This is a genomic window from Methylobacterium sp. Leaf102, from assembly GCF_001422425.1.
Lineage (GTDB): Bacteria > Pseudomonadota > Alphaproteobacteria > Rhizobiales > Beijerinckiaceae > Methylobacterium.
In genome coordinates this window covers 1-57,076 of the sequence record NZ_LMMX01000008.1, presented here as the reverse complement: position 1 = coordinate 57,076, position 57,076 = coordinate 1, and the positions used below count along the sequence as shown (strand labels likewise).

Sequence of the window (57,076 nt, the reverse complement as noted above, 5' to 3'; positions counted from 1 at the left end):
CTCGGCAGCGGCTCACCGCTCACAGTTGCGGGGGCAGCTTCGGCATCGCCCCGATGGGCTCGACCGAATTCCCTCTTAGCTCGCGATCCGAGGACCGCGAGAACCTTGACGGCTGTACGGTTCCATCCGGGTCCGGAGAAGTCAAGGCCGAGCGCCCTCGGCCGCCGATTGGAACGTCATGGCGCGAGACCTGCCGGGCCGAGACACGCAGGATCGTGGCGAGCCCCGGCGCCGCGCACACCGAGGACGAAGGCGGCGAGGTCCAGGACGCCAGCCGGCTGTCTTCCTCGGAACCCGCGGATCCGGGGCGGACGATCGATTCAGCTGCCGGAGGAGCCGCCCGAGACCAAGCGCAGACCGGGCGCGGGTCGATTCACGATGGCCTCCCCGACCTTGCGTTCCAACTCGCCGTCCCGGAACGGTTTCTGAACGATACTGTCGGCGCCGACCGCGCCGACCTTCATCAGGGCCGTGGTGTCCGCATAGCCGGTGACGAACAGAATCGGCAGGCTGGGCCAGCGTTTGCGGATCTCGGTGGCGACCTCGGCCCCATTCATGCCCGGCATCGCGAAGTCCAGCACCACGAGATCGACGCAAGGGTCCGCCTCGAGGGACGCCAGTCCCGCGAGGCCCGAGCCCGCTTCGCGCACCGCGTGACCGGCCTCCGCGAGGCGGGTGGTGGTGACCTCGCGCACAGCCGTGTCGTCATCGACGACGAGCAGGACCGATTGTCCGCCCGGCAAGCGGCCAAGCCCGCATGCGGTCATGTGGGGGGCCTCGTGGACGGCGCTCGTTCCGTCCTCGACGCGGGGCAGGTAGACTCGGATCGAGGTCCCCTCCCCGACGATCGTGTCGATGCGGATGCCGCCGCCGGACTGCTTCACGAAGCCGTAGGCCTGGGCGAGCCCGAGCCCCGAACCCTTGCCCACCTCCTTGGTGGTGAAGAACGGCTCGAAGGCGCGCGCCACCACCTCCGGCGGCATGCCCGTGCCCGTGTCGCTGACGGCCACCATCACGTACTCGCCCGGCATCGGCTGCTCGGGGCGCGTCTGGGGGCCGGTGACCGTGACGTTGGCCGTCTCGATGGTCAGACATCCCCCGACTACCATGGCGTCGCGCGCGTTGATGGCGAGGTTGAGGATGACGAGTTCGATCTGGGTCGCATCCACCAAGGCCGGCCACAGGTCGGGCTGCAGGGTCGTCTCGATGCGCACCGCGCCGCCGATGGAGCTCTGGAGCAGGTCGCGCATGGAGGCGACGGTCTGGTTCAGACTGACCGGGGTGGGCTCCAGCCTCTGGCGGCGGGAGAAGGCGAGGAGCTGCGCCGTGAGATTCGCGCCCCGATCCGCCGCTCCCTTCATCATCGCGAGCCGACGCTTCGAGCGCTCGGTCGAGACCTCGCGCCCGAGGAACTCGATGTTGCCCGAGATGACGGTGAGCAGGTTGTTGAAGTCGTGCGCGACACCGCTCGTGAGCTGCCCGACGGCCTCCAGGCGCTGGGCGAGGCGCAGGGCCTCTTCCACCCGCTCGCGCTCGACGATCTGCATCTGCAATTCGGCGTTCGAGGTGGCGAGTTCCCGCGTCCGCTCGGCGATGCGGAGTTCCAGCGTATCGTTGAGCGCCTGAAGCGCGGCCTCCGCCCGGCGCTTGTCGGCCTTCGCCTGGGCCTCCGCCAACGCCCGCAGGACGGTGCGTGGAAGACGCTCGAGGCGCTGCTTCGTGATGTAGTCGACGGCGCCGTTCTTCAACGCCTCGACGGCGGTCTCCTCGCCGAGGGTGCCGGACACGAAGACGAACGGCGTGTCCGGGCACTGCTCCCGTGCGACGGCGAGGGCGCTGATGCCGTCGAAGGTCGGCAGGACGAAATCCGCGAGGATCAAGTCATGACGGCCCGGTAGGGCGGCGGCGGCGAAATCGGGGCGGTCCATCACCCGATCGATCACGTAGGGGCGCCCCATGCCGTCGAGGGCGGCCTCCACCAGTTCGGCGTCGAGATCGCTGTCCTCCAGGTGGAGGATGCGGATCGCGTCGTCGGCGTCCATCAGGTGTTCGATGGCCAGCCTCCCTTGTGCGGCGGCGGCTCGTTCAGGACGGCCCAGAACACGCCGAGTTCCTGGATGGCCGAGAAGAATTCGTTGAACCCAACGGGCTTCACCACGAATGCGTTCACCCCGAGGTCGTAGGAGCGCACCACGTCGGTCTCTTCGCGCGAGGAGGTGAGCATCACCACCGGGATGGACCGGGTCTGCGGATCGCCCTTCACCTTGGCCAGGACCTCCAAGCCATCGACCTTGGGCAGCTTCAGATCGAGCAGGATCACGGCCGGGTCCTGCAACGCCCGGTTCACGTGTGCGCCGCGCCTGTAGACGAAATCGAGCGCCTCCGCCCCGTCCCGGCAAATGACGATTTCGTTGGCGAGCTGACCCGCTTCCAGTGCCGCGAGCGTGAGCTCGATGTCGTTGGGATTGTCTTCTACGAGAAGGATCGGTTTCAGGTTGGCCATCTCTCAGGGTGCCTCGCCCCGCAGGGGCAGCGTGAAGTGGAAGGTCGCGCCCTCGCCGAGCCGGCCCTCGGCCCAGGTCCGGCCGCCATGGCGCTCGACGATGCGGCGCACGTTGGCGAGCCCGATGCCGGTGCCCTCGAACTCCTCGACTCGGTGCAGGCGCTGGAACACGCCGAAGAGCTTGTCGACATAGGTCATGTCGAAGCCGACCCCGTTGTCGCGGACGAAGAAGACGGCCTCGCCGTCTTTTGGGGGAAGCCGTCCGATCTCGATGACCGCCTCGGGTCGGTTCCGGCTGTACTTCAGCGCGTTCGAAAGCAGGTTCTCGATGACGAGGCGCAGCATGAACGGGTCGGCGTAGGCACGGCCCAGGGGCCCGATCTCCCAGCGCACGACGTGTGCGGGCGCCGCATCGCGCAGAACCTTGCGCCGGACCTCCTCAACCAGGGCGTTCATGTCGCCCGATACCCGGTTCAGGGCGTTGCGGCCCATCTGCGAGAAGGCCAACAGGTTGTCCACGAGGGTTCCGGCCGAGAACGCCGCCTCGATGATGGTGTCGACGTAGTGCCGGCCCTTGTCCGACAGGTTGGCGCCCTCGCGGGTCTTCAGGAGGTTCGAGTAGCCGACGATGTGGCGGAACGGGGCCCGCAGGTCGTGGCTGACCGAGTAGGAGAATGCCTCCAGCTCTTTGTTGGAGCGCTGGAGCTCCTCGCTCAGCGCGGCCAGTTCCTCCGCCCGGCGCAGCACGATCCCGAGGACCGAGGCGCGCAGATCCTTGGCCGCCTCGATCTCCGGGACGCTCCAGGGGAGCGCGCGCCCCTTCAGCGTTTCCTTCCAGATCTCGAACGACTTTCGCGGATGCAGGCGGTCGGGGCCGCCCTCTGGATCGGGTGTCGCCGGCTTGACCGGATTGCCGCCCCACTTCACCGTCCGCACCACCTCCGGCCGGAACCAGAGGATGTAGCTCGCGTACTTCTTGGAAACCGAGATCGCGAGCAGGCCGCTGGCCTCGGTGGCGAAAGCCGCGGCCGCCGGCAGAAGCTCCGACAGCGACTCCGTGGCGAAGACCTCCGCCGCATCGCCCTCGACCGAGAGCCAGTCGTACAGGGTCCGGACCTCGGCCTCGGAAGGCGTCGTGCCGATGACGCGGCAATGGTCGCCCGTGACGATGGCGGCTCCCGCCGCGTTCACCAGCGCCAGGACGTCGTCGGGATGCTTCAACAAACCGTCGACGAAGCTGTCCTCCTCGGCCATGAACCCGAGGAGCCGCGCCTGGACCGCCCCGAGTGCCAAGCGCTGCTCGGCCTGGGCGCCCCGCTCGCGGGCGGAGAGCTGCAGGGCGAAGATCTGGGTGAGGACGTCGCAGGCGTTGCGCGCCTGCAGGGGCACCCGGTGCGGGGTGCGGTTGTGGCAGGAGATCAGGCCCCAGAGCGTGTCGTCGACGAGGATCGACACCGACATGGACGCCATCGTGCCCATGTTGCGCATGTACTCGACGTGCACGGGCGAGACGCTGCGCAGGACGGATTGACTGAGATCGAGGGGCGTACCCGCCGGCGTCAGGGGCGGCGTGATCGGGACCGCCGCGTATCCGGCATCCGGGATGATGCGCAGGCGGTTGCGGCGGTAGAGTTCACGCGCCTGGGCCGGGATGTCGGAGGCGGGAAAGCGCAGATCGAGGTAGGACGGCAGGGCCCCGTTTCCGTTCTCGGCCAGCACGGTGCCGTGCCAGTCCCGGTCGAAACGGTAGACCAGCGCCCGATCGAAGCCGGTGATGTGCCGGATGTCCTCGGCAACGATGTCGCAGAGCTCCTCGATGGAGCGGGCCACCCGCAGACGCTGTACGAAGGCACGCAGCCGTGGCGTCAGGGCATCGAGCCCTTCCTCGACGGAGGCATCCGCCTCTTCGAGTTCGAGCACGACGAGGTCGTCGACCCGGTGTGCCGCGACCTCGTAGGTCTGCCGCGCACCCGCCGGGCCGAGCGTCACCGTGCGCAGGTAGTGGGCCCCGTCCTCGGCCGGCGCAGCGTCGAGGTAACGGCGCACCACCGCGACCAACTCGGGCAGGACAGCATCGAGGCTCGCGCCGGCGACGACCCGAGCCGGCGCGTTCGCACTGGCCTGCGCCACGACGAGGCTCGCTGCGTCCAGGGTCAGCAGGAAGCCGTGGGGCTGCACGCTGCCGACGATGTGGATGGGCTCGCGGTCGCAGGCCGTGAGGTCGATCCTCGGCATCGTGTCCATCCGTGGCTTCAACCGGAACAGTCTCCCGCGATGGCGGCTCGTCGGAGCCGGAGGTTTAGGATCATGTAACACTGCGTAACTTCCCCGCCTACGCGCCAACGCCACGGATCGGTCCGTTTGTGAGGGCTCAAAAGTCACATCCGTGCGATGGGTCCGACCGAGCTCGACCGGGACCGCCATCCGGTCGCTGCGATCGGAGGTTCCGGCTTTCGTGGGAGCACGCGCCGCGCCGCCGCTCCGTCGAGGTCCCGGAAGCGCGCGCAGCGACCATTGACGGCAGCGTCGCGCCATAATAAATGTCAAACATAATTTAAAACGTGCCGGTTCGGTGCGAGGAGGCGGGCATGGATGCGAGATGGGTGCTTGGGCTAGGCGCATTGGCGCTCGCGGCCTGCTCGCCGGCCGAGACCGCCGTGTCTCCGGAGCCACCGCTGGTGCAGACCGTCGCGGTCGTGCCCGGGGTGGGGGGCGTCGCCCGCTACACCGGGGTGATCCGAGCCCGCACCGAGAGCAACCTCGGCTTCCGGGTCGGCGGCAAGATCTTCGAGCGCCTCGTCGATCCGGGCGACCGGGTGACGCGTGGCCAGCCGCTGATGCGCCTCGATCGGACCGACTTCACCCTCGCGCTCACTGCCGCGCGCGCCTCCGTCGAAGCGGCGCGTGCGCAGATGATCAAGGCCCGGGCCGACGAGGAGCGCAGCCGCAAGCTCGTATCGGACGGCTGGACCTCGAAGCAGACCTACGATCAGAACAAGGGTGCCGCCGATTCCGCCATCGCCCAGTTCGCCAATGCGGAGGCCCAGGCCGGCCAGATCGAGAACCAGGCCGGTTATTCCGAGCTCAAGGCCGATGCGGACGGCGTGGTGATGGAGGTACCCTCCGAGCCCGGCCAGGTGGTTGCGGCCGGTCAGACGGTGGTGAGGCTCGCCCGCGACGGATCCCGTGAGGCCGAGGTGTTCCTGCCCGAGGGCAGCCGGCGCCTGGCGCAGGGCGAGGCTTCCGCGACGCTCTACGCGGAGGGTGAGGCGACCTACCCGGCGCGACTGCGCGAGCTGTCGGCCACCGCCGATCCCGCCACACGCACCTACCGGGCGCGGTACATCCTGTCCGGCGGCGGCGAGGACGCGCCGCTCGGTGCCACCGTCACCCTGCAGCTCAAAGCCCTCGATGCGGTTCGTTCCGAGCGGGTGGAAGTTCCCTTGGGCGCGCTGTTCGACCAGGGGCACGGCACGGCGGTCTGGCGCTACGACGCCGCCACCGAGACGGTGCGCCCGCAGGCCGTCAAGGTCGCCCGCATGGGCGAGGAACGCGCGGAGATCGTCACGGGTCTGAGCGCCGGCGACCGGATCGTGGCGCTCGGCGCCCATCTCCTCAAAGCCGACCAGAAGGTGCGCCAAGCGCCTCCGAGCCTGACCGGGGCCGTGCGATGAACGGCCTCAACCTCTCCGCCCTGGCGGTCCGCGAGCGGGCGGTCACCCTGTTCCTGATCATCGCACTCACGGGGGCCGGCTTCTTCGCCTTCGGCAAGCTCGGGCGGGCGGAGGACCCGGCCTTCACCGTCAAGGTCATGACGGTCTCGGCCGCCTGGCCCGGCGCCACGGCGGAAGAGATGCAGCGTCAGGTCGCCGACCCCCTGGAGAAGCGCCTGCAGGAGCTCGTCTACTACGACCGGGCCGAGACCACGGTACGCCCCGGCCTGATGGTGACCAAGGTCATCTTCAAGGACAACATGCCCCCGGCCAAGCTCCAATCGGAGTTCTACCAGACCCGCAAGAAGCTTTCCGACCAGGCTTCGAGCCTGCCGCGCGGGGTGCTCGGGCCTCTGTTCAACGACGAGTTCTCGGACATCTACTTCGCTCTCTACGCCGTGCAGGCCCAGGGCCTGCCCCACCGCCAGCTGGTGCTGCGCGCCGAGGACCTGCGCCAGCGTCTGCTGCGCGTGAACGGCGTCGAAAAGATCAACATCCTGGGCGAGCAGGCGCAGAAGATCTTCGTCGAGATCTCCTACCAACGCCTCGCCACCCTCGGCATCACCGGCCAGCAACTCCTGGCGGCGCTCTCCAACCAGAACGACGTGACCCCGGCCGGCTTCGTCGAGGCGGCGGGTCCGCGCGTCTACCTGCGCCTCGACGGGGCCATCGACGGGCTCGACGCGATCCGCGACCTGCCGGTCGCGGCCGGCGACCGCAGCCTCAAGCTCGGCGACATCGCCGAGGTCAAGCGCGGCTACGAGGACCCGAAGAGCTTCGAGATCCGCAACGACGGCGAGCCCGCCCTGATGCTTGGACTCGTGATGAAGCCCGGCTTCAACGGCCTCAAGCTCGGCGCAGCCCTCAACGCCGAGGAGGTGGCGATCCATCACGAGACGCCTCTCGGCATCGGCTTCACCAAGATCACCGATCAGGCCAAGGTCATCGACGACGCGATCCACGAGTTCATGGTCAAGTTCTTCACGGCACTCGGCGTGGTGATCTTCGTATCCCTGGTGGCGCTCGGCTTCCGGGTCGGCATCGTGGTGGCGCTGGCCGTGCCGCTCACCCTCTCGGCCGTGTTCGTCGTCATGATGGTCACGGGCCGCGACTTCGACCGCATCACCCTCGGTGCGCTCATCATCTCGCTCGGCCTCCTCGTCGACGACGCCATCATCGCCATCGAGATGATGGTGGTGCGCATGGAGGAAGGCGCCGACCGCATCGAGGCGGCGACCCATGCCTGGAGCGCCACGGCCGCGCCGATGCTGACCGGCACCCTGGTCACCATCGCGGGCTTCCTGCCAGTCGGCTTCGCCGCTTCCACGGCGGGCGAGTACGCAGGCAACATCTTCTGGGTGGTGGCCTTCTCGCTGATCATCTCGTGGATCGTGGCCGTGACCTTCACGCCGTATCTCGGCGTCAAGCTGCTCCCGAATATCGAGAAGGTCGAAGGCGGCCACGACGCGATCTACGCCACGAAGAACTACGAGCACCTGCGCCGCCTCGTGCGCCTGTCCGTCGACCACAAGTGGCTCGCCGCCGGCATCACGGTCGGGCTCTTCGCCCTGGCCGTGGTGGCCATGGGCCGTGTCGAGCAGCAGTTCTTCCCGAATTCCGAACGGCCCGAACTCATCGTTGAGGTGTCCCTGCCGGCCGGTTCGGCCTTCGCCACGACGGAAGCCAGCGTCAAGCGGATCGAGACGGCCGTGCGCGACCTGCCCGAGGCGGGTGAGATCACGAGCTACATCGGCCAAGGCATGCCGCGCTTCGTGCTCTCGTTCGATCCCGAGTTGCCGGACCCCGCCTACGCGCAGATCGTGGTGCAGACCGCCGACGCCGCCGCTCGCGATGCCCTGCGGGGCAAGGTGCGAAAGCTCGTCGACGAGGGCCGCTTCCCCGAAGCCCGCGTGCGGGTGCAGCAGATCGTGTTCGGGCCGCCCATCCGCTTCCCCATCGCCTTCCGGGTGGTCGGGCCCGACCTCGACGTCATCCGCGGCATCGCCGCCGAGGTGCGGGAGGTCATGGCGGCGAACGCCAACATGCGCCTCGTCCACCTCGACTGGGGCGACAGGACCCCGAGCCTGCACCTCGCCCTCGACCAGGAGCGCCTGCGCCTGATCGGTCTCACTCCGAAGGAGGCCGGTCAGCAATTGCAGAGCTACCTCAACGGTACGCCCGCCACCCAGGTGCGCGAGAACCTGCGCTCCGTCGATGTCCTGCTGCGCAGCCCCGGCCCCGAGCGGCGCTCCCTCGGCGAGATCGGCGACCTGACCCTGGCGACGAAGGACGGGCGCCAGGTGCCGGTCTCTCAGGTGGCGCGGCTGGAGACCCGCACCGAGGACGCTGTGCTGAAGCGCTACAACCGCGAGACCTACATCCGGGTCCAGGGCGACGTGCTCGACGGCCGTCAGCCCCCGGACATCCACGCCCAGGTCTTCCCCCTGTTGGCACCGATCAAGGCGAACCTGCCGCCGGGCTACCGCATCGACACGGCGGGTGCGGTGGAGGAGAGCGAGAAGGCGATGCTGTCGCTGGTGGCGGTGTTCCCGATCATGCTGATCGTGACGCTGACCGTCATCATGATCCAGGTGCGCTCGTTCGCCACGATGTTCATGGTGTTCGCCACCGCGCCGCTCGGCCTCGTGGGAGCGGCGCCGACCCTGCTGCTCTTCCACCAGCCCTTCGGCTTCAACGCGATCCTCGGGCTGATCGCGCTGTCGGGCATCCTAATGCGCAACACCCTGATCCTGGTGGACCAGATCCACCACGACCGGGCGGCGGGCCTGTCGAACTACGACGCCATCGTGGAATCCACCGTGCGCCGGGCGCGGCCCGTGATCCTGACGGCGGCGGCGGCCATGCTCGCCTTCATCCCGCTCACCCATTCGGTGTTCTGGGGGGCGCTCGCCTACGTGCTCATCGGCGGGGTCGGCGTCGGCACCCTGCTGACCCTGCTGTTCCTGCCCGCCCTGTACGCCCTGTGGTTCCGGGTCGCGCGGGAGCCGCGCCGCACCGTCGCATCAGGAGGCGTACGAGGCACGATTCAGGCCGAGGCCGCGGGCCCGGCCGGATGAGAACGTGCCCCGATCGGGGGCATACACGGATCGTACGCCGTCGACGGGGCGTGCGGTACGACGACCGGCCTGCAACTCCTGCCCCCTCGTGCAGGCCGGTCGAATGTCGTTCCTCGTCGGCTTCGTGCGGTCGGCCGGGGCAGCCAGCGCTTCATTAGATGACAGAACGCATTTATATGTCGGGTCGGGTCGTCGAAGGATGAGTGCATGCCGAGAGTTTCGCAGGAACAGGCCAAGCTGAACCGCCAGCGCGTGGTCGAGGTCGCGGCGGCCCTGTTCCGTGAGCGGGGCCTGCACGGGGTCGGCGTCGCCGACATCATGGCCTCCGCCGGCCTCACCCATGGCGGGTTCTACGGCCAGTTCGCGAACAAGGATGCCCTGGCGGCCGAAGCGTTCGATTCCGCCCTCGCCGAGGATCGGCGCGGGGAGGTGGACGCGATCGTGGCGACTTATCTTTCCCTGGCGCACGTCCGCTCCCCTGGAAAGGGCTGCCCCCTCGCGGCCCTGGCGAACGACGTCTCCCGGGAGGCACCGGGCAGCCCCATCCGGGCGCGGTTCACGCAAGGGGTCGAGCGTCTCGCCTCCATCCTGGCGGACCTGACGCCGAAGGCGTCCCGGGAGCGCCGACGGCAACGTGCCTTGGCGACGCTGGCGACGCTCGTCGGGGCCGTCGTCCTCGCCCGCGCCATCGACGACGAGACCCTGGCGAACGACCTGATCCAGGCGGCACAAGCCGCCGCCACGGCCTGAGACGCATCGGCACACGCCCCCGAACTTTCACGAACGTGATCCGGGCCGGGATCTGCCGCACGGGATCGTCCCGCTCGCAGGATTTTCGCGTGCCCTACGGTGCGACGCGGTGCTGAGGCGCGTCCGATCATCGTTCGAGGTCCGAAGCCGGCCGCGTCGACGCCGACCCGCCTCTCTAAAAAAACTCCGTCCCCTGCGTAGCCGTGGCGATGGCCGAACGGTCGGGGGTGGCTCTCGATGCGATCGGGAACGGACCTCGGATCGCCTTCACGACGGACATGTACAGAAGAGGGCCGGGAAACGGAGAAGCCCCGGACCATCGGTCCAGGGCTTCTCAGCTAAGTCGTTCGCACGACTAAGAAACTTGGTAGCGAGGGAGAGATTTGAACTCCCGACACAAGGATTATGATTCCTCTGCTCTAACCAACTGAGCTACCCCGCCAAGTCACCGCCACTGCGGGAATTCCGCTGCGGCGGCGAGATCGGCGGAATAGGAAATCCGCCTTGCGGTGTCAACGGGGTTTCGACGGGCAAACCGCCGGAACCCGGTGGTCAGAGCTGGGTGCCGAGGATTTCGGCGACCTGCGGAATGTCCTTGTCGCCGCGGCCCGAGAGATTGAGGACCATGAGGTGGTCGGCCGGCTTCGTCGGCGCGATCTCGAACACCTTGGAGAGGGCGTGGGCCGGTTCCAGGGCCGGAATGATACCTTCCAGCAGCGAGCACAGCTTGAACGCCTCCAGGGTCTCCGCGTCCGTGGCCGAGAGATAGGTGACGCGCTTGGCCTCGTGCAGCCAAGCGTGCTCGGGGCCGATGCCCGGATAGTCGAGACCGGCCGAGATCGAGTGCGCGTCGGCGATCTGACCGTCCCCGTCCTGGAGCAGATAGGTCCGGTTGCCGTGCAGCACGCCGGGCTTGCCGCCCGACAGGGAGGCCGCATGGAGGCCCGAGGCGATGCCATGGCCGGCGGCTTCGACGCCGTAGATCTCGACGCTCGAATCGTCGAGGAACGGGTGGAACAGGCCCATGGCGTTGGAGCCGCCACCGATGCAGGCGATGAGCGAATCGGGCAGGCGCCCTTCCATCTCCAGCATCTGCTCTTTCGTCTCGCGGCCGATGATCGACTGGAAGTCGCGCACCATGGCGGGATACGGATGCGGGCCGGCGACGGTGCCGATGCAGTAGAACGTATCGGCGACGTTGGTGACCCAGTCGCGCAGGGCCTCGTTCATGGCGTCCTTGAGGGTCCTGGTGCCGGACTGGACCGGGATCACCTCGGCGCCGAGCATCTTCATGCGGAAGACGTTGGGGGCCTGACGCGCCACATCGACGGCACCCATGTAGACCACGCACTTGAGGCCGAAGCGGGCGCAGAGCGTCGCGGTCGCGACGCCGTGCTGGCCCGCCCCCGTCTCGGCGATGATGCGTGGCTTGCCCATGCGGCGCGCCAGCATGATCTGGCCGAGCACGTTGTTCACCTTGTGCGAGCCGGTGTGGTTCAGTTCCTCGCGCTTGAAGAACACCCGGGCGCCATGGCCGGAGGGCGCTTTCGCGCGCAGGTGTTCGGTCAGGCGCTCGGCCTCGTAGAGGGGGCTCGGGCGGCCGACGTAATGGGTCAGATGGCTGTCCATCTCGGCCTGGAACGCCGGATCGGCCTTGGCCGCTTCGTAGGCCGCCTCCAGATCGAGGATCAGCGGCATCAGCGTCTCGGCCACGAAGCGTCCGCCGAAGATGCCGAAGCGGCCACGCTCGTCCGGGCCGTTGCGGAACGAGTTCGGAGGGGGAGCGAGGGTCACGGGCGGCGTCCTTGGATGACTTTGCGTGCGGCCTGGGGTTGGGCGGCCAGGGCAGATGCGACGACGGAACGGATGGTCCACTCCATGGAGCGGTCTCGGCCATGCCGTTCGCCTGCGGCGAGACAAGCGCCTGATCTAGACCTGCATAGGGGGGGCGACAATGCGGCCAACCCGCCGTTTCCCGAATTCGGACGCTGGATGTCAGGCCGCCACCACCGTGCAGCGAGCGCGCGCAGCGGCGATGAAGGCGGCGATTCGACCCGGATCCTTCTCTCCGGGGCGGTTCTCGACACCGGACGAGACGTCGACGGCGCGAAGACCAGTGCGGGCGAGGGCAGCGCCGACGGTCTCGGGGGTGAGGCCGCCCGACAGCATGGTGCCTTCCGGCAGGAGAGCGCCGGAAAGGAGGTCCCAATCGAAGGCGTGGCCGTTGCCGCCCGGCAGGGCCGCGCCGAGGGGCGCCTTGGCGTCGAGGAGGAGGCGGTCGGCCACGTCCGCGTAAGTCTGGACTGCCGAGAGGTCGGCCCGCGTCGCGATGCCGAGCGCCTTCATCACCGGGCGTCCGGATAGGTGGCGGATGGCGGCGACGCGCTCCGGCGTCTCGCGCCCGTGGAGCTGAACCCAGTCGGGATCGGTGGCGGCGACCACGGCGGCGAGGAGCGCATCGTCGGGATCGACGAGGAGGACCACGCGCTGCGCCCGGCCCCGGGCCCGCTCCGACAGGTCACTGGCCACAGCGAGGTCGACGTGGCGCGGGCTCCTCCGGAAATGGACGAAGCCGACGAGGTCGGCGCCGGCGTCGAGGGCTGCCCCGAGGGTCGGCCCGGTGCTCAGTCCGCAGATCTTGATGGCGATAGCGGACATCGGGTTCTCAGCGCGGGGCCGGCAGGGCGACGCGGTCGGAGGGGCCGCGCGACAGGCCGTGGAGCCCCTCCCCGACCGGATTCGGCGCGGCGGTGCGCAGGCGTGCCGTCTCGCCTTCAAGGCGGCGGATCTCGCGGCGGCGCTCGGCGCTGGTGCGCCGGGTGCCCGACTGGCCGAGCCAGGCGCCGCAGCCGCCGAGGAGCACGCCGAGCCCGACGGCGATGAACAGGATCACGTACAGCGGCAGGGTCACGCTGAAGACCGGCATGTCCGGCGAGAACGGATCGAACGACAGGCGCACGGCGTCCCTGTTCGCCACCGCCAGGGCGACGACGACGACCGCCACCGGGAGCAGGACCAAACCCTTGAAGAAGCGGATCATCGAAGCACTCCGATCGAATCTGTAGTCCGGCGGTTCACGAGGCGGCGGCGGTGGCCGCCTCCTCGCCGATGCCGGCCTCGTTGAGGCGCAGGCGCATCTCCTTGCCGGTCTTGAACACCGGGATGGCCTTCTCGGAGACGGCAACGGCCGCACCCGTGCGCGGGTTGCGCCCGCGCCGTGCATCCCGTCGCTTCACCGAGAACGCCCCGAAGCCGCGCAACTCGACCCGGTCGCCCCGGGCGAGGGCATCCGCGATGGTGTCGAGGATCGCGTTGACCAGGGTCTCGACGTCGCGCTGGTAGAGGTGGGGGTTCTGCTCGGCGATCCTGAGCACGAGCTCCGATTTGATCATGCTGCGGCCTTCACGACGTCATGAACGGTTTCAGCGGGCGGCTTCGGCGGGGCTGGGCCGCCAAACGGCCAGGAGCCCGCCCTGCGCCGCGCCCGCCGTCTCGTCGCCGATCAGGCGGAGATGTGCGGCGAGCCCGTCCAGGCCCACGAGATCGGCGCCGAGGCCGAGCGCCGACCAAATCTGGAAGTCGCTCTTGGCCTTCGGCTTCCAATCCAGCACTGGCAGGTTCTTGGCGACGCCCCGCTCGGATTCGAGCCATGCGATGGCCTGGCGCTCGCCGCCGATCCCATCGACGAGCTTCAGGGGGACGCTCTGGCGCCCGCTGAACACCCGCCCGTCGGAGACGGTGGCGAGTTCGCGGTCGTTCATCTTGCGGCGCTCGGACACGAGTCCCTTGAACCAGGCGTAGGTGTCGCCGACCACGGCAGCGAGGGCCGCGCGCGCCTCCGGCGAAGTCGGAGTGAAGCCCGACGGCTCGGCCTTGAGGGGCGAGGATTTCACCGATTCGACCTTCACCCCGACCTTGTCGAGGAGGCCGGACAGGTCCGGATACTGGAACAGGACGCCGATGGAGCCGACGAGCGCCGTCTCCCGCGCGACGATGTGGTCGGCCGCGATGGCGGCGATGTAGGCGCCGGATGCGGCAGTGCCGTCGACGAAGGCCACCATGGGCTTCTTCTCGGCGAGCGCGCGCAGGTTGCGGTAGAGTTCCTCCGAGCCGGTGGTGGTGCCGCCGGGCGAGGAGATCGAAACCACCACGCCCTGGACCGCACCAGCGTCGCGCACGCGCTCGATGAGCTTGGTGGTGGCCTCGGCGCCGGCGATGAAGCCGCCGATGGAGATGCGCGCGATCTGGGGTTTGACCGCTCCGAAGCCGAGGGGTTCGGTGCCGCTGCGGATGCGCAGACCCACCGCGCCGACGGCGAGAACGAGACCGCCAATCCCCACCACCCGCCATAGGGAAAGCTTACGGCGCAGGCGCCTGCGATCGATCAGGAGTTCGGCGTCAGCGGCCATGCGATGGTTCGCTCCCTCGCGCACCGACCGTTCCCGGCCGTGATGGGTTGTCCGGGCTTTGCGCCACCCGGCTTATCCGCGGATCGCGGCGGTGCGCGACCCCAGCGCCACCCGTCGCCGGATGGACTCAAGCCCTTGCCCCGCCTCGCATCCTCGGCGTGGGTGTTCTAGCCTTGCCCGCCACGGACCGGCAAGAGGGGGCGGGCGGCGGAAGCGGGCGGAATTCGCAAGTCCTCGCAGCCCGGACAAGTCATCTCCGGCAAGTCTTCGCGGTGCGGGATGCCAGTTCTCGCACGGATATCGCGCCGCCAGACGCAAAAACGCCCGCGCGAGGTTTGATCCCCGCACGGGCGTCTTCAGTTCAGGGCCCCGGGAGCCATCGTGGATCCCGGGGTGTCGCGCCGGGACGATTAATCCTGGGCGTCGTCCTTGTCGTCGCTGGTGCGGGCCTTCTTGAAGGCCGCGCCCAGGATCTCGCCCAGCGAGGCGCCGGAATCGGCGGAGCCGAACTGCGCCATCGCCTCCTTCTCCTCGGCCATTTCGAGGGCCTTGATGGAGAGCTGGACCCGGCGCGCCTTGCGGTCGAACTGGATCACGCGGGCGTCGAACTTCTCACCGGCGGCGAAGCGCTCGGGGCGCTGGTCGCCGCGGTCGCGGGCGAGCTCGGCCCGGCGGATGAAGGTGGTGAGGTCGGTGTCGACGATCTTCACGTCGACGCCCGAATCCTTCACTTCCGTCACTTCGCAGGTCACGATCTGACCCTTCTTCAGCTCACCGGCCTCCGTGAAGGGGTCGCCGCCGAGCTGCTTCACGCCCAGCGAGATGCGCTCCTTCTCGACATCGACGTCGAGAACCTGGGCGCGCAGCATGTCGCCCTTCTTGAACTCCTCGATGACCTGCTCGCCGGGACGGTTCCAGTCGAGATCCGACAGGTGGACCATGCCGTCGACATCGCCGTCGAGGCCGATGAACAGGCCGAACTCGGTCTTGTTCTTGACCTCGCCCTCGACCTCGGAGCCGACCGGATGCTGCTCGGCGAAGGCCTCCCAGGGGTTCTGGAGGGTCTGCTTGAGGCCGAGCGAGATGCGACGCTTGACCGGATCGACCTCGAGGATCTGCACTTCCACTTCCTGGGAGGTGGAGACGATCTTGCCCGGGTGGACGTTCTTCTTCGTCCAGGACATCTCGGAGACGTGGATCAGGCCCTCGATGCCCGGCTCCAACTCCACGAAGGCGCCGTAGTCGGTGATGTTGGTGACACGGCCCTTGAGCTTGGCGTCGACGGGGTAGCGCTGGGCGATGCCCTCCCACGGATCGGCGAGCAGCTGCTTGATGCCGAGCGAGATGCGGTGGGTCTCGTGGTTGATCTTGATGATCTTGACCTTGACCGTCTGGCCGATGGTCACGACCTCGGACGGATGGTTCACGCGGCGCCACGCCATGTCGGTGACGTGAAGCAGGCCGTCGATGCCGCCCAGATCCACGAACGCACCGTACTCGGTGATGTTCTTGACGACGCCGTCGATGACCTGGCCCTCTTCGAGGTTGGCCACGAGTTCGGAGCGCTGCTCGGCGCGGCTCTCCTCGAGGACGGTGCGGCGCGACACGACGATGTTGCCGCGGCGGCGATCCATCTTGAGGATCTGGAACGGCTGGGGCGTGCCGAGCAGGGGTGTGACGTCGCGCACGGGGCGGATGTCGACCTGGGAGCGCGGCAGGAACGCCACGGCGCCGTCGAGGTCGACGGTGTAGCCGCCCTTGACCTGGTTGAAGATCGCGCCGGTGACGCGCTCGTTGGCCTCGAAGGCCTTCTCGAGCTTGACCCAGCTCTCCTCGCGGCGCGCCTTGTCGCGCGAGATGACGGCCTCGCCCAGCGCGTTCTCGATGCGGTCGACGTAGACCTCGACCTCATCGCCGACGGCGAGATCGCCTTCGCGGCCGGGGCCGTTGAATTCCTTGAGGGCGACACGGCCTTCCGTCTTGGCGCCGATGTCGATGACGGCCACGTCCTTCTCGATCGCGACGACGCGACCCTTGACGACGGACCCTTCGGTGATCTCGTGCTCGAGGAAGCTCTCCTCGAGGAGAGCCGCGAAATCGTCGCGGCTCGGGTTACGCTGCAGGGCGTTACCAGCGGTCATTCTGTCTCCTGACAGGCCTCATCGGAGGCCGGCGTCGGCGGTTCGTGTGACGGGGCACCCTCGGCGATCGCCGCCCGCGATCCCCGGGGGACCGGACGGGCTCACCCCCCGGAAGGAGGGCCGACGCATTCTGAAACGATGGTCGAGGGCCATTCTCCAACGGGACGGAGCGACGCTAAACACGCCCACGCCTCGTCGATTCCAATCGGAGAACGGCGGTTCCATACCGGATCGCGCCGCTTTCGGCAATATGACGCGCGATGAGGTTCGGCGCGGCCATCACGCCGGAGGCCGGCCAGGGCGGCGCGTGTTGCGCAGCCAGACCGCCGAGGCAACGGCCAGGGGTTCGAGGGGCAGCACCACCGGTCCGTGTCGCTTGCCCAGCAATTCGATGCCGGTGAAACGGACTTCGCGAATGGCGAGCCAGACGCCGAACGGAAAGGTGGCATCGGTCCCTTCCAGCGGGCCGAAGCACTCCTCGAATGCAAGCGGATCCACCATGATCTGGTCGTAGCGTGACAGGTGATCCGCCATGGAGACTTTGGAACGGAACAGCACCCGGTCGCGGTGGAACGACGAGAAGCATGGCTCGAATTCGGTCAGCGTCACCCAGAGCTTGCCCCCGATGCGCAGATAGGGCGGGTTCGGGCCGGCATCGCCAAAATTCGCCGGGCTCCACCCGGCTTCGGCCATGAGAGATTCTGCGAGGGTCACGGGTTGGGAAGCCCAGAGGTCGGGCACCGATGAGGTCTGGCCAGACGACAGGGGCAAGTCCGTCAGGCCCACTGGATCGGCGACCGTTCCCATCTCATGTCCGGTACCCAACGCGATCATCGTGATCCCCGGAAAATGCTGCCTCAGCCAGCGAGGGTCGGCAATATTGCGCATTTTCTTGGATTTGGCGACCTGGGATCAGTCGCCATGTCTCGTTATCGTGCCGTTCGATGCCATCCTGAGGGCAACACCGAAGCCCGGACGAAAAAATCCGCACCGGAACTCCGGTGCGGATCGGGTTCGTCCATATCTGACGGCGAGAATCAGTCCTCGTCGTCATCCGTGTCGGTGTTGCGCATGCCCTTGAGCTTGGCGAACACGGAATCGGCGTTGAGCTTCTCGTCGCGCACGGAGCGGTGATGCTCGTCGGTCTCGGTGTAGTCCGTCGCCGTCGAGACTTCCGTCGGCAGCAGCGTGGCGCCACCGTCCGTCGGCAGCACGGCGGGCCGATCCTTGGCCGAACGCTGGACTTCGAAGTCGAGGTCGATCTGCGTGCACAGGCCTAGGGTCACCGGGTCCATGGGCTGGAGCGAGGCAGAGTTCCAGTGCGTGCGCTCGCGGATCTGCTGGATCGTCGACTTGGTGGTACCGACGAGTCGGATGACCTGCGCGTCCTTGAGCTCGGGGTGGTTGCGCAGGAGCCAGAGGATGGCGTTGGGGCGGTCCTGGCGGCGCGAGAGCGGGGTGTAGCGCGGACCCTTGGTGGTGCGCTTGACCTCGGGCAGCTTCACCTTCGAGACGGCGACCTTGAGCTTGTAGTTCGGCACCCGCTGGGCGCGCTCGATCTCGTCGCGGGTGAGCTGGCCCGTGGTAATCGGGTCGAGACCCTTGATGCCGGCCGCGACCTCGCCGTCGGCGATGCCCTTCACCTCGAGGGGGTGCAGCTTGCAGAATTCAGCGATCTGCTCGAAGGCCAGGGAGGTGTTCTCCACCAGCCACACGGCTGTGGCCTTCGGCATCAACGGGCCTTGGGTCATCGGGCAACTCCAACGGTTGGGGCGGGACGGGCGTCGGGGCGCCGCCGACGTGGCGCCGCTCGCTCCGGCCTGGGACTGGCCGGCAGCATCCCGTCTCAACGCTGCAATAGGGGAGTTGCGTCTATACAGGTTGCGGAGGGGGATGCGCAATTGCGATCGCGCGCATCCCGTCCCGCTCAGCACGGTATCAGGTGAACAGGCTGGACACGCTCGATTCCGTCGCGGTCCGGCCGATGGCCTCGCCCAGCAGCGGTGCGATGGTGGCGACCCGGATGTTGCGCGCGAGCTTGACCGCCTGCGTAGGCTGGATCGAATCGGTGATGACCAGCTCCTTCATCCGCGAGGCGGCGATGCGCGAGACCGCGCCGCCCGAGAGCACCCCGTGGGTGATGTAGGCCGAGACGTCCTTGGCACCGGCGTTGAGCAGGGCCTCGGCGGCGTTCACCAGGGTGCCGCCGGAATCGACGATGTCGTCGACGAGGATGCAGGATCGACCCTCGACCTCACCGATGATGTTCATCACCTCAGATTCGCCGGGGCGCTCGCGGCGCTTGTCGACGATGGCGAGCGTCGCGTCGATGCGCTTGGCGATGGCGCGGGCGCGCACCACGCCGCCGACGTCGGGCGAGACCACCATCCAGTCCTTGGGGTCGAGCCGCTCCTTGATGTCGCGCACCTTCACGGGGGCGGCGAACAGATTGTCGGTGGGGATGTCGAAGAAGCCCTGGATCTGGCCGGCATGCAGATCGAGGGTCATGACGCGGTCGGCACCGGCCTCGGTGATGAGGTTGGCGACGAGCTTGGCCGAGATCGGGGTCCTGCCCGAGGTGCGCCGGTCCTGGCGAGCATAGCCGAAATACGGGATCACCGCCGTGATGCGCCGGGCCGAGGAGCGCCGGGCCGCATCGATCATGATGAGCAGTTCCATCAGATGATCGTTGGCCGGAAACGACGTGGACTGGACGATGAAGACATCCTCGCCGCGGACGTTCTCCTGCAGTTCGACGAAGATTTCCATGTCGGCGAAGCGCCGGACCATGCATTTCGCCAGCGGCAGCTCGAGGTAGGCCGCGATGGCCTCGGCGAGCGGGCGGCTGGCATTGCCGGCGATGATCTTGATCGATGACGTCATGCCGGGGTCTTCATCTCGCGATCCTTCGCCCGCCGAGCCGTCCAACCAGGGTCACGAACCAAATCGTAGAAACCCGGAGCGGTTCGTCGGGCCGGTCCATACCAGCCGACGGGGGGGCGTCACAATGCCTTCACGCACTCTGCCCCTGCGCCCTGCACAGATCAGGGCTCGAGCAGCCGGTGCAGGTGCACGATGAAGTAGCGCGTCTCGGCGCTGTCGACCGTGGATTGCGCCTTGGCCTTCCAGGCGCTCTGGGCGGACGCATAGTCGGGATAGATGCCGACGATATCGAGGTCCTTCACGTCGCGAAAGTTCACGCCGTCGAGGCTTTCCAGTTGCCCACCGAAGACCAGGTGCAGTTTCTGGGCGCTGTCGATCGTGGTTGTCATCGCGGCTCCTTCGTATCGTGCGGCCTGCCTTGGGGGCTGGCTCAGGCATGCGCCGTGCCGCGGTTCGCAAACGCGGCCCCGTTCGTCAACCCACGGGCGGGCAGGCGTGCGCGGCACAGCCGGGGCCGTTCGCGAGGCCGAGCCTTCAGCCTTCGAACAGGGAGCCCTGGACGAGGGCCTTGGCCGCCGCTTTCCGTGGGGCGCGCTTGGGACGTGCCGGTGCCGGAACGCCCTCCCCGCCCGATGCGGCGGCGGTCGCGGCCCGCGCCGCCAGGGTGCCATCGGCGAATTCCAGGGTGAAGCGCTCGGCCGCCGACGCGGCCACGGTGCTGCGCAGGGCCGCGCCCGACCCGTCGCGAACCAGGGCGAAGCCGCGCGCCAGGACGGCGCGGTAGCTCAGAGAAGCGAGGAGGCTCGCCAGGGTCCCGAGGCGGTCGCGGCGGCGCTCCGTGAGTCGGCCGCCGGCCCGGTCGAGGCGGCCCTGGAGGGCATCGAGCCGGTCGCGGCGCCGTGCGCCCTCGGCATCGGCTCGGGCTAAAGTGGCGTCGCGCGCCACGACGAGACGGCGGCCGAGATAGGCCAGGGCTTCGCCCCTGTGGCGGGTGCCATGGCGGAGCGCCGCGCCCGGCCGGTCACCGATGCGGGCCAGACGTCCCCGTGCGGTGGCGAGCGCGAGGGTCGGCGGATGCCGTACGAAGCGCTCGACGAGGCGTGACACTCTCAAACGATGCACGCGGGCATTGCCGGCCAGCGCCGGCCCCAGACGGGCCTCGGCGAGGTCGAGGCGCTGGCGCTTGCCTGCCAGGAAGGTGTCGACCCCAGGCATCGCCCGGACGAGGGCGCGCAGATCGCTGCCCTCCCGGTCGAGCTTGCGCTCGACGGCCTCGCGCTGTCGCCGAGCGAGGTCGGTCACCTCGGCCATGAGGTCCGCGCGCACCGGCACCGCCATCTCGGCGGCTCCCGTGGGAGTCGGCGCCCGCCGGTCGGAGACGAAGTCGATGAGGGTGGTGTCGGTCTCGTGGCCCACCGCGGAGATCAGTGGGATGACCGAGTCCGCGGCGGCACGCACCACCACTTCCTCGTTGAAGGCCCACAGATCCTCGATGGAGCCGCCGCCGCGTGCCACGATGAGCACGTCGGGGCGTGGGATCGCCCCATCGGGGAGCAGCGCGTTGAAGCCCCGGATTGCGGTGGCGATCTCGTCGGCCGCCCCCTCCCCCTGCACCCGCACGGGCCAGACGAGGACTGGACGGGGGAAGCGGTCGGCGAGGCGGTGGAGGATATCGCGGATGACCGCCCCCGTGGGCGAAGTCACCACGCCGACGACGCGCGGCAGGTAGGGAATCGGCCGTTTGCGCTCGGCCGCGAACAGACCCTCGGCGGCGAGCACGCGCTTGCGCTCCTCCAGCAACGCCATCCAGGCGCCGATGCCCGCGGGCTCCAGGGTCTCGATGACGATCTGGTACGAGGATTTGCCCGGAAACGTCGTGATCCGCCCCGTGGCGACGACCTCCAACCCCTCCTGCGGCTTCTGGCGAAGGCGGGCGAACGTGCCCTTCCACACCACCGCATCGATGCGGGCGGTGCCATCCTTCAGCGAGAAATAGGCGTGGCCCGAGCCGTGCTGGCCGCGAAAGCCCGATATCTCACCTCGTAGGCGGACATGGCCGAAGGCGTCTTCCAAAGTCCGCTTCAGGGCCGAGGCAAGGTCGCCGACAGACCATTCGGGGACGTTCGAGACAGGCACGCCGGATCTCGGAACGGCGGAAGGCGGGGGAGGAACAGCCATGGCGGCGAACGCTAGTGTGGGGCGCCGTGCAGGTAAAGGGCGGCACCCTGAGGGCGTTCGAGCGTCAGGCCGCTCTGATGTCGACTATAGTAAGGTCGACTATAGTAAGATGGAGAGAAGCAGGGCGACGCAGGCGGTGGGGAAAGCGCCGACGGCCAAGGCCCAGTACCAGCTCGGTGCGCTGTGTGAGCGGCGATTGTCGTTGCACGCCCGCATCGGCATCCGCCCGCTGATCACATACCGCGCGGCATTGACGCCCTGGGATCTGGGCGAAGCCATCGAATAAGAGACGGATTTGCGACATCCTGGCATGATCCATCTAGAACTCGGGAACGGGCACCGGGTTCCCGATGTCCTGTCGAGAAGATCGGGTTGGGCGTGCGTTGGGGCTCCATCCCGTGCAAAGCCGCGCGGACTGTCCGAATCCGCCTTTTCAAGGGCGCTCTTTTGGGGAAGAGCTTGGCCCATGAAGATCCTCCTCATCGGCTCCGGGGGGCGCGAGCATGCCCTCGCCTACGCGCTGACCAAGAGCCCGCTCTGCGAGCGCCTGTTTTCCGCGCCGGGCAATCCCGGAACCGCGGCGTTTGGTCAGAATCGACCGGACCTCGACGTCGCCGACCACGCCGCCGTCCAGGCGTTCTGCGCGCAGAACACCATCGGCCTCGTGGTGATCGGACCCGAGGTGCCCCTCGTGGCCGGCCTCGTGGACGACCTCGCCGCGGCCGGCATCCGCGCGTTCGGTCCGACGAAGGCCGCCGCCCAACTCGAGGGCTCGAAGGGCTTCACCAAGGATCTGTGCGCCGCGTACGGCATTCCCACCGCTGCCTTCGCGCGCTTCACGAATCGTGATGCCGCCCTCGCCTACCTTGCCGAGCGCGGTGCGCCCATCGTGGTGAAGGCCGATGGCCTCGCCGCCGGCAAGGGCGTCGTGGTGGCCGAGACCCTCGATCAGGCCGAGGCCGCCGTGCGGGCCATGCTGACCGAGCCCGGCGCCGAAATCGTCATCGAGGAGTGCCTGTTCGGCGAGGAGGCAAGCTTCTTCGCCCTGTGCGACGGAACGCGCGCCGTCCCCATCGGTACGGCCCAGGACCACAAGCGGGTGTTCGACGGGGATCGCGGTCCCAACACCGGCGGCATGGGCGCGTACTCGCCCGCCACCATCCTCACCCCCGCCCTGGAACGGACGGTGATGGAGACCATCATCGCGCCGACCCTCGCCGGCATGCGCGCCCGTGGAACGCCGTTCACCGGCATCCTCTATGCCGGCCTCATGCTCACGGTCGATGGGCCGAAACTCATCGAGTACAACACCCGCTTCGGCGATCCCGAGGCGCAGGTGCTGATGCCGCGCCTCGCCGGAGACCTCCTCCCGGCCCTGATCGCGGCCTGCGACGGCAACGTGTCCGGCGTCGATCTCCCGTTCGACGAAAGTCGCGCGGCGCTGACCGTGGTGATGGCGGCGGCCGGTTATCCCGGCGCGGTGATGCGCGGCTCGGTGATCCGGGGGGTCGACGCGGCGGATGCGAGCGACGACGTCATCGTGTTCCAGGCCGGCACCCGCATCGAGAACGGGCAGCTGCTCGCCGATGGCGGACGCGTGCTCACCGTGACGGCCCTGGGGGCCAGTATGATGGAAGCCCAGGCCCGCGCTTACACGGCCATCGCCCGGATCGACTGGCCGGAAGGGTTCTGCCGCCGGGACATCGGCCGCCGCGCCGTGGCCCGCGAGGTCGCCGGCGGGGGGATCTGAAGCGCTGTCCTTCGTCCGTTTGAGGGCAACGCTCCAAATTCCCGTCGTTGTCGCGACTTTCGCCGAAGGCCGGTCTCAGCATTTCGGGGCGATGCTCTGGCGTTCGCCTCGCGGAGCGTAGCCATCCGGTTCGGGCCGGGGAGGCCAAAGGCTCGGCGGTGACCTATCTCGGGAGGCACGGAGCCCCGACCTCGAGCGCAAAGGCATCAGCATGGATACATCGGCAGGCCATGGCCGATACGGCTACAGCGCGCTGCCCGATCGGCCGGTCTACGACTGGCCGGGGGGCAAGCGCTTGGCCGTGTACGTCGCCCTCAACCTCGAAACCTTCGATTTCGGATCTGGGCTCGGCGCCGAGCTCGCGCCCGGAGGCCCCCAACCGGACGTGCTGAACTACGCTTGGCGCGATTGGGGCAACCGCATCGGCGCGTGGCGGATGAAGGCGATGCTCGACAGTCTCGCCCTGCCGGCGAGCGTGCTCGTCAACAGTCGGCTCTATGCGGATTGCCCGGGACTCATCGAAGCGTTCCGGGCCCGTGGCGACGAGATCGTCGGCCACGGCCGCACCAATGCCGAGCGTCAGGGCACCCTAGACGAGGCCGCCGAGCGGCGCCTCATCGCCGAGGCGACGGAGATCCTCGCCCGGCACGAGGGCGAGCCGCCGGCTGGTTGGCTCGGCCCCTGGATCTCGCAATCGCGGGTGACGCCGGATCTCCTGGCCGAGGCCGGGTACCGCTACCTTCTCGACTGGGCGCATGACGATCAGCCGGTGTGGTTCGCGACGCGCGGAGGGCGGCGCATCCTCTCGGTGCCTTATCCGCAGGAACTGAACGATATCCCGGCGATCGTCGCCCGTAAGGACACCGGCCGTCAGTTCGCGGAAGCCCTCGTCGATGGCTTCGACGAGATGCTGGTCCAGTCTCGGGATGCCCCCCTGGTCATGGGGATCGCATTGCATCCCTACATCGTCGGCCAACCACACCGCCTGAAGCCCTTGCGTGCGGCCCTGGAGCACATCGCGGCGCACCGGGACGCGGTCTGGCTCACCACCGCCGGTGCCATCGCCGACCATGTTTACGCGATGGCCGACGGGGCGCCCGCCGTGAACGAATAACGCGTTTCGCGACCCCCAAACAGCGACACCCCGAGGATTTCTCCTCGGGGTGTCGCCTCGACGAAAGCGGCCAGATGATCGGGGCTGGGGACGCTCAGGCCGAACCTGAAGGTCCCGCAGGTCCTAGTACGAGCCGAACTTGTAGTTCAGGCCGGCGCGGACGACGGCGAACTCGGTGCCGGAGTTGCGGCCGGCAAAGCCGGGCTGACGGTAGACGACGTTGTTGGTGTCGACGGCGTAGACGCCGGCGTTGCGGTTGTTCTGGTCGAGGTTGACGTACAGGCCTTCGACCTTGAACGTCACGGCCGAGGACTTGAAGAAGTTGAAGAACGAGTCGGTGGGGAGCGCGTACTCGATGCCACCGCCGGCGGCCCAGCCGGTGCGGAAGCTGTCGTTGCCGCGGAAGCCGCCGAAGGAGCGCTCCTCGCTGCCGGCGCCGTAGGCGAAGCCGCCGGTGCCGTACACGAGGGTGCGGTCGAAGGCGTAGCCGAGGCGGCCGCGGACGGTGCCGAAGTAGTCGAGGCTGGCGGTGCCGCGGGGATCGACGAAGGTGACGCCGGCGACGGGGGCGAAGCCGGGGGTCAGGACGAAGTTGTTCCGGCTACGGCCGAAGTCGACGTACTGGGCGTCGGCTTCGATACCGACGACCACGCCCGAGCCCGGGGTGAACTGGTAGTTGTAGCCGATCTGACCACCGCCGGTGAAACCTTCGTTCGAACGGTCGGAGTAGGCGACCTGCGACGGGCCACCGGCGCCGGCGAGACCAGCGGCGCCGCCGCGGACCAGGTTCGGGAACACGTTGTTGTAGACGTTGGTGTCGCGGTTCGAGGCGTCGAAGCCGTAGCCGGCGTTGAAACCGGCGTAGAAGCCCGTCCAGGTGAACACCGGCACCGGCACGAACACCGGCGGAGCCGCGCGGCGCGGAAGGTCAGCGGCCGAGGCAGCGCCCACGAGGAGGGCGGCGGCGGTGCTGGCGAGGAAGAGCGTCTTGAACATTGTGTGACTGCCAGAAAAGCTGAGGCGCACTCTCGGTGCGGCGTGACCTGGGCTTAGCAAGGCTTGGCACGACGCTTCTAGTGTATTTCGGCAACACCGAGATTAGATCGCATCATCAATGGAAAAGATCAGTCCTTTACTTTGTGTTTACATTAGTTGTTTGAGTGGAGGCGATAACGCAGGGTTTGCCATTCGGTTCCGCGATAGGGTCGCTTTTTTAGGATTTGCCCGAATGGCCCGGGTGATCGCGTGAGCCTCAGTGCGGCGCGAACACCGTGATGTTGCTGTTGAGCTGATAGGCGGGGGCGGGCGGCGTGTTGACGAACCGCAGGCGGATAGGACTTTCGCCGAGGATCGCCCCGAAGGCCGGTGTGACGGAGATCGGAAGGCACCGTGACAGGGCGCCGGTCGCAGCGTCCTCGTAGCGTTTGCGGGCTTCCCCGTCGCCGTTCAGCCGCCGGGCGGTGACGAGGGGCGGCCCTCGCAGGGCGCCCGTCTTGTCGAGGCCGAAGCGGAACGCGATCAACGATCCCTCCGTCCCCGGCGGCACCGACCAGCACGCGGCCAGAGCGGTGCGAAGATCCATCCAGTTGTTGATGGGTGACGGACCCTGGGCCAGGGCGGCTGCGCACAAGACGGTGGACACGCCTCCGAGAAGCGCCGCGCTGAAGGGGCGTCCGCTCGCCCGTGATCGTGTCCGTCCGGTGCGCATGCCCCGCATCTTAGGCGAGCGTTTACGCCTGTGTAAAATCGCCTTGGGTTCTTCGCTCAGTGTTCCCGCTCGGGCGGCGCCAGGTCGCCGGGAATCCGGCGCGGGTCGCCGTAGAGGTCGTCGAGCGCCCCGAGGACGGCCTTGGTCCAGCGTCCGGTCCCGTCGTCGCCGGGATGCCCGCCGGCATAGGCCTCGATCCAGAAGTCGATCTCCTCGTCGCCGAGGTGGATCGTCCGGATTCGCTGGCGGAGGCGAAGCAGATCGGTGCGTGCGCGCAATTCGACCTCGTCCTCGCGCAGGTCGTCGCGGGCCTCCCGCACGGAGATCAGCTGGGTCGCGGAGGACAGGGTGGTACGGTCGAACGCCAGGACGGCACCCTGCCGAACATCGCGGGCGGTGAGCCCCGCCGCACCGTCGTCCCGGCGGTCCTGCATCGCCTGGGCGACGAGGCCTGCCACGGTGCGATCCCGGAAGAAGCGCAGGCTCGGCCGGTCGCCGTCTCCTGTCGGGGCCACGGACAGCCGGTCGAGGATCCAGGCCTCGACCAGATCGGGCACGACGATGGGGTGATGCAGCTGCATCCCTAGGCTCAGTCCGCCGTCCAGGTCTGACCGTGATACACGAACACGTCCGGCCGGCTCGCCAGGGCGGCGAGGCCCGAAAGGGCCGGGTCGTGGAGGGCGATCACGCTGGTGGGAATCGCCTCCATCTGCGCCACGAAGGGCGGCTTGTGCTCGAAGGCGGCGCGGAAGCCACCCTGGTGCAGCACATCGATGATCCGGGGGGCGATGCCGCCGCCGATGTAGACCCCGCCGGTGGCGAGGAACGTCAGGGCGAGGTCGCCGCAGACCCGGCCGAGCAGCTTGGCGAAGAGCGCGAGGGCGGCCGCCGCATCCGGGTCCGTGCCGCCGAGTCCTGCCTCGGTGACCGCGGCGGGATCGAGCCTGGGGCCGTCCTCTCCAGTGCGCAGACGATGCAGACCGGCGTGCAGGCGCGACAGGCCTGGCCCGGAGAGCAACGCCTCGACGGTGATCCGTCCCTCGATCCGCTCCAGGTGCGGCCACAGGGCGTGCTCCTCGGCGTCGCTCGGGCCGAAATCCACGTGCCCGCTCTCCGTCGAGACGATGGCGAGGCGATCCCCCACGGGCAGCAGGGCCGCCGCGCCGAAACCCGTGCCGGGGCCGAGGACGAGGCGGGCGCCCTGATCACCCTTGATCCCACCCTCGCGATGGGGACCCACCGGGGTCAACTCGCCGGGACTGATCTCGGCCGCGCCCGCCGCCACCGGCACGTAGTCGTTGACGATCACCGCCCGCGACAGGCCGAAATCCCGGCCGATCCGCGCGCCTTCGATCACCCAATGGGCGTTGGTAAGCTGTACCGCCGGGCCATCGACGCGCGCGGCGACGGCCAGGATGGCCGAGCGCGGCGGCGGACCGCCACCTTCGGCGAGCGCCGCCCGGATCGCGGCGCTCGGGTCTGGATGGCCGGCCGTCTCGACATGGGCGAGAAGGCGCGGCTGTGCACCGGACTTCGGCACCACGGCGAAGCGGGCGTTGGTGCCGCCGATATCGCCGACGAGGACCGGAAATTCGAACATGCGCGCTCCTTTTCGAAAAAGGCCGGGTTCTCAGGTGTGGCTGACGCGGGTGTGGCCGTTCTGGGCGCGGCCGGGTCAGGCCGGCGGCAGGGCGTCGGGATCGATGGGGGCCCCGTCGGCCCAGGCGTAGAGCAGCCGGCGCACGTCCTCCGGGGTGGCGAGGCGCCGTGTGGCGATGGTTTCGGCCGCGCCGATGCGGACGCTGACGCCCCCGCTCGCGTTGACCACCGCGAAGGCCTTCTCGTCGGTGAGGTCGTCGCCGAGGAAGATCGCCCGGCGGCCGGCATAGGGCGGGGCTTGCGCGAATACCCGGATGGCCTGGCCCTTGGTAGCCGAGGCGGGCACGATCTCGCCTACCGCCTTGCCAAGCTGGAGCCGGTAGGCGGCACCCAGGGCATCGGCGGTGATCTTGACCGCCGCTTCCGCGAGCGCCGCGTCGGCCGGACTGGCGAGGCGCCAATGCACCGCCACCGACGCGCCCTTGTCTTCGATCAGAACGGCATCGAGCCCGGCGACGGCCGCGGTCAGGCCGGCGATGCGGGCACGCAGTTCCGGATGGTTCTCGGCGCCTCCCCCGCTCACAACGCCGTCGACCCGCCGCTCGACCCCATGCAGGCCGGCGATATCGAACCGGGCCGGCGCCAGGAAATCGTCGATCACCCCGATGGGCCGACCGGTGACGACGGCGAGCGCGCCGCCGAGGCGGGTGCGCAGCCGCTCCAGGGCGCCCGGCAGGGCCGGATCGACCCGGACCAGCTCGGGCCGGGGGGCGATTTCCACGAGGGTCCCGTCGAAGTCGAGGTAGAGGGCGAAGTCGGTCGGCTCGGTCACGCTCTCGGTCACGCTTCGCGTCCCTCCATCCAAGACCGGCCTGCGCTAGCATGACGCGCGCCAGTGGAAAACGGGGCGCGGCCCACGCCGTGCCCTAACTCACGCATCCGTATCCCGACGCCAGGAGCCCGCTGCGCATGTGGCCGACACCGATTCACCCCGGTCCCTACGAGGAGAGCGTCTGGGATTACCCGCGGCCGCCCCGCCTGGAGCGCGTCGCCCGGCGCTTGCGGGTGGTGTTCTCGGGCGAGACCATCGCCAGCACGGTGGCGGGCTGGCGCGTCCTCGAGACCAGCCATCCGCCGACCTACTACATCCCGCCCGCCGACGTGGCCCCGGGCGTGCTCGGCCCGCCGCGCCGGGCCGGCCTCTGCGAGTGGAAGGGCCGCGCCGTGCTCCACGACGTCTCGGCCGGCGGGCGCCGCGCCGAGGGGGCGGCCTGGGCCTATCCCGATCCCACGCCGGATTTTCGCGCCATCGCCGGATACCTCGCCTTCTATGCCGGACCGATGGACGGCTGCTTCGTCGGCGATGTCCGCGCCACGCCGCAGCCCGGCGGGTTCTACGGCGGTTGGATCACGCCGGGCCTCGTCGGCCCGTTCAAGGGCGGTCCCGGCTCCATGGGTTGGTAGGGCCATGGCGCCGGGGTTGCGTCCCCGCCAGGCCCGGCTACATGCCGTCACGGTGTGATGGAGCGATGGCATGCACGGTGAGATCGACGTCGAGGCACGGGCGGTGGGGCTGTGCCCGGATCGCCTGGGGCGGATCGACGGCTGGATGGAGCGGCTGGTGGCAGACGGGAAGCTCGCCGGCCTCTCGGTGATGGTGGCGCGGGCGGGCAAGACCGCGTATTTCCGCACCCACGGTCTCGCCGACATCGCCCGGGAGAAGCCGTTCGCCCCCGACACCATCGCGCGCATCTATTCGATGACGAAGCCGCTCACCTCGGTGGCGGTGATGATGCTCTACGAAGAGGGGCGCTTCCAGCTCGACGATCCCATCACCCGTTTCCTGCCGGAATTCTCCGACATGCGGGTGCTCACTGGCGGCAACCGGGTGAAGTTCGACAGCGAGCCGGCGCAGCGCGCCATCACCATCCGCGACCTCCTCACCCATACCTCCGGCCTGACCTACGGCTTCATGGAGGCCACCCTTGTCGATGGCCTCTACCGCCAGAACGGCGTCGATTTCGGCGAGGCGCAGACTGATAGCCTCGCCACCGTGGTGGAGCGCCTTGCCCGCCAGCCCCTGCTGGCCCAGCCCGGGGCCGAGTGGAACTACAGCGTCGCCACGGACGTCCTCGGTTACCTCGTCGCGGTCGTGTCCGGCCAGGACTTCGCGGAGTTCATGCGGGAGCGCGTCCTGGCGCCGCTCGGCATGCTCGACACGGATTTCTTCGTTCCACCCGACAAGGTCGAGCGGTTCGCGGCGAATTACAGTCTGTTTCGCGAACGCAGCCTGAAGCTCTACGACGATTGCGTCGGGAGCCGGTTCGCGCGTCCGCCGGTGGTGGCCTCCGGCGGCGGCGGCCTCGTCTCCACGGCGGGGGACTACATGCGCTTCTGCCGCTTCCTCCTGGCGCGCGGAGAACTCGACGGCGTGCGGCTGCTGGGGCGCAAGACCGTCGATCTCATGCTCACGAACCACCTCGACGGCGATCTGGCCGCCATGGGCCAGCCGCGCTTCTCCGAGACGGCCTATACGGGCATCGGTTTCGGGCTCGGCTTCTCAGTGATGCTCGATCCGGCCCGTGCGCAGATCGTCGGAACGCCCGGCGAGGCCGCCTGGGGCGGGCTCGCCAGCACTGCATTCTGGGTCGACCCGGCCGAGGATCTCGCGGTGGTGCTCCTCGCCCAGCTCATCCCGTCCTCGGCCCTGCCGATCCGCCGGGAGTTGCGGGTACTGACCTACGCCGCCCTGGTGGACTGATCCAAAGCTACAAAAAGCCGGCTCCGCTGGGCGAAGCCGGCTCGAAATTTTCCCGATGAATCCTGCGGCTCGATGCGGGCGACGCGCGATCCTACTCCGCCGCGGGGGCGGCGGGTGCGGTTCCGGGAGCGGCCGGCTTCGCGCCCGGCTTCGGGGCCGCGGGCTTGGGCGCCCATTCGGCGTCGGAACGCGGGCCGCCGGGCTGGTTCGTCGCCGCGGTGAGCTGGCCCGGAACCACGTCGTTGACCTTGCTCCAGGTCTGCGATCCGCACAGGAACCCGAGCATGCAGCCCCGCACGGACAATTCGGTGGGCTGATCGGCCCACATGGTCACGTCGTAGAACTTGCCCTCGTCGGCGTTGTAGATCTTCCCGGCGTAACGGGCGTCGGCATCCGGCTTCAGACCCATGATGAGCTGGTGCCCCAGCGACGGGCGTGCCTGCTTCTTGGTGTCGGGATTCTTGAAGTCGACGCGGGGCTGGCCCTTGTCGTTCAACGGCACCTTCAGCCAGACGACGTAGCCGCACAGGTTGGTGTTCTGCGGACCGCATTTCTCGACGCGGATTCGCGCGCGGCCATCCTCGGTGAGGTAGGTCCCGGTCGCGTCGTTGGGCGTGGCGGCCAGGGCGGACCCGGGCAGCGCGGCCAGGGTCAGGCCGGCCAGAGCGGCGAGGGTCGATCGGTCGATCATCTGTTGGACATCCTCAAACTTCGAAAACCTGCCGGGCGGCGCCATCAGCCGTGTCGTGTCGGCCCGCCGGAGCCGCGCCGGACGACCGTCACCGGGCCACACGCGGTCGTCGCCCCGTGCGGTGATGCCCCGCCTTCGGACGCGAAGGTGACCGGATCATGACCACGACGCCCTTCCATTGCCGGAATCCGGCTCCCAGGTCGTCGGTCCGGGCCCGAACGCAAAAAGCCGGCGCTTTCGCGCCAGCTCTTGGGGCTTCGTGATGGGGGCGCGCTTATTCGGCAGCGGTCATCTCGGCCGTGAAGTGACCGCACCAATCCTTGGACGCCACCACCGGCCAAAGGCCCGGGGACTTCGGCTCCGGCTGGCTCACGGGCGGATTGAAGCGGCACAGGCCCGCATCGCCGGCTGCCGCGCCGCCGTTGAGCTTGTGATCGTCGAAGAAGCGGCAGCTCTCGCAGGCGATGCTGTGGTTGCTGGTCATCGTGTCTCTCCCGGTCGGATGGGCAGTCGCTCCACCCGTGCCGTTCTTAATTAGAATAACTCCAATCAAGCGTCAACGTCGTTTTCGGTGCTTGGTCGTCGTCGGTCCGTTGGTGTGCCTGGAATTCCGCTTTGCCGCTGGATCGACCGTCACGATCCGCGCTTCGGCTTGACGGGGTGATCGGCGAAGTCCTAGCGTAACCGTGACGGTTCCTCTCCGGAGGATCAAAAGGGAACGCGGTGAGGGCTTTGCCCCGATGCCGCGGCTGCCCCCGCAACTGTAAGCGGCGAGCCCATCATCAACACGTCACTGGGTCTTCCGGATCTGCCAAGATCCCGGCCTGGGAAGACGATGAGAGGGCGGTGACCCGCGAGCCAGGAGACCTGCCGTCAGTCGTGGTCACACGCGAAACGCATCGGGCGGGGTGTCCTGATGGGTGTCGGGGCGTTCGCATGCCGCGAACGGATCGGCCTCGTTCGCGGTGACGTGCCACACCGCGCCCCGTGCGCGCCCGCCGTTTCCGCATGCGCCCGCCCGAACCACTGCCTTCATTGCCTATCGATCGTGATCGCGTACCGCACCCGTGCGGCCGTCGAGCTCATGCGTCGTCGCACGAAAGGGCTTGGCCAGGACTGAACGATTGTAACACTATAACATTCGTTTTAGGCGTGGTGGAAGCGTCGTCGCGTACGTCGCGCGCCCTCGGACAATTCGCATCGCCATGCTGTTTCCACGTTCCTGCCTCGCGCATCATCCCGGTCCCGGTCCCGGGATCGTCGGAGGATGTCTTCTCCTTGTCCTCGCTCCCCTCGCGGCCTCGGCGCAGGAGCCGGCCGTCACCCTCGACACCCTGTCGGTGGCCGGTTCCGGCGTCGCGCCCGCCGGGCTCAACCTGCGCACGGTGGATCGCGGCGCCAGCCGCCTCGGTCTGACGCCCCTGGAGACGCCGGCCAGCGTCGACGTGATCGCGGGCGAGACCGCGCGCCGGCGTGGCCAGAACACCGTCGCGGAGGCCGTGACAGAGAACGCCACCGGCATCACCACCGTGGCGGCCCCCGGCAACGGCAATGGGGCCTTCACGGCGCGCGGATTCGCCGGCCCGAACTCGATCCAGCAGCTCTACGACGGCACGCGCCTCTACGTGGGCGCCGGCACCGTCACCTTCCCGTTCGACACCTGGAACGTCGAGCGCATCGAGGTCCTGCGCGGCCCGGCCTCGGTACTCTACGGCGACGGGGCCATCGGCGGCGTCGTCAACGTGGTGACGAAGAAGCCGGTGTTCACGCCCATCATCGAGGCCCGCGCGGCCCTGGGCTCGGACGGTCTCGCCCGCCTCGCCCTCGATTCCGGCGGCCCCATCGGTGAGGCCCTGGCCTACCGCTTCAACATCAGCGGCAACCGGTCCGGCGGCTGGATGCAGCCCGACGGAGATTTTCGCAACCTCGCGGTCTCCGGCGCGCTGATCTTGCAGGCGGCCCCCGACCTCGCCTTCACACTCAGCCACGACCTCGGCTACCAGGAGCCCGCCCGCTACTGGGGTACGCCGCTGGTCAACGGGCGGATCCTCGATTCCATCCGGTTCAACAACTACAACGTCCGCGACGCCAAGATTTTTTGGACGGACAACTGGACCCAGCTCAGGACCGAGTGGAGCCCGAGCGCCGACATCACCGTGCGCAACACCGCCTACCGGCTCCAGAGCCGGCGCCAGTGGCTCGACGTCGAGCAATACGCCTTCAACCGAGGCACCGGCTTGATCGACCGTTCGAGTTACACCGAAATCTACCACCAGCAGGAGCAGGTCGGGAACCGCCTCGACGCGACGGTCCGGGGCACCCTGTTCGGGTTCCGCAACGAATTTCTGGCCGGGTTCGACGTCAATCACATCGCCTTCCGGCACACTAACAACTTCCAGTCCGAGGGCGGCGGTCTCACCACGAGCGTCGATCCGTTCGCCTACGATCCCGGCCTGTTCCCGGCCAACGGCCGCGCCTCGCCCGCCTATGCCACGTCGACCAACCAGGCCTCGGTCTTCGCCGAGAACCGCCTGATCCTGTCGGATCAGCTCTCGCTGCTGACGGGCGTGCGCTTCGACGCCCCGACCCTGAACCGCCGGAACCTCGTCTCCGGCGCCACCTTCCAGCGCGACTTCCAGGCCCTGAGCTACCGCTTCGGTGCCGTCTACGCCCCGACGCCCGACCTCTCCCTCTACGCCCAATACGCCACCGCCACCGATCCGGTGGGGAGCCTCATCACCCTGTCGCAGAGTCTGGCGAACTTCCGCCTCTCCACCGGCCAGCAGGTCGAGGTCGGCGCCAAGGGCATCGCCTTCGGGGGGCTGGCCGAGTGGACGCTCGCCGGCTACCGCATCGTCAAGGACAACCTCGTCTCCACCGTGCCGGGCCAGCCCACCGTCTCGACCCAGGTCGGCCGGCAATCCTCGCAGGGCGTCGAGGCGGCCGTGTCCCTTCACCTGTTCGACGCCTGGCGGGTGGATGCCAACGTCGCCCTCCTCCACGCCCAGTACGACGATTTCAATCAGGCGGTGGCTGGTGCGGTGGTGTCCTATGCCGGTCGTCAGCCCATCGACGTGCCGGAGCGCGTCGCCAACCTCTGGGTGAACTGGGCCTTCGCCCCGGCCTGGGAGGCGCGCATCGGCGTGCAGTATGTCGGCGAGACCTTCAGCGATTTCGGCAACATGGCCCGGCGCCCGGACTACGCCCTGCTCAATGCCGGGCTCGACTATCAGGTCGGGCCGGCCTCGCGCCTGTCGGTGCGGGCCTACAACCTCGCCGACACGGTCTACGCCATCAGCGGCAACGCCGTGAACGGGGTCGGCACAAACTGGCTCCTCGGCCGGCCACGCTCGTTCGAGGTCGCCTACAGCGTCAGCTTCTGACGCGCCGTGCGCCGCCTCCCGAAACCAATGAAGCGGTGGCTGATCCTCGGCCACCGCTGGCTCGGCATCGCCACGGGGATGTTCCTCGCCACCTGGGTCCTATCGGGCCTGGTGATGATGTACGTCCCCTTCCCCAACCTGACGGAGGCGGCGCGGCTCGCCGGCCTGCCCCCCATCGCCTGGGATCGGGTGCGGCTCGGCCCCGACGCGGCGCTGAAGCCCCTCGGCCTGACGCGCCTGCCCCTCGCCCTGTCGCTCGGCATGCGCGGCGATGCGCCGGTCTACCGGACCATCCTCCCGACGGGCGAACTCGGGACGGTCTCGGCCGAGACCGGCGCGGTGCTGGGACCCTTGTCGGGGGTGGAAGCGCTGGCCCTCGTTCGGGCCCGGGGTGGGACCGGTCCGAACCCCAGCGTGACGACGATCCAGCGCGACCAGTGGACCGTGACGGCGCGCTACGATCCGTTCCGCCCGTTCCACGTCGTCGCCCACGACGATTCCGCCGGCACCGAGCGCTACGTCTCGCAGGTCACCGGCGCCGTCGTTTTAGAGACGACGCGGTTTGCGCGCGGCTGGAACTGGCTCGGGTCGATCCCGCACTGGATCTACCTCACGCCCCTGCGCGCCCGGGCCGAGCTGTGGCGCGACGTGGTGCTGTGGATCTCCGGCATCGCCGTGGCCGGTGTCCTGAGCGGCCTCGTCCTCGGGGTCTGGCGCCTGCGCCTGCGCCGGCCCTACGCTATGGGAGTCTCGCCCTATCGCGGCGTTATGCGTTGGCACCACCTGTTCGGGATCGTCGGCGGCGTGGCGCTCCTCGGCTGGGTCGCGAGCGGTTGGCTGTCGATGAACCCGAACCGCTGGTTTTCCGGGCCGAGCCCAACACCCGCCATGCGGAGCGCCGTCATGGGAGAAGCGCCCCTCCCCGGCCTCGACGCCCTGCGCACCGTCGCCGTGTCCGGTCCCGTCGAGATTCGGTTCACCGGCATCGCCGGACAGGTCCACGCGGTCGCCACCAATGCGGACGGGCGACGCCGGGTCGAACCGCCTGTGGCGCCGCAATCCTTGAGCACGGCGGCGGCGCGCATCCTGCCGGGCGCGCAGGTCGTCGCGGCCGAGACCCTGACGGCCTACGACGCCTATTGGTACCCGCACCACGAGACACGGGTGCTGCCGGTGTTGCGCGTCCGGTTCGACGATCCGGCGGAGACCTCGGCCTATCTCGACCCGGAAACGGGCGAGATCCTGATGCGTCTCGACCGAAGCGGCCGGGCCAACCGCTGGCTGTTCTCCGCCCCCCACCGCTTCGATTTCGCGATCCTGACGCGCCACCGCCCGGCCTGGGACCTCGTCCTGTGGACCCTGAACGGGCTCGGCGCCGGCATCGCTCTCACGGGGATCGTCCTCGGCTGGCGGCGTCTGCGCCGCCCCGCGCCGTCTCGATGACGCGCCTCACACGTCGAGGTTGGCGACGCTGAGCGCGTTGTCCTGGATGAACTCGCGGCGGGGCTCGACCACGTCGCCCATGAGCTTCACGAACAGGTCGTCGGCGTCCTGGGTGTCCTTGACCTTCACTTGGAGGAGCGAGCGCACGTCGCGGTCGAGGGTGGTCTCCCAGAGCTGCTGGGCGGTCATCTCGCCCAGACCCTTGTAGCGCTGGAGCTGGAGACCCTTGCGGCCGAACGCCATCACCGCCTCGAACAGGCCGACGGGGCCGTGCAGGGTCGTCTCGTCGCCCTTGCGGGCGTAGGTGACGGGCTCGTGGTAGATCTCGCGCAGGGCCTCGGCCCGGTCGGCGAGCCGCGTCGCCTCCTGCGAGGCGATGAGCCCGGCATCAAGGGTCGCGACCTGACGCACCCCGCGCAAGGTCCGGCTCATGACGTAGCCGCCCTCGCTGACGGAGCCTACCCAGCCCTGCTCGATGTCGTCGGCGATCCGGTCGAGGCGTCGGGCCACCCGGTCGGCCAGAACCTCGGCCTCCGCCGCGTTCTCGTCGACATTGACCCGGAAGGCGCCGGCGATCATCGCCTGCTCGACCACGGCGCGGTCGTAGCGGGTGTGGAGCGCCTGCATCAGGCCGCGGAACTGGCGCGCCTCCTCGACGAGGGCCTTCAGTTGCTGTCCGCCGAACTCGGTGCCGGAGGCCAGGCGCAGCACCGCCCCGTCGACGCCCGCGTCGATGAGGTAGTCCTCGAGCGCGCGCTCGTCCTTGAGGTAGATTTCCCGCTTGCCCTTCGAGGCTTTGTAGAGGGGCGGCTGGGCGATGTAGAGGTGCCCGCGCTCGATCACCTCCGGCATCTGCCGGTAGAAGAACGTCAGCAGCAGGGTGCGGATGTGCGAGCCGTCGACATCCGCGTCGGTCATGATGATGATGCGGTGGTAGCGCAGCTTCTCCGGGTTGAAGCCCTCGCGGTCCGTGGACGAGCGGCCGATGCCGGCGCCGAGCGCCGTGATCAACGTGCCGATCTGGTCCGACGACAGCATCCGGTCGGCGCGCACCCGCTCGACGTTGAGGATCTTTCCGCGCAAGGGGAGAACCGCCTGGAAGGTGCGGTCGCGACCCTGCTTGGCCGAACCGCCGGCGGAATCGCCCTCCACCAGGAGGATCTCGCACTTCGACGGGTCGCGCTCCTGGCAATCGGCGAGCTTGCCCGGCAGGGAGGCGATGTCGAGGACGCCCTTGCGCGTCACCGTCTCGCGGGCCTTGCGCGCCGCCTCGCGGGCCGAGGCCGCCAGGATCACCTTGCCCATGACGGATTTCGCCTGGGCGGGGTTCTCCTCGAGCCAGTTGGACAGGCCCTCGTTGAGGACGTTCTCCACCGCTGGCCGTACGGCTGCCGTGACGAGCTTGTCCTTCGTCTGCGAGGAGAAACTCGGTTCCGGCACCTGCACGGAGATCACGGCCGTGAGGCCCTCGCGGCAATCCTCGCCCGTGAGCGTCACCTTCTCGCGCTTGGCGATGCCCGACGATTCCGCGTAGCCCGTCACCTGGCGGGTCAGCGCGGCGCGGAAGCCCGCCATGTGGGTGCCGCCCTCGCGCTGGGGGATGTTGTTGGTGAACGGCAGCACGGTCTCGTTGAACGAGTCGTTCCACCAGAACGCCACCTCGACGCGGATCCCGTCGCGTTCGGACCGCACCATGATGGGCTTGGCCATCCCGTCGATGGGTTTGCGCGAGCGGTCGAGGTAGCGCACGAACGCCTCGACGCCGCCCTCGTAGTACAGCTCCTCGCGCTTGTGCTCGGCATGGCGTGCGTCGGTGAGGACGATCCGCACGCCGGAATTGAGGAAGGCGAGCTCGCGCAGGCGCTTCTCCAGGGTGGCGTAGTCGAACTCGATGCTCGTGAAGGTCTCGGTGGATGCGAGGAACGACACCTCGGTGCCGCGCCGCCCGTTGCCGTCGCCGACCACCACCAGCGGCGACACTGCGTCGCCGTGGCGGAACTCCATGGCGTGTTCCTTGCCATTGCGCCAGATGCGCAGGCGCAGCCATTGCGACAGGGCGTTGACCACGGAGACGCCGACGCCGTGAAGGCCGCCGGAGACCTTGTAGGAGTTCTGGTCGAACTTACCGCCCGCATGGAGCTGGGTCATGATGACCTCGGCCGCCGAGATCCCCTCCTCCTTGTGGATGTCGGTGGGGATGCCGCGGCCGTTGTCCGAGACGGTCACCGAGCCGTCGGCGTTGAGCGTGACGGAGACGAGGTCCGCGTGGCCCGCGAGCGCCTCGTCGATGGCGTTGTCCACCACCTCGTAGACCATGTGGTGCAGGCCCGAGCCGTCGTCGGTGTTGCCGATATACATGCCCGGTCGCTTGCGCACGGCATCGAGGCCCTTGAGGACCCGGATGGATTCCGCGCCGTAGGCCGCGGCCGCGCTGTTGTGGGTGGCGTCTGAGCTGTTGTGAGTCGTGTCGGACATGAAGTTCCTCGGGCAGGCGGGTCCGGGCGTGATCCTTCGTGCCCCGGCGCGAGCCCCGGACACGCCTGCAATGCGTCAACGGCCTTTATAAGCCTTCCGCCTTGAAAAAGCATTGCTTTCGCTGTGCGTGGCGGGGGCTGACGGGTGCCCCGTCCACGGTGTCGTCGCGTCGGGTCAATCCTGCAGGAACGGGTTCGTGAGACGCTCCTCGCCGAGCGTGCTCGTCGGGCCGTGGCCGGGGATGAAGGCGATGTCGTCGCCGAGTGGCAGGACCTTCTCCTTGATGGCGCGGATGAGCTGGTCGTGGCTCCCGCCCGGCAGGTCCGTGCGGCCGACCGACCCCTTGAACACAACGTCGCCCACCAGCGCGAAGCGCGCGTCCCGGCTCACGAACACCACGCTGCCCGGCGAATGGCCCGGCGCGTGGAGGATGTCGAAGGCGAGGCCCCCCACCGTGACGGCGTCCCCCTCCACCAGCCAGCGGTCGGGCGTCACGGCCCGCGCCCCGTCGATCCCGTAATTGGCGCCCGTCTCCGGTAGGCTGTCGAGCAGGTAGCGGTCGGCTTCGTGCGGACCTTCGATCGGCACCCCGAGGCGCTCGCGCAGTTCGTCCGCGCCGCCGGCGTGGTCGATGTGGCCATGGGTGAGCAGGATCTTCTCGATGGTGATGCCCTGGGCCTGGATCGCCGCCTCGATCCGGTCGAGGTCGCCGCCCGGATCGACCACGGCGCCGATCTTGGTCTCGTCGGACCAGATCAGGGTGCAGTTCTGCTGGAAGGGCGTCACCGGGATGATTCCGGCGCGGGGCGTGCCTGGCATCGCGTCTCTCGCACATGCGCCTCGAGGGCGCGGAAACTGCACATGCGCCCCGAGAGGCGCGGAAAACTTCCACCTGCGCCGGAAGGGCGCGGGAAGCCGCCTGTCTAGCGCGAGATGACGGGTTGGGCGAATCTGCCGCGTGATCACCGCCGTCAAACTTCGGCCTCGCCAAGGGCCTAGCCGAACCGTACCACGCCCAGGCTCGTTGTCAGGGCGCCGCCTCCTCCCCAGTCGAGTCCCAAGCGCACATGCTGAAAACAGCCTTCGTCGCCGCGCGCGACCGGCAACGCCTCGGCGAGATTGCCTCCGTGCTCATCGGCTACGGGGTCACCAAGGTGGTCGAGCGCCTCGGCATCGCCCACGTGGCGCGTTTCGCCAAGCGCCGCACGCCCCGTGTCGATATCGCCCGCCTGTCGCAGCCGCAGCGCGTGCGCCGGGCCATCGAGGCCCTCGGGCCCACCTTCGTCAAGCTCGGGCAGATCCTTGCGAGCCGCCCCGATCTTCTGACGCCGGAATGGACCGAGGAGCTCGAGAAGCTCCACAGCCAGGTCGCGCCGATCCCGTGGGAGCGAATCCAGCCGCAGCTGGAGGAGGACCTCGGGGCGCCGGCCGACGAGGTCTTCGCCGAGTTCGACAAGGTGCCGCTTGCCGCCGCCTCCATCGCTCAGGTCTACCGGGCACGGCTCCACACCGGCGAGGAGGTGGTGGTCAAGGTTCTGCGCCCGGGCTTGCGCAAGATCATCGAGGCCGACCTGCGGCTCCTGGCCCATGCCACCCGCGTCGTCGTCACCGAGTGGCCGGAATTCGGGCGCTACCAGCCGCAGGAGCAGATGCGGCACCTGGCCAGCGGCCTCTACGGTGAGCTCGATCTCATCAACGAGGCACGCAACTGCGAGACCATCGCGGCGATCTTTGCCGACCGCGAGGACATCGTGGTGCCGAAGATCCACTGGGAATGGACCTCCGAGCGCGTCCTCGTCCAGGAGTTCATCCACGGCATTCCGCCCAACGACCACGCCCGCCTCGACGCCGCCGGCATCGACAAGGTGGTGCTTGCCCAGAAGGGCACCGACGCCTTCCTGCAGATGGCTCTGATCGAGGGCGTGTTCCACGCCGATCCGCATCCGGGCAACATGCTGATCATGACCGGCGACCGGATCGGCTTCATTGATTTCGGCATCATCGGCCGCCTGTCGGAGCGCCGCCGCACCCAGCTCCTCATGCTCATCGGCTCGATGCTGAAGGAGGATGCCGACGGGCTCATGGCCGTGCTCCTCGACTGGACCGGATCGAGCAACCCGGATCTGACCAAGCTCGAAGCCTCGTCGCAGGCCTTCATCGCCCGCCACACCGGGGCATCCCTCGATTTCGGCGCCCTGCTCACCGACTTCATGACCATGGCTCGCGAGAACGATCTCGCCATGCCCACCGACCTCGCCATCCTGTTCAAGGGGCTGGTGACCGCCGACGGGGTGATGCGCCAGCTCGACCCGAATTTTGACCTGTTCTCGGCCGCCGGCCCCACGGTGAAGCGCAAACTCGCCTCGCAGTTCTCCATCAAGGGCCTGACCCGCAAGGTGGAGGCGGTGGGCGCCGGCCTGTTCGGCGCGGCCTCCGAACTGCCGACCCTGATTCACCTCATGCTGGTGCGCCTGAAGCAGGGCCGCGTCACCGTCGAGATCGAGCTGAAGGGCATCGAGAAGCTCACCCGCGGCATCGAGCGCGCCGCCGCCCGCATAGCCGTCGCCCTCATCGTCGCGGCCTTCGCGACGCAGCTGGCGCCCCGGTTCATGGATCTCGGCACCCCGGCCTTCGTCACCGTGGGGGCGATGGTGTGCGTGATCGGGATCGGTTGGCTGGTGCTGCTCGGGCGCAACAAGTAGGCGAAAACCGCTGAACCGAACTGGATTTCCCGGAGGCCGGGTCGGCCCAAGCGCCACCTTAAATCAGCCGCGTTGTGCGGCGCAGTCTTGGCCGCAGTCGCGCGCCGACCCGCCGCGCCCCGAAGATCCCCTGCTCGGCTTTCATGAACATCATTCTGATCAAGCTGTTTGCGACGGCCCTGACGCTGAGTCAGGTCACGACGCGGCCGGATGCGGTGAAGACCCAGTTCGATCCGGTGGCCGACAAGGGGCAGGTCGTGCAGATCCTGCGCGACGGCTGCGCCCACATGCGCAAGGCCTTCGACATCGAGGACATCAACCTCGACGAGCTCATCTCCACGGCGATGGAAGATCCGACCGCCATCGCGGGCGCGAGCGCGCCGAAGCTCCTGCACGGCCTCGACATCGGTGAGCTCAACGTCAGCTACCGCCAGTTCTGCAAGGGCGAGAACCCCAAGGATTCCCCCTTCGATGCGGGCGAGGTCATCGCCTTCTACAACAAGGCCGTCCTCGACCTGCCCTCGGCCGAGGCCCTGAAGGAGCGCAAGCTGCCGGGCGCCAGCCTCATCCTCGACGGGGCGGGTAAGCGCTACGCCGAGGCCTTCGAGGCCAACGGACGGCGCCTCAGCGTGCCCATCGCGGAGGTGCCGGCGATGGTGCAAAAGGCCTTCGTGGCGGCGGAGGACAAGCGCTTCGAGACCCACCACGGCATCGACGAGCGCGGGGTGATCCGCGCCTTCATCGGCAACCTCGCCTCCCCGGGCCGGCCGGCCGGCGGCTCGACCATCACCCAGCAGGTGGTGAAGAACCTGTCGGTGGGCGACGACGTCACCTACGAGCGCAAGATCCGCGAGATGATCGTGGCATCCCGGCTCGAGCGCATCTTGCCGAAAGCCGGCATCCTCGAACTCTACCTCAACGGCATCTATCTCGGGCGCGGCGCCTACGGCATCGAGATGGCCGCGCGCAGCTATTTCGGCAAATCGGTCGGCCAGCTCACGGTGCCGGAGGCCGCCCTTCTGGCCGGCATGCCCAAGGGGCCGAACTTCTACAATCCCGACAAGTACCCCGATCGCGCCCGGGAGCGCCGCGCCTACGTGCTGGCCCGGATGAAAGAGGAGGGCGTCATCACCGAGGCCCAGCTCGTCCAGGCCGCCAATGCGCCCCTCGGCCTCGCCTCCATGGAGGCGGCACGGCGCGATTCCGGTTTCTACTTCGTCGATCACCTCACCCGGGAGACCCGGACCTTCGCGGGGATCGACTCCCTGACTTCGGCTTCGCACACCGTGCGCTCCACCCTCAACGCCGGCCTCCAGACCGCCACCGAGACCGCCCTCCAGGACGGACTCGCCAGCTACGAGCGCGCCACCGGGCGCCAGCGCTACGAGGGGCCGGAACTCAACCTCGCCGAGGCGGTGCGCAAGCTCGACGGGGCCGCCCCCGCCCCCGAGGGCTCGACGCTCTCCGTGCCGCTCCTCGTCGGCGGCGAGACCAAACCCTCCGAGGCCTCCAAATCCGTGCCCACGGGCACGAAGGCCGAGCGCAAGGCGGCACGGGCCGCGGCTGTGGCCGCCGCCAAGGTGACGTCCCCGAAGCCGGCTGGTCCCAAGCCCACCTGGCAGCGCGCCCTGGAGAACGCGCGGCCCGTCCTCTACGATGTGCATTGGCCGCTGGCCGTGGTGCTCGATCCCGGCCGCGGCGGTCCGGCGAAGGCGGGTCTGGCCGACGGGCGCACGATCAGCCTGGAGCCCGGTCCGGCGCGCGGTCGGCTCGCCCCCTACGACGTAGTGCGGGTGAAGCTGCGCGATCCCTCAGCCAAGACCCCGCGCGCCGACCTGCGGGTGCGCCCGAGCGTCCAGGGCGCCGCCCTGGTGCTGGAGAACCGCACGGGGCGCATCCTCGCCATGGCGGGCGGCTTCTCCTACCCCGTGAGCCAGCTTAACCGGGTGACCCAGACCGTGCGCCAGCCGGGCTCGACCCTGAAGCCAGTGACCTATCTCGCCGCCCTCAATGCCGGCCTGCAGCCCAACACCCTGGTGATGGATGCCGCCGTGACGCTCCCGCCCATCGGCGGGGTGGGCGATTCCTGGTCGCCGAAGAACTACGACGGGGGTGGAGCCGGGGCCACGACCCTGCGGCGCGGCCTCGAATTCTCGAAGAACCTCGTCACCGCGCGCCTGCTGCAGGGCGGCATCGCCGACAAGGCGCCGGCGAGCCTGCAGAAGGTCTGCGACCTCGCCCTCGAAGCCCAGCTCTACGCCGAGTGCGAGCGCTACTACCCCTTCGTGCTCGGCTCCCAGCCCGTGCGGATGGTGGATCTCGCGGCCTTCTACGCGGCCATCGCCAACGAGGGCGCGCGCCCGGCCCCCTACGCCCTCGAATCCGTGGAGCGGGACGGCAGGGTTCTCTACACCCGCAGCCCCCGCGAGCCCGTGCGCATCGCCTCGGCCGACCGGGTGGCGTTCTACCAGCTGAAGACCATGCTCCAGGGCGTGACCCAGCACGGCACGGCCGCGGCGCTGAGCCGGTTCTCGTCCGCCATCGCCGGCAAGACCGGCACCTCGGAGAACGAGAACGACGCGTGGTTCGCCGGCTTCACCAACGAGATCACCATCGTGGTCTGGGTCGGCTACGACAACGCCGACGGCACGCGAAAAACCCTCGGGCGTGGCCAGACCGGTGGGCATCTCGCCGTGCCCATCGCCGGGTCGATCCTTCAGGCGGCCTGGGCCAACGGCGTGCCGCGCACCAACCTCGCGCCGCCCTCGGCCGAGGCCCGGCCGTATCTGGCCGACCTGCCCATCGACGCCCGCAGCGGCGAACAGGTGTCGGGCGGCGGCTTCCTCGAGCATTTCCGCCTCGCCAACGGGCGCATGGCCGACACCCAGTACAAGCTCCTGCCGCGCGAGACCCGGACCGCCATGCGGCCCGACGCGGAGGATGGCGACCTCGGCGGAGCGGAGGACGGGGCGGATGTGGCCGGCGACCTCTTCGGCTCCCTGCCGGGCCGGCGCGCGGAACCCGATGTCCTCGACCCGTTCGGCGAATCCCGGAGCCGGACACCGAGCCGCCGGGCGCAGCGTGACCCCGACCCGGTCTGGCCCGGTACCCAGCGCTCGCCCTTCGGCGACGAGGAGGTCTATGCCCGTCCGCGCCGCCGCGATCCCGACTACCTGTTCGGGGACGACCCGCGCTACTGACCCGTCATTCCGACCCGCTTCGCCCGACCGGCGACGAGCGGGTCTCCCTCCCCCGTGGAGAGGGACCAGGGGGCGTCGGCCTGCGCCGAGCGCGGGCCGGCAACCCCCACCTCCCCTATCCCGAACGACCAAAGGCTTCGACGTGCCGATGCACCCTTCCGCGTTTCTCCGTCTCGCCGCCCTGTTGGCCCTGTCCCTCCCCGCGCACGCGCAGGAGGGCATGAAACAACAGCCCGCAGCCTCCGACCGGGTGAAGGATGTGCCGTCCATCGAGGCGGTGGGTCTTTCCGGCCTCAAGCCCGGCACCATCCTGTTCACGGACCATCGCGACGACCCGGCCAAGCCCGAGAACGGCCTCGTGCCCTACCTCGACTGGGGCCGGGTCCGGCCGGCCGAGCGGGCGGCGCTGGCGCCCTACGCGGGCTACGCCGAGCCCGATTATCTGCAGACCCTCAACGGTGTGTCGAAACGCCGGCACGAGACCCTCAAGGTCTACGTGGCGCAGGGGCGCTTCGTGGTGCCGAGGCCCGCCGACTCCATCGATCTCGCCTCCTACGCCACCCTCGGCTTCGTGGCGAAGATGGACCCGGTCATCAAGCACAAGATCCTGAACCCCGCCGACGTGACGCCGACCAAGGACCCGGCCGCCGCCTTCGCCAAGCGCCCCGACCGGCCGTGGTGCGATCTCGGCACCGTCTGCATCGAATCGCGCTACGACCTCGAGGGCAAGCTGCCGCTGGGCGTGAAGCTCGCCAACAAGCTCGAGGACGGGGCGTCGAAGAAGGTCGCCGAGTTCGTCTCGTTTCAGAGCGAGCTGCGCACCCTTCCCCCCGCCGAGACCGCGCCGCTCGCCGGGCTCACCAAGATCGACGCGCCGGTGACGGGGGGGCTCGAACAGACGATCTTCTGGGTCAACCAGATCCTGCGCTTCGGCAAGTTCCTCGCCTTGTTCCAGCCGATGCCGGGCGATCCCGGAAAGACCGTGGTCACCACCTATATGGCGTTGGCCATCAAGGCCGATGTCCTCGACCGCAAGCAGGAATACGCCCGCGTGCCCGTGCTCAAGAACCTGCTGCCGGCCCAGGTGCTCATGGGCAACTCGTCGTTCAACACCGGCACCTCCATCAGCGCCGGCCTGCCCACCTACGCCCGCAACCGCATGACCGCCTTCGCGGACGCCCTCGCCAAGAACTGAAGTAAACCTGAGGTTGATTTATTGCCGGGATTTCGCGACATTTCTCGTGGAATCAGGAGGCTTGGATCATGGCGACGGTTCGTGAGGACACTCGAATGCAGATTCGGTGTCGGGCCATTTCGGCGGAGCTGAAGCAGCTCCTCAGCCGGGCGGCCGATGTGGCGGGCGTCGCCCTGGTGCGGGTCACCTCCGGGGGGCAGGCGCCCAAAGGGTCCGGTGGCAAGCGCACCGGCTCGACGCGTCATGATCACGGCCGAGCCGCCGACCTACAACTCCTCGTCGACGGCAGTCGCGCCCTCGATTTCACCGATCCCGATGATCTGCCCATCGTCGAGGCTTTCGTCACCGCCGCCGCGGCCCTCGGCGCCAACGGGATCGGGGCGGGCGTCGACTACATGGGCAAGACGACGCTTCACATTGGATTCGGCACATCCCCGCGGGATCGGTCCGAGTTGGTTTGGGGCGCAGGCGGGCACGTCGCGAATGCACCGATATGGCTTCAGAATGCCGCGCAAAAGGGTTGGGCCAATCCGGTGGCGTCGGGCCGCAGGCTGGCGGACGCCCTGCCGCTGGCCGGGACCGTGGGCCGCTTCATGGTGGCGGCCCGGGACGGTCTACGCCTGCGGGCGGGGCCGGGGCTGACCTTCGATCGGCTGCGGACGATCGGCCCTGGGAGCGAACTGACGGTTCAATCGTTCGACGGCCCGAATGGGGACTGGGCACGCGTGGACCTGAACCACGATGGCCTGATCGACGGACACCTGCATGCCGCCTTCCTGGTGCCGGTCGCCCCGCCGGGCGACGGACGTTTCGACGACGGGCTCGATTCGGACGAGGGCGTCGAGGAGCCCGAGGCGACCTACGCCTGAGGGTTCCCTGACCTCATGGAACCCGACCGGAGCGGGATCCATGAGGTTCGAGGTCAGTTGCCGCGGCTGGAGATCGAGGGCAGCGAGGGCTGGGTGTAGAGGCGGTTCACGTCGCGGCGGGTCTGGGTTCCGTTGGTGTCGGACGAGCGACGGTAGTTGCTGGTGTCGAAGGTCTCGGCGATCCCACTGCGGGAATTCGGGCCCTCGGCGCTGTTGCAGGCGCACAGGCCAGCCATTGCGAGGGTGGAGAGGGCGAGAGGAAGAAGGCGCATCGGGGCTGTCCTGGGGGTCTGTCCTGCAAGATGGATCGGCGGAGGTGGGCCCGCCGGGCGTCCCGCGTCAAGCGCCGCCGGGGCAAACCGGGAAAGGATAACGAACCGTCGCCGCCACGTCGCAGAGTGATGGGGCATCGCCACGGAAGCGCTCACCACGCCGCGCTTTGAGACCCGGACAACCCCTCCGATCGCACGAAATCACCCCCCGGCCTCCTGGCGCCCGGCCCCGAACCACGCGAAACATCGTGGTCATGAGTAACGTCATTTCCTTCCGTCGCCGCCCCTCCCCGCCCGCTCCGGCGGTGCACGACGTGGTGGCCGTCGCCGACGACCTCTTCGCGGTCCTCGAGCATCTCCAGGCCGTGGGCGCCCGCGCGGCGGCCATGAACCGCCCCCGGCGCGAAGTCGACAGCACCGTGCGGAACCTCCTCGATGCCGTGACGGCAGTGGAGCGCGCCCTCGACTGCGTCGGCGAAGGCGACGAAGCCGGCCAAGCCTGACCGAATTCACCCCAAGCCTGATCGAATTTGTCTGATTCTGCCGAACTCCGATGGGGGAGCTTGCGGCACGCGTCCGGCATCACCGATTCGTTCATGCGGACGAGTTTCAGCTGCCAAGTGATGAGAAGTTCCGCCGCATCCCATCAAAACGACAAAATCGTTCGGCTTCTGTATACTATTAGACAGACGTGCCAGAGCTTCGTGCGCTAGTGGCGGGAAGACAGACCGTGAACGCAGCGCACGCCATGCCTTCGGCCGCCGATCCACTCTTCCAGGGCAATCTGCTTCTGAAGGCCCTGAGGACCGAGGATCGCGCCTTGCTGGCGCCGCATCTCGAGTGGTCGGTGCATCAGCGCGGGGAAACCTTGTTCGCAGCCGGCGCCGAGGTGACCACCATCGCCTTTCCGTGTGGCCAGACGGTGGCGACCCTGATCATCGCCATGCGGGATGGGCGCAGCGCCGAGACCGCCACCATCGGCCGCGAGGGCGCCGTCGGCGGTGTAGTCAGCCAGGGCTATCTTCCCGCCTCCACGCACGCCGTGATCCAGATCGGCGGCCCGGTCCTGCGCATGGACGCGGTGCGCTTCCAGGAAGCCAAGCGCCGTTCGGAAAGCCTGCGCAACCTCTTCGCCCGTTACGGGGATTGCCTCCTTGCCCAGGTGCTGCAATCGGTTGCCTGCAACGCCCTGCATCCCATCGAGGCACGCTGCCTGCGTTGGTTGATGACGCTGCAGGACCGGATCGCCAGCGACACTTTGCCGGTCACCCAGGAGCTGCTCGCGGCGATGCTCGGCGTTCAGCGCACCTACCTGACCCGGATCTTGCGTACCCTGCAGCAGCAAGGATTGATCGAGGTCGGCCGTGGCCGCATCACGGTCCGGGACCGCGCCAAGGTCGAGGCTGCGGCCTGCGAGTGCCATGGTGTGGTCCGGCATCATTACGAGACGGTGCTCGGCGCGGGCTACGATCGTCTCGGCCGACTCGTCCGCGTCGAGCCTCCCGACGAAACGGTTCCCACCGAGCGGCCCTACGCCCAGCGGGAGACGGCCTGAGATCCCGCGGTTTCCCGCCCAGGATAGAATCCCCGCCACAACACCCGATCCGAGCCGGACGCCGCCACCCCGCCGATGACGAACCACGCCGCCCCTCCCGTGCCGCGCGCGACCGGACCTCGGACCGGCTCCGCCGAAACGCCCGTGGCCGAAACGTCTGTCTCGAGGGCGCCGGTCCCGGACGGCGCGGCGCCCGACGTGGCGGACCCGGCCGAGAGCGCCGTGCTCCTGCGGCTGGCCGTCGAAGCTACGGGCATCGGCATCTTCGACTACGACCTCGCCACCACGATCCTGCGCTGGGACGCCCGCACCCGCAGCCTGTTCGGCGTGGCCCCGGACGTGCCCGTCACCTATGCGGAGACCTTCCTGCAAGGCCTGCACCCGGAAGATCGCGAGCGGGTCGATGCCGCCCTGCAGGCCGCCCTCGATCCGGCCGGGACCGGTCAGTTCGACAGTGAATACCGTGTCGTCCCGGCGGATGGCGGCGTCCCGCGCTGGATCGCGGCACGGGGCCAGCTCATCGTCAGCGAGGGCCGCCCGGTTCGGATGGTCGGCACCGTGCGCGACGTCACCGCGGCCAAACTAGCCGAGATCGCCCTTCGGGCAACTGAGGAGCGCTACCGCCTCGTCGCACGCGCCACCAACGATGCCATCTGGGATTGGGACCTCACCACCGACACCGTCCTGTGGAACGAGGCCCTGGCCACCGCCTACGGCTGGACGCCCGACCGCGTCGTGCCGGACGGGGCGTGGTGGATCGCGCATGTCCATCCGGAGGACCGGGCCGCCGTTGAGGCCGATATCGGTGCAGTGATCGCCGGCGGAGCCGACGAGTGGGGCCACGAGTACCGCTTCCTGCGCGCCGACGGCACCTACGCCGAAGTGTTCGACCGCGGCTACATGGTCCGAGCCGCCGACGGCACGCCCCAGCGGATGATCGGCGCCATGCTCGACGTGACCGAGCGCAACCGCACCGGCGCCCAATTCCGCGCGGTGTTCCAGGGCGCCAATATCGGCATCGTCCAGTTCGATCCCCGCAGCGTCCGGGCGCTCGCCGTGAACGCCAAGCTCTGCGAGATCTGGGGCGCGCCGGAATCCGAGATCCTCGGCCATTCCCTGGCGCGCTGGACGCCGCCGGAGGACGATGCCGAGCGGGCCGAACTGCACCGCCGTCTCGCCAAGGGCGAGACCATGCAGGAGCGCCTCGAGAAGCGCTACCGCCGCCTCGACGGCCGCATCATCTGGGCTCGCGTCAACCTCGTGTCGCAGACGTTGGGCGACAGCGTCCACGCCACGGCGATGATCGAGGACATCACCGAGGAGAAGCGCGCCGATGCCCGGCGCGAGGCTCTCATCGCGCTGGGCGACCGCCTGCGTGACCTGCAGACCAACGCGGCCGTGGTGGAGGCCACGGCCGCGAGCCTTGGGCGGACCCTGGGCGTGGCCCGGGCCGGCTACGCCCTCGTCGATCCCGCCGGCGGCCTCTCCTCCGTTGCGCCGGACTGGATCGCCGCCGGTCTCGGAGCCGAGGCCGGGGCGCAGACCCTGGCGACCGTGGCGGCGAGCGTCGCCCGCCTGCGGCGCGGCGAAGCCCTGGCAGTGGCCGACATCGCCGCGACCCCCGAACGCGTCGACGATGCTGCCGGCTATGCCCGCATCGGCATGCGGGCCGTGGTCAAGGTGCCGATTCTCCAGCGCGGGCGCCTCGTCGGCATCCTCTACGTCCTCGACGCGGTTCCCCACGACTGGACGCCGGAGGAGATCGCCTTCGCCCGGGAGGTCGCCGAGCGCGCCTGGGGTGGCCTGACCCGGATCGAGGCCGACGAGCAGCAGCGCATCCTCAACCGCGAACTCAGCCACCGTCTCAAGAACACCCTCGCGGTGGTCCAGGCCATCGCGTCGCAGACCCTGCGCAACGTCACCGACGTCGAGGCGGCCAAGGAGGCCCTGGCGGCGCGGTTGATCGCCCTCGGCAAGGCCCACGACATCCTGCTCTCCGGAGAGAGCGAGGGAGCGGATTTCGAAGCGGTCCTCGCGAGTGCGCTGGCCATCCACGACGATCGTCAGCCCGACCGTTTCCGCATCTCCGGCCCGGCCATCGAGCTCGGTGCCAAGGCGGCCTTGTCGCTCGCCCTGACGCTGCATGAGCTGGCCACCAACGCGGTGAAGTACGGCGCCCTGTCGGTCCCTGCCGGCCGGGTGACCGTGGCGTGGGACGTCGCCCTCGAGGCGGGGGAGCCCACGGTGCGGATGACCTGGCGCGAGTCCGGCGGCCCGCGGGTGGTGGTACCATCGCGAAAAGGGTTCGGTTCGCGGCTGATCGAGCGTGGTCTCGTGGGGGCCGTCGGCGGAACCGTCAGCCTCGACTACGAACCCGCCGGTCTGGTGTGCCGCCTCGCGGCGCCCTTGGCGGGCTTTCAGGCAGGAAGCGTCTAAGGGTCTCCTTCACACGCGCAGGCACCCTTGTGTGCGAAGCAGCCTTGCGCGCAACGCCCGCATTGCCGCTGCACCGCACCCTGGGCTAGATCGCGAACCATGTGGACACGCCTCGCCCATCCCGGCAACTTCCTGCGCTGGACAGCCCCGCTGATGCCCTGGCTCGCCGGGCTCTCGGGCATACTCCTGGCGTTCGGCCTCTATCTCACCTGGTTCACCGTTCCGCCCGACTACCAGCAGGGCGAGACCGTGCGGATCATGTACATCCACGTCCCGGCGGCCTGGCTCGGGGTGTTCTTCTACGGCGCCATGGCGGTCTCGGCCATCGGCACCCTGGTCTGGCGTCATCCCCTGGCGGATGTGGCCCAGCGCGCCGCTGCCCCCATCGGTGCGGCCTTCACCCTGATCTGCCTCGTCACCGGCTCGCTCTGGGGCAAGCCCATGTGGGGCACCTACTGGGTCTGGGACGCGCGTCTCACCTCCATGCTGGTGCTGTTCCTGATCTATTGCGGCATCATCGCCCTGTGGCGCACCATCGAGGATCCGAGCCGGGCCGCCCGCGCCATCGCGATCCTGACCCTCGTGGGCGCCGTGAACCTGCCGATCATCAAGTTCTCGGTGAACTGGTGGTCGACCCTGCACCAGCCGGCCTCGATCATGCGCATGGGGGGCTCGTCCATCGACCCCTCGATGCTCTACCCGCTCCTCGAGATGATCCTCGCCTTCACCCTGTTGGGAATCACCCTGCATCTCACCGCCATGCGCACGGAGATCCTGCGGCGCCGCGTGCGGACGCTGACGATCCGCGAGGCCGAACGGCTCGATACCAGCGTACCCCTCGGGGCGATCCGGGGCCTGTGACGATCATGAATCTCGGACCTCATGATCTCGGGCCCCACGCGGGCTTCATCCTCGGGGCCTACGCCTTCACGGCCCTCGTCATCGCCGGCCTGATCTGGCACGCGGTGCGTGACCGGCGTGCCCAGACCCGCGCCCTGGCGGCCCTGCAGGAGCCCACTGCGCCCGCGGCCCGGTCTTCGGGGGCAGGCGCATGAGCGGGTCCGAGCCGGCCCGGCGCTCCCTTCTGCTCATCGTGCCCCTCGTCACCTTCGTGGTGCTCGCGGGATTGTTCTACGTGCGCCTGCGCTCGGGCGCGGACCCCTCGGCCGTCCCCTCCGTGCTGATCGGCCGGCCCGCTCCAGCTTTCGATCTGGCCGCCCTCCCCGGCGCCACCGCCAACGGCGTGCCCCTGCCCGGCCTCTCCAGCGCCGCGCTCAAGGGCCGGGTGACCCTCGTCAACTTCTGGGCCTCGTGGTGCGCGCCGTGCCAGATCGAGCATCCGCAGCTCATGCGCCTCGCCCGCGAGCCCGGGCTCCACCTCGTGGGGATCGCCTACAAGGACGCCCCCGAGAACGCCCGTCGCTTCCTTGCCCGCAACGGCGTGCCGTTCGGGGCGGTCGGCATGGATTCCACCGGCCGCACCGCCATCGATTTCGGGGTCTACGGCGTGCCCGAGAGCTTCATTGTCGGGCCGGACGGGATCATCCGCGACAAGCTCGTCGGGATCGTCACGCCGGAGAACTACCGGAACGTCGTCGACAAGATGCGCGCTGCAGGCGCCGTGGCCGAGGCCGTGCCTTAGCGGTCGCGTCGAGGCCGCACTTCGGCGTCGGGAGCGTCCCACGCTTGGTGGTCCCCGAGATCACGATGGATCCCATCCTCGGCTCTGGCTTCGGCGTCATTCGAGAGTCCCGAGGCCCGCATCGCCAGCGGATGCGCGGGTTTCTGCGCGGTGCTTCGCGCGAACTGCTTCTACGATAGTCGGAAGGTCAGGGTCACTTCGGCCAAAGCAGATTCTCTTCGGCTGCGAATAAGCAGGGTTATCTATGGAAGGGTGTTTTTCTACTGTTTGATGAAAACGGTAGAATATAAAGCAGAAATAAACTCTTCTAGCGATTTTCAAAAAGTTTGATTCCGATATAAAGTTTCCTTATGTACGAGATCGTACTTTTTGATACGTAGATAAGCTGTTCACAGGTCTGGTTTTTGGGGGTATTATAAGCGGATCGTTCGTTGATAAGGACGGGCAGCAGGCATCAGGTGGCAATTGATCGTGCCTATGGATCGGCAGAGCCTTGACGTCGCGCATTGTTCAACTCGAAGTACGCAACCGGCTGTTGGGAGCGTTGACCCCCGATGAATTTGCGCGACTCCAGCCGGATCTGGAGCGCCGTTCGTTCGAGAGCGGCATCGTCCTGGAAACCCCCGACGTAGCCATTGCCCAGGTGTGTTTCCCCGAGCCCGGAATGATCTCCGTGATGGCACGCACCCCCGCCGGCGTGCAGGCGGAGGTCGGTGCCATCGGCCCCGAGGGAATGACGGGACTTCCCCTACTGCATGGTCTCGACAGCTGGCCGCACGAGACCATCGTCCAGATTCCATGCCGGGCGCTCTGCATCGAAGCGCGGGCGTTCCGGGCGGCTCTGACCGAATGCCGCCCCCTGCACGATCGCCTGTTGCGCTATGCGCAGGTCTTCGCGATTCAGCTCGCGCAGGGCAGCTTGTGCAACAGCCGCTTCACCCTTGAGCAGCGCCTCGCACGCTGGTTGCTCATGTGCCACGACCGCACGGATCGCGAGGATCTCCCGCTGACGCACGAACTCCTGTCGCTGATGCTCGGCGTACGCCGGGCCGGCGTGACCACGGCCCTGCGCAATCTCAGCGACGCGGGTGCCGTCAGGACCCGGCGTGGCGGCATCGGCATCTGCGACCGGTCGCAAATGCTCGCCATCGCGGGAGACGCCTACGGCGGCCCCGAGGCCGAGTACCAGCGCGTCCTGGGCTGAACAGGGCTTCGAGGCGGGCAAAGCCCCCTCGAACCCCATCGCGTCTCAGGCGGCGCCCGCATCCTTGCGCTCGTGGCGAAGGAGGAGCGGTGTCTGCGCCAGGGCGAACGCGACCGTGAGCGGCATGATGCCGAACACCTTGAAGCTCACCCAGAAATCCTCCGTCTGCGTGCGCCACACCACCTCGTTGATCACCGCAAGGACGAGGAAGAAGAGGCCCCAGCGGAAGGTGAGCTTGCGCCAGCCCTCCTCCGTCAGGGCGAACATGCTGTCGAGCACCACGGACAGCAGGGATTTGCCGAAGGCGAGGCCGCCGAGCAGCACGAGCCCGAACAGGGTGTTCACGATGGTGGGCTTCATCATGATGAAGGTCTTGTCCTGCAGGGCCAGGGTCAGGCCGCCGAACACCACCACCACCACGCCCGAGACCAGGGGCATGATGGGCAGGCGCCGCACCAGGGCGAAGTGGATGGCGAGCGCCACCACCGTCGCGGCGATGAACACCCCGGTGGCGACGAACAGCTTCTGCTCGGGGAGGACCCCGAACCGCTCGGCATAGGCGTTGCCGAGGAAGAAGATCACCAGCGGCCCGAGCTCGAGGGCGAGCTTCAGAAGCGGCGGCAGGTGGCGGTGCGGGGGAACGGCTTCGATCTGCATGGCATCCGTCATAGAGGGCCGCGCGCGGCGCGTCGCGACTTTTGGGGGTGAGGGCCCGGTCCTGGCGGACGCGCCGCTAGTCCTTGTCCAATCCCGCGATGGCGCGGGCGAAGTCGCGGGCCTCGAACGGCTCGAGGTCCTCGACCCCCTCGCCGACACCGATGAAGTGAACCGGCAGACTGAATTTCGCCGCGAGCGCCACCAGGATGCCGCCCCGCGCCGTGCCGTCGAGCTTCGTCATCACGAGGCCGGTGACCTGAGCGGCCTTCGAGAACAGCTCGACCTGGCTCAGGGCGTTCTGGCCGACGGTGGCATCGAGGACGAGGAGCACCGCGTGGGGGGCCTCCGGGTCGATCTTGCGGATCACCCGCAGGATCTTCTCGAGTTCGGCCATGAGCCCGGCCTTGTTCTGGAGCCGGCCGGCCGTGTCGATGAGGAGCACGTCGGTGCCCTGCTGCTTGGCCGCCTCGTAGGCGTCGTAGGCGAGGCCCGCCGCGTCCGCGCCCTGGGCCCGGGCGATGACCGGCGTGCCCGTGCGCTGGCCCCAGACCTTGAGCTGCTCGATGGCCGCCGCCCGGAACGTGTCGCCGGCCGCCAGCATCAGCGAATGGCCGTCCGCCCTCAGCTTCATGGCGAGCTTGCCGATGGTGGTGGTCTTGCCGGCTCCGTTGACGCCGATCATCAGGATGACGAACGGCTTCTTCGTGGTGTCGATGGTGAACGGGATCGCCACGGGGGTCAGCGCCCGCTCGACCTCGGCGGCCAGGATCTCCCGCACGGCATCGGGCGAAATGCCCTTCTCGTACCGGCCCTTGCCCACGGCCTCCGAGATCCGTGTCGCCATCTCGAGGCCGAAGTCGGCCTGGATCAGGGCGTCCTCCAACTCCTCCAGGGTGTCGGCGTCGAGCTTGCGCTTCGTGAACAGGCCCGTGACGCGCTCGGTCAGCGCCGAGGAGGTGCGCTTCATGCCCCCCGTCAGGCGGCTCCACCAGCCACGCTTCTCGCCCTCGGGCTCGGCCTCCGGCTCCGGCAGGAAGATCTGAGTCGCGACCTCCGGTTCGGGGTCCGGTGCCCCATGCGGCGCGAAGGCTTGGGACGTGGTGTCGGCCGCCTCGGCGCCGCGCGCCGGATCGTCGCCCGCGGTGCCGGCGGGCGGGCGCTCTTGCGTGCCCTCGACGGGCTGGAGGTCGGCGCCCTCGATCTCGTCCGGGACCGCGTTCTTGCCGGGCGTGCCCGCGGCGGGCTCGCTCGGAGGGGGCGGCACATGAGAGACGTCCGTCGCCGCGGTGGCGAAATCCGGCTGGCCCTCGGAGAACGAGGCCGGAGATTCGGGCGGGGGGGCGACGGGCTCGGCCACCGGAGGCGCGACCACCGGCCGGGGAACGGGAGGCGGAACCGGCTTCGGATCGGGGGGCTGCACGGGCACCGGCTCGGGGCGCGGCTCCTCCTTGGTGCCGAACATCTTGCGCAGCAGCCAGCCCGGCCTCTTGTCTTCGCTCATTCCCGCTTGCTCCCCGGACCCGGCATGGTAAGCGCCAAGGCCATGCCCCCAGCCGATGCCCTCGTAACAGACATAGGTGCGCGCCTCCTCTACCGCGATGCCCTCGTCCTCGTCATCGACAAGCCGGCGGGTCTGCCGGTCCATCCCGGCCCGAAAGGCGGCGAAACCCTCACCGACCACCTCGACGCCCTGCGCTTCGGCCTGCCCCGGCGCCCGGAGGCGGCCCATCGCCTCGACCGCGACACGTCGGGCTGCCTTGCTCTCGGCCGCCACGCCAAGGCGCTGGCCCGCCTCAACAAGCTGTTCGCCGCGAGCGGCAGCGTCGGCAAGACCTACTGGGCCCTGGTCGAGGGGGGGCCCGCGCAGGACACCGGCCGCATCGATCTCCCCCTGGCGCGGCGCTCCGACGATCCGCGCTCGTGGTGGATGAAGGCGGACCCGTCCGGCGATCCCTCGCTCACCCATTGGCAGGTGCTCGGGCGCGGGGACGGCCTCGCGTGGCTCGCCCTCACCCCCGTGACCGGCCGGACCCACCAGCTGCGGGTCCATTGCGCGGCGTCCGGCTTTCCCATCGTGGGGGACCCGATCTACGGCTCCGGCCCGCGCAGCGGCGGACCGGGCCTGCAGCTTCATGCGCGGGCGCTCACCCTGCCGCTCTATCCGAAGAAGCCGCCGATCGTCGTGGAGGCGCCGGCCCCCGCGCATATGCGGGCGGGGCTCGTGCGGTGCGGGGCCGACCGGCCCGAGTAGGGCCTTTTTCGTCTCTTCCCGGGCCAAGCCCTGCCCTCCAGGGCCAACTGCCCGGCGCGCACGAGACCCTGTTTTTGTAAGTTTAGCCGGTCTCCCGGCGTCCCCCGGCCCGGCCCCTTTCGGGACCGATCCGTTTCGTCACGGCGTCTTCTCGGCCTCGGCGACTCGGCTAGTAGCGGCCCACCTCCGCGCGACGCGACGCCCCTTTACGGRAACGCCGGTGCGGCAGCCGACTGATCAGGGTCAAGCCCCGAGCCCGCCTCGTAGTGGGCGGACCGTCCGTTGTCTCGGTGTGCTCCAGGGTCCCGGTTCCTCGCCTCAACACGGCTCCTCCCCGTCCAGAACACCTTGCGTCGCCGATGCGGCCCGGGGCGATGGCGAGACCGGGCCATCGACGCGGGGCGCCGTCTCCTCCCCCCGAGCCCCCCGACCCGGTTCGCCGGGGGGCCTCCCGCGTGGGAGGCGAGTGCCCGGACTGAACCACGAAATAGGAATATTGTCAAGAAATTTCGGTG

At 68.8% G+C, this 57,076-nt stretch carries 47 protein-coding genes, 1 tRNA gene and 2 riboswitches (1 of these 50 cut by a window edge); of the genes, 21 read left to right on the top strand and 27 right to left on the bottom strand.

The window, feature by feature from the left end:
* Nucleotides 1-123: riboswitch (cobalamin riboswitch) on the bottom strand; it reaches 87 nt to the left of the window's first position.
* A gap of 197 nt (nucleotides 124-320) precedes the next feature.
* From ASF27_RS07300 to ASF27_RS07290, 3 genes are read right to left on the bottom strand one after another with little or no spacing between them, the layout of a single operon-like run.
* Nucleotides 321-2,042, bottom strand: a complete 1,722-nt coding sequence (locus tag ASF27_RS07300; protein WP_056264580.1) for a response regulator — start codon at nucleotides 2,040-2,042, stop codon at nucleotides 321-323.
* Entirely contained in the window at nucleotides 2,042-2,503 is a 462-nt protein-coding gene (locus ASF27_RS07295; RefSeq protein ID WP_056169090.1) for a response regulator, read from the bottom strand. Before ASF27_RS07295 ends, ASF27_RS07300 begins: the two co-directional genes overlap by 1 nt.
* Before the next feature lie 3 nt (nucleotides 2,504-2,506).
* Nucleotides 2,507-4,738: an ATP-binding protein gene (locus tag ASF27_RS07290; protein WP_244480945.1), complete on the bottom strand. Its 2,232-nt coding sequence runs from the start codon at nucleotides 4,736-4,738 to the stop codon at nucleotides 2,507-2,509.
* A 353-nt stretch (nucleotides 4,739-5,091) separates the two neighbouring features.
* Here ASF27_RS07290 and ASF27_RS07285 point away from each other — a divergent pair, with 353 nt between their 5' ends.
* From ASF27_RS07285 to ASF27_RS07275, 3 genes are all read left to right on the top strand, one after another.
* A complete protein-coding gene (locus ASF27_RS07285; protein WP_056358887.1) occupies nucleotides 5,092-6,177 on the top strand; it encodes an efflux RND transporter periplasmic adaptor subunit in 1,086 nt (361 codons plus the stop codon).
* Nucleotides 6,174-9,293 (top strand): efflux RND transporter permease subunit, encoded by a 3,120-nt coding sequence (locus tag ASF27_RS07280; protein ID WP_056358884.1) that lies wholly within the window; start codon nucleotides 6,174-6,176, stop codon nucleotides 9,291-9,293. Before ASF27_RS07285 ends, ASF27_RS07280 begins: the two co-directional genes overlap by 4 nt.
* A 207-nt stretch (nucleotides 9,294-9,500) precedes the next feature.
* Nucleotides 9,501-10,043, top strand: a complete 543-nt coding sequence (locus ASF27_RS07275) for a TetR family transcriptional regulator (RefSeq protein WP_056169100.1) — start codon at nucleotides 9,501-9,503, stop codon at nucleotides 10,041-10,043.
* 365 nt (nucleotides 10,044-10,408) lie between these two features.
* Here ASF27_RS07275 and ASF27_RS07270 read toward each other — a convergent pair.
* The 12 genes from ASF27_RS07270 to xseA form a co-directional block, all read right to left on the bottom strand.
* Nucleotides 10,409-10,485: transfer RNA gene (locus ASF27_RS07270), tRNA-Met, on the bottom strand.
* A gap of 110 nt (nucleotides 10,486-10,595) precedes the next feature.
* On the bottom strand, nucleotides 10,596-11,837 hold the full coding sequence (gene trpB / locus ASF27_RS07265; protein ID WP_056169103.1) for a tryptophan synthase subunit beta: 1,242 nt from the start codon (nucleotides 11,835-11,837) through the stop codon (nucleotides 10,596-10,598).
* Between the two features lie 201 nt (nucleotides 11,838-12,038).
* On the bottom strand, nucleotides 12,039-12,701 hold the full coding sequence (locus tag ASF27_RS07260) for a phosphoribosylanthranilate isomerase (RefSeq protein WP_056358881.1): 663 nt from the start codon (nucleotides 12,699-12,701) through the stop codon (nucleotides 12,039-12,041).
* A gap of 7 nt (nucleotides 12,702-12,708) precedes the next feature.
* A complete protein-coding gene (locus tag ASF27_RS07255) occupies nucleotides 12,709-13,083 on the bottom strand; it encodes a lipopolysaccharide assembly protein LapA domain-containing protein (RefSeq protein ID WP_056263781.1) in 375 nt (124 codons plus the stop codon).
* A gap of 34 nt (nucleotides 13,084-13,117) precedes the next feature.
* Nucleotides 13,118-13,435 (bottom strand): integration host factor subunit beta, encoded by a 318-nt coding sequence (ihfB, locus tag ASF27_RS07250; protein ID WP_056169109.1) that lies wholly within the window; start codon nucleotides 13,433-13,435, stop codon nucleotides 13,118-13,120.
* A 30-nt stretch (nucleotides 13,436-13,465) separates the two neighbouring features.
* Nucleotides 13,466-14,452, bottom strand: coding sequence for a signal peptide peptidase SppA (sppA, locus tag ASF27_RS07245; RefSeq protein ID WP_056169111.1), 987 nt, complete (start codon nucleotides 14,450-14,452; stop codon nucleotides 13,466-13,468).
* A gap of 410 nt (nucleotides 14,453-14,862) precedes the next feature.
* Nucleotides 14,863-16,593, bottom strand: a complete 1,731-nt coding sequence (rpsA, locus tag ASF27_RS07240; RefSeq protein ID WP_056169113.1) for a 30S ribosomal protein S1 — start codon at nucleotides 16,591-16,593, stop codon at nucleotides 14,863-14,865.
* Nucleotides 16,594-16,872: 279 nt separating this feature from the next.
* A complete protein-coding gene (locus ASF27_RS07235) occupies nucleotides 16,873-17,481 on the bottom strand; it encodes a hypothetical protein (protein ID WP_244474247.1) in 609 nt (202 codons plus the stop codon).
* 149 nt (nucleotides 17,482-17,630) lie between these two features.
* Nucleotides 17,631-18,344 carry a DUF1013 domain-containing protein gene (locus ASF27_RS07230; protein WP_056169117.1) on the bottom strand — a complete coding sequence of 238 codons (714 nt, stop codon included), beginning with the start codon at nucleotides 18,342-18,344 and terminating at the stop codon, nucleotides 17,631-17,633.
* A gap of 187 nt (nucleotides 18,345-18,531) precedes the next feature.
* Nucleotides 18,532-19,476, bottom strand: a complete 945-nt coding sequence (locus tag ASF27_RS07225) for a ribose-phosphate pyrophosphokinase (RefSeq protein WP_056169120.1) — start codon at nucleotides 19,474-19,476, stop codon at nucleotides 18,532-18,534.
* 161 nt (nucleotides 19,477-19,637) lie between these two features.
* Nucleotides 19,638-19,865, bottom strand: coding sequence for a DUF4170 domain-containing protein (locus ASF27_RS07220; protein WP_056169122.1), 228 nt, complete (start codon nucleotides 19,863-19,865; stop codon nucleotides 19,638-19,640).
* Nucleotides 19,866-20,010: 145 nt separating this feature from the next.
* A complete protein-coding gene (gene xseA / locus ASF27_RS07215; RefSeq protein ID WP_056358878.1) occupies nucleotides 20,011-21,654 on the bottom strand; it encodes an exodeoxyribonuclease VII large subunit in 1,644 nt (547 codons plus the stop codon).
* A 466-nt stretch (nucleotides 21,655-22,120) separates the two neighbouring features.
* Here xseA and purD point away from each other — a divergent pair, with 466 nt between their 5' ends.
* Nucleotides 22,121-23,404 (top strand): phosphoribosylamine--glycine ligase, encoded by a 1,284-nt coding sequence (gene purD / locus ASF27_RS07210; RefSeq protein ID WP_056358875.1) that lies wholly within the window; start codon nucleotides 22,121-22,123, stop codon nucleotides 23,402-23,404.
* Nucleotides 23,405-23,615: 211 nt separating this feature from the next.
* On the top strand, nucleotides 23,616-24,518 hold the full coding sequence (locus tag ASF27_RS07205) for a polysaccharide deacetylase family protein (RefSeq protein ID WP_056358872.1): 903 nt from the start codon (nucleotides 23,616-23,618) through the stop codon (nucleotides 24,516-24,518).
* Between the two features lie 123 nt (nucleotides 24,519-24,641).
* Here ASF27_RS07205 and ASF27_RS07200 read toward each other — a convergent pair whose 3' ends face one another.
* The 5 genes from ASF27_RS07200 to otsB all read right to left on the bottom strand — a co-directional run bounded on the left by ASF27_RS07200 (nucleotide 24,642) and on the right by otsB (nucleotide 28,657).
* The gene (locus ASF27_RS07200) at nucleotides 24,642-25,514 is read right to left on the bottom strand and encodes a porin family protein (RefSeq protein ID WP_056358869.1); all 873 of its coding nucleotides are present in this window, start codon (nucleotides 25,512-25,514) and stop codon (nucleotides 24,642-24,644) included.
* A gap of 256 nt (nucleotides 25,515-25,770) precedes the next feature.
* A complete protein-coding gene (locus ASF27_RS07195; protein ID WP_347379631.1) occupies nucleotides 25,771-26,100 on the bottom strand; it encodes a hypothetical protein in 330 nt (109 codons plus the stop codon).
* 182 nt (nucleotides 26,101-26,282) lie between these two features.
* A complete protein-coding gene (locus ASF27_RS07190; protein ID WP_056169137.1) occupies nucleotides 26,283-26,807 on the bottom strand; it encodes a hypothetical protein in 525 nt (174 codons plus the stop codon).
* An 8-nt stretch (nucleotides 26,808-26,815) separates the two neighbouring features.
* Nucleotides 26,816-27,826: a glucokinase gene (locus tag ASF27_RS07185; RefSeq protein ID WP_056304285.1), complete on the bottom strand. Its 1,011-nt coding sequence runs from the start codon at nucleotides 27,824-27,826 to the stop codon at nucleotides 26,816-26,818.
* A 75-nt stretch (nucleotides 27,827-27,901) separates the two neighbouring features.
* Entirely contained in the window at nucleotides 27,902-28,657 is a 756-nt protein-coding gene (otsB, locus tag ASF27_RS07180) for a trehalose-phosphatase (protein ID WP_056358916.1), read from the bottom strand.
* Between the two features lie 137 nt (nucleotides 28,658-28,794).
* Between otsB and ASF27_RS07175 the strand changes: the two genes are divergently transcribed.
* A complete protein-coding gene (locus tag ASF27_RS07175; protein ID WP_056358865.1) occupies nucleotides 28,795-29,289 on the top strand; it encodes a DUF427 domain-containing protein in 495 nt (164 codons plus the stop codon).
* Between the two features lie 70 nt (nucleotides 29,290-29,359).
* On the top strand, nucleotides 29,360-30,586 hold the full coding sequence (locus ASF27_RS07170; protein ID WP_056169146.1) for a serine hydrolase domain-containing protein: 1,227 nt from the start codon (nucleotides 29,360-29,362) through the stop codon (nucleotides 30,584-30,586).
* Between the two features lie 91 nt (nucleotides 30,587-30,677).
* Here ASF27_RS07170 and ASF27_RS07165 read toward each other — a convergent pair whose 3' ends face one another.
* Both ASF27_RS07165 and ASF27_RS07160 read right to left on the bottom strand, forming a co-directional pair.
* The gene (locus ASF27_RS07165) at nucleotides 30,678-31,277 is read right to left on the bottom strand and encodes a DUF2147 domain-containing protein (protein ID WP_056263765.1); all 600 of its coding nucleotides are present in this window, start codon (nucleotides 31,275-31,277) and stop codon (nucleotides 30,678-30,680) included.
* A 274-nt stretch (nucleotides 31,278-31,551) separates the two neighbouring features.
* Nucleotides 31,552-31,761, bottom strand: coding sequence for a hypothetical protein (locus ASF27_RS07160; protein ID WP_056263763.1), 210 nt, complete (start codon nucleotides 31,759-31,761; stop codon nucleotides 31,552-31,554).
* A 189-nt stretch (nucleotides 31,762-31,950) separates the two neighbouring features.
* Nucleotides 31,951-32,167, top strand: a riboswitch (cobalamin riboswitch).
* Nucleotides 32,168-32,482: 315 nt separating this feature from the next.
* Here ASF27_RS07160 and ASF27_RS07155 point away from each other — a divergent pair.
* Entirely contained in the window at nucleotides 32,483-34,660 is a 2,178-nt protein-coding gene (locus tag ASF27_RS07155; RefSeq protein WP_056358862.1) for a TonB-dependent siderophore receptor, read from the top strand.
* 27 nt (nucleotides 34,661-34,687) lie between these two features.
* Nucleotides 34,688-36,103 (top strand): peptidase, encoded by a 1,416-nt coding sequence (locus tag ASF27_RS07150; protein WP_056358859.1) that lies wholly within the window; start codon nucleotides 34,688-34,690, stop codon nucleotides 36,101-36,103.
* A 6-nt stretch (nucleotides 36,104-36,109) separates the two neighbouring features.
* On the opposite strand, the gene gyrB is transcribed toward ASF27_RS07150, so the two are convergent.
* Both gyrB and ASF27_RS07140 read right to left on the bottom strand, forming a co-directional pair.
* Nucleotides 36,110-38,578, bottom strand: a complete 2,469-nt coding sequence (gene gyrB / locus ASF27_RS07145) for a DNA topoisomerase (ATP-hydrolyzing) subunit B (RefSeq protein WP_056358856.1) — start codon at nucleotides 38,576-38,578, stop codon at nucleotides 36,110-36,112.
* A 174-nt stretch (nucleotides 38,579-38,752) separates the two neighbouring features.
* On the bottom strand, nucleotides 38,753-39,397 hold the full coding sequence (locus ASF27_RS07140; RefSeq protein ID WP_056263755.1) for an MBL fold metallo-hydrolase: 645 nt from the start codon (nucleotides 39,395-39,397) through the stop codon (nucleotides 38,753-38,755).
* A 248-nt stretch (nucleotides 39,398-39,645) separates the two neighbouring features.
* Here ASF27_RS07140 and ASF27_RS07135 point away from each other — a divergent pair, with 248 nt between their 5' ends.
* The 4 genes from ASF27_RS07135 to ASF27_RS07120 all read left to right on the top strand — a co-directional run bounded on the left by ASF27_RS07135 (nucleotide 39,646) and on the right by ASF27_RS07120 (nucleotide 46,544).
* A complete protein-coding gene (locus tag ASF27_RS07135) occupies nucleotides 39,646-41,280 on the top strand; it encodes an AarF/ABC1/UbiB kinase family protein (RefSeq protein ID WP_056169167.1) in 1,635 nt (544 codons plus the stop codon).
* 143 nt (nucleotides 41,281-41,423) lie between these two features.
* Entirely contained in the window at nucleotides 41,424-44,480 is a 3,057-nt protein-coding gene (locus ASF27_RS07130) for a transglycosylase domain-containing protein (protein ID WP_056358854.1), read from the top strand.
* Nucleotides 44,481-44,700: 220 nt separating this feature from the next.
* Nucleotides 44,701-45,675, top strand: coding sequence for a hypothetical protein (locus tag ASF27_RS07125; RefSeq protein ID WP_244480943.1), 975 nt, complete (start codon nucleotides 44,701-44,703; stop codon nucleotides 45,673-45,675).
* A gap of 95 nt (nucleotides 45,676-45,770) precedes the next feature.
* Entirely contained in the window at nucleotides 45,771-46,544 is a 774-nt protein-coding gene (locus tag ASF27_RS07120; RefSeq protein ID WP_244476601.1) for an SH3 domain-containing protein, read from the top strand.
* A gap of 53 nt (nucleotides 46,545-46,597) precedes the next feature.
* Here ASF27_RS07120 and ASF27_RS07115 read toward each other — a convergent pair whose 3' ends face one another.
* A complete protein-coding gene (locus ASF27_RS07115; RefSeq protein WP_056169178.1) occupies nucleotides 46,598-46,816 on the bottom strand; it encodes a hypothetical protein in 219 nt (72 codons plus the stop codon).
* Between the two features lie 254 nt (nucleotides 46,817-47,070).
* On the opposite strand from ASF27_RS07115, the gene ASF27_RS07110 reads away from it, so the two are divergent.
* The 7 genes from ASF27_RS07110 (at nucleotide 47,071) to ASF27_RS07080 (ending at nucleotide 53,653) form a co-directional block, all read left to right on the top strand.
* Nucleotides 47,071-47,319: a hypothetical protein gene (locus tag ASF27_RS07110; protein WP_082478859.1), complete on the top strand. Its 249-nt coding sequence runs from the start codon at nucleotides 47,071-47,073 to the stop codon at nucleotides 47,317-47,319.
* A gap of 245 nt (nucleotides 47,320-47,564) precedes the next feature.
* A complete protein-coding gene (locus ASF27_RS07105; protein WP_056169184.1) occupies nucleotides 47,565-48,371 on the top strand; it encodes a Crp/Fnr family transcriptional regulator in 807 nt (268 codons plus the stop codon).
* Nucleotides 48,372-48,515: 144 nt separating this feature from the next.
* Entirely contained in the window at nucleotides 48,516-50,807 is a 2,292-nt protein-coding gene (locus ASF27_RS07100) for a PAS domain-containing protein (protein WP_244480942.1), read from the top strand.
* Between the two features lie 99 nt (nucleotides 50,808-50,906).
* Nucleotides 50,907-51,668 (top strand): heme ABC transporter permease, encoded by a 762-nt coding sequence (locus tag ASF27_RS07095; protein ID WP_056169188.1) that lies wholly within the window; start codon nucleotides 50,907-50,909, stop codon nucleotides 51,666-51,668.
* A 5-nt stretch (nucleotides 51,669-51,673) separates the two neighbouring features.
* Nucleotides 51,674-51,862 (top strand): heme exporter protein CcmD, encoded by a 189-nt coding sequence (gene ccmD / locus ASF27_RS07090; protein ID WP_056358910.1) that lies wholly within the window; start codon nucleotides 51,674-51,676, stop codon nucleotides 51,860-51,862.
* Nucleotides 51,859-52,449, top strand: a complete 591-nt coding sequence (locus tag ASF27_RS07085; protein WP_056358847.1) for a DsbE family thiol:disulfide interchange protein — start codon at nucleotides 51,859-51,861, stop codon at nucleotides 52,447-52,449. Before ccmD ends, ASF27_RS07085 begins: the two co-directional genes overlap by 4 nt.
* Nucleotides 52,450-53,125: 676 nt before the next feature.
* Nucleotides 53,126-53,653 carry a Crp/Fnr family transcriptional regulator gene (locus ASF27_RS07080; protein WP_244472947.1) on the top strand — a complete coding sequence of 176 codons (528 nt, stop codon included), beginning with the start codon at nucleotides 53,126-53,128 and terminating at the stop codon, nucleotides 53,651-53,653.
* Nucleotides 53,654-53,698: 45 nt separating this feature from the next.
* Here the strand turns inward: ASF27_RS07080 and ASF27_RS07075 are convergent, their stop codons facing one another.
* On the bottom strand, nucleotides 53,699-54,310 hold the full coding sequence (locus ASF27_RS07075) for a septation protein A (protein WP_056169212.1): 612 nt from the start codon (nucleotides 54,308-54,310) through the stop codon (nucleotides 53,699-53,701).
* A 76-nt stretch (nucleotides 54,311-54,386) separates the two neighbouring features.
* Nucleotides 54,387-55,811: a signal recognition particle-docking protein FtsY gene (ftsY, locus tag ASF27_RS07070; RefSeq protein ID WP_056358844.1), complete on the bottom strand. Its 1,425-nt coding sequence runs from the start codon at nucleotides 55,809-55,811 to the stop codon at nucleotides 54,387-54,389.
* 24 nt (nucleotides 55,812-55,835) lie between these two features.
* Here ftsY and ASF27_RS07065 point away from each other — a divergent pair, with 24 nt between their 5' ends.
* Complete coding sequence (locus tag ASF27_RS07065; protein WP_244476603.1) at nucleotides 55,836-56,561, top strand: RluA family pseudouridine synthase; 726 nt, start codon at nucleotides 55,836-55,838, stop codon at nucleotides 56,559-56,561.
* Nucleotides 56,562-57,076 lie beyond the last annotated feature (515 nt).

Coding starts and splice junctions, on each gene's coding strand:
- ASF27_RS07165 (WP_056263765.1), bottom strand. CDS start 31,277: ATGATCGACCGATCGACCCTCGCCGCTCTGGCCGGCCTGACCCTGGCC.
- ASF27_RS07205 (WP_056358872.1), top strand. CDS start 23,616: ATGGATACATCGGCAGGCCATGGCCGATACGGCTACAGCGCGCTGCCC.
- purD (WP_056358875.1), top strand. CDS start 22,121: ATGAAGATCCTCCTCATCGGCTCCGGGGGGCGCGAGCATGCCCTCGCC.
- ftsY (WP_056358844.1), bottom strand. CDS start 55,811: ATGAGCGAAGACAAGAGGCCGGGCTGGCTGCTGCGCAAGATGTTCGGC.
- ASF27_RS07120 (WP_244476601.1), top strand. CDS start 45,771: ATGCAGATTCGGTGTCGGGCCATTTCGGCGGAGCTGAAGCAGCTCCTC.
- ASF27_RS07225 (WP_056169120.1), bottom strand. CDS start 19,476: ATGACGTCATCGATCAAGATCATCGCCGGCAATGCCAGCCGCCCGCTC.
- ASF27_RS07110 (WP_082478859.1), top strand. CDS start 47,071: ATGAGTAACGTCATTTCCTTCCGTCGCCGCCCCTCCCCGCCCGCTCCG.
- ASF27_RS07200 (WP_056358869.1), bottom strand. CDS start 25,514: ATGTTCAAGACGCTCTTCCTCGCCAGCACCGCCGCCGCCCTCCTCGTG.
- ASF27_RS07190 (WP_056169137.1), bottom strand. CDS start 26,807: ATGCAGCTGCATCACCCCATCGTCGTGCCCGATCTGGTCGAGGCCTGG.
- ASF27_RS07105 (WP_056169184.1), top strand. CDS start 47,565: ATGCCTTCGGCCGCCGATCCACTCTTCCAGGGCAATCTGCTTCTGAAG.
- ASF27_RS07160 (WP_056263763.1), bottom strand. CDS start 31,761: ATGACCAGCAACCACAGCATCGCCTGCGAGAGCTGCCGCTTCTTCGAC.
- xseA (WP_056358878.1), bottom strand. CDS start 21,654: ATGGCTGTTCCTCCCCCGCCTTCCGCCGTTCCGAGATCCGGCGTGCCT.
- rpsA (WP_056169113.1), bottom strand. CDS start 16,593: ATGACCGCTGGTAACGCCCTGCAGCGTAACCCGAGCCGCGACGATTTC.
- ASF27_RS07075 (WP_056169212.1), bottom strand. CDS start 54,310: ATGCAGATCGAAGCCGTTCCCCCGCACCGCCACCTGCCGCCGCTTCTG.
- ASF27_RS07170 (WP_056169146.1), top strand. CDS start 29,360: ATGCACGGTGAGATCGACGTCGAGGCACGGGCGGTGGGGCTGTGCCCG.
- ASF27_RS07140 (WP_056263755.1), bottom strand. CDS start 39,397: ATGCCAGGCACGCCCCGCGCCGGAATCATCCCGGTGACGCCCTTCCAG.
- sppA (WP_056169111.1), bottom strand. CDS start 14,452: ATGGCCGCTGACGCCGAACTCCTGATCGATCGCAGGCGCCTGCGCCGT.
- ASF27_RS07155 (WP_056358862.1), top strand. CDS start 32,483: ATGCTGTTTCCACGTTCCTGCCTCGCGCATCATCCCGGTCCCGGTCCC.
- ASF27_RS07300 (WP_056264580.1), bottom strand. CDS start 2,042: ATGGACGCCGACGACGCGATCCGCATCCTCCACCTGGAGGACAGCGAT.
- ASF27_RS07115 (WP_056169178.1), bottom strand. CDS start 46,816: ATGCGCCTTCTTCCTCTCGCCCTCTCCACCCTCGCAATGGCTGGCCTG.
- ASF27_RS07085 (WP_056358847.1), top strand. CDS start 51,859: ATGAGCGGGTCCGAGCCGGCCCGGCGCTCCCTTCTGCTCATCGTGCCC.
- ASF27_RS07130 (WP_056358854.1), top strand. CDS start 41,424: ATGAACATCATTCTGATCAAGCTGTTTGCGACGGCCCTGACGCTGAGT.
- ccmD (WP_056358910.1), top strand. CDS start 51,674: ATGAATCTCGGACCTCATGATCTCGGGCCCCACGCGGGCTTCATCCTC.
- ASF27_RS07290 (WP_244480945.1), bottom strand. CDS start 4,738: ATGCCGAGGATCGACCTCACGGCCTGCGACCGCGAGCCCATCCACATC.
- ASF27_RS07095 (WP_056169188.1), top strand. CDS start 50,907: ATGTGGACACGCCTCGCCCATCCCGGCAACTTCCTGCGCTGGACAGCC.
- ASF27_RS07135 (WP_056169167.1), top strand. CDS start 39,646: ATGCTGAAAACAGCCTTCGTCGCCGCGCGCGACCGGCAACGCCTCGGC.
- ASF27_RS07275 (WP_056169100.1), top strand. CDS start 9,501: ATGCCGAGAGTTTCGCAGGAACAGGCCAAGCTGAACCGCCAGCGCGTG.
- ASF27_RS07185 (WP_056304285.1), bottom strand. CDS start 27,826: ATGTTCGAATTTCCGGTCCTCGTCGGCGATATCGGCGGCACCAACGCC.
- ASF27_RS07235 (WP_244474247.1), bottom strand. CDS start 17,481: ATGCGCAATATTGCCGACCCTCGCTGGCTGAGGCAGCATTTTCCGGGG.
- ASF27_RS07260 (WP_056358881.1), bottom strand. CDS start 12,701: ATGTCCGCTATCGCCATCAAGATCTGCGGACTGAGCACCGGGCCGACC.
- gyrB (WP_056358856.1), bottom strand. CDS start 38,578: ATGTCCGACACGACTCACAACAGCTCAGACGCCACCCACAACAGCGCG.
- ASF27_RS07285 (WP_056358887.1), top strand. CDS start 5,092: ATGGATGCGAGATGGGTGCTTGGGCTAGGCGCATTGGCGCTCGCGGCC.
- ASF27_RS07065 (WP_244476603.1), top strand. CDS start 55,836: ATGGTAAGCGCCAAGGCCATGCCCCCAGCCGATGCCCTCGTAACAGAC.
- ASF27_RS07230 (WP_056169117.1), bottom strand. CDS start 18,344: ATGACCCAAGGCCCGTTGATGCCGAAGGCCACAGCCGTGTGGCTGGTG.
- ASF27_RS07220 (WP_056169122.1), bottom strand. CDS start 19,865: ATGACAACCACGATCGACAGCGCCCAGAAACTGCACCTGGTCTTCGGT.
- ASF27_RS07195 (WP_347379631.1), bottom strand. CDS start 26,100: ATGGATCTTCGCACCGCTCTGGCCGCGTGCTGGTCGGTGCCGCCGGGG.
- ASF27_RS07080 (WP_244472947.1), top strand. CDS start 53,126: ATGGCACGCACCCCCGCCGGCGTGCAGGCGGAGGTCGGTGCCATCGGC.
- ASF27_RS07150 (WP_056358859.1), top strand. CDS start 34,688: ATGAAGCGGTGGCTGATCCTCGGCCACCGCTGGCTCGGCATCGCCACG.
- ASF27_RS07255 (WP_056263781.1), bottom strand. CDS start 13,083: ATGATCCGCTTCTTCAAGGGTTTGGTCCTGCTCCCGGTGGCGGTCGTC.
- ASF27_RS07125 (WP_244480943.1), top strand. CDS start 44,701: ATGAAACAACAGCCCGCAGCCTCCGACCGGGTGAAGGATGTGCCGTCC.
- ihfB (WP_056169109.1), bottom strand. CDS start 13,435: ATGATCAAATCGGAGCTCGTGCTCAGGATCGCCGAGCAGAACCCCCAC.
- ASF27_RS07175 (WP_056358865.1), top strand. CDS start 28,795: ATGTGGCCGACACCGATTCACCCCGGTCCCTACGAGGAGAGCGTCTGG.
- ASF27_RS07295 (WP_056169090.1), bottom strand. CDS start 2,503: ATGGCCAACCTGAAACCGATCCTTCTCGTAGAAGACAATCCCAACGAC.
- ASF27_RS07280 (WP_056358884.1), top strand. CDS start 6,174: ATGAACGGCCTCAACCTCTCCGCCCTGGCGGTCCGCGAGCGGGCGGTC.